The 47,708-nt window shown below is 71.7% G+C and carries 49 protein-coding genes and 1 pseudogene (1 of these 50 cut by a window edge); 22 read left to right on the top strand and 28 right to left on the bottom strand.

Translation table 11 applies throughout. The features are described 5' to 3' along the window. Nucleotides 1-246: 246 nt before the first annotated feature. Together ACZ4UV_RS41085 and ACZ4UV_RS41080 are read right to left on the bottom strand one after the other, a co-directional pair. The gene (locus tag ACZ4UV_RS41085) at nucleotides 247-906 is read right to left on the bottom strand and encodes a helix-turn-helix transcriptional regulator (protein WP_089104714.1); all 660 of its coding nucleotides are present in this window, start codon (nucleotides 904-906) and stop codon (nucleotides 247-249) included. Between the two features lie 291 nt (nucleotides 907-1,197). Continuing rightward, nucleotides 1,198-1,884, bottom strand: a complete 687-nt coding sequence (locus tag ACZ4UV_RS41080; RefSeq protein ID WP_390034899.1) for a DUF3000 domain-containing protein — start codon at nucleotides 1,882-1,884, stop codon at nucleotides 1,198-1,200. Nucleotides 1,885-1,992: 108 nt separating this feature from the next. On the opposite strand from ACZ4UV_RS41080, the gene hemE reads away from it, so the two are divergent. Next, nucleotides 1,993-3,060 (top strand): uroporphyrinogen decarboxylase, encoded by a 1,068-nt coding sequence (hemE, locus tag ACZ4UV_RS41075; RefSeq protein WP_390034898.1) that lies wholly within the window; start codon nucleotides 1,993-1,995, stop codon nucleotides 3,058-3,060. Between the two features lie 9 nt (nucleotides 3,061-3,069). Here hemE and ACZ4UV_RS41070 read toward each other — a convergent pair whose 3' ends face one another. Beyond that, on the bottom strand, nucleotides 3,070-3,894 hold the full coding sequence (locus tag ACZ4UV_RS41070) for a rhomboid family intramembrane serine protease (RefSeq protein WP_451022736.1): 825 nt from the start codon (nucleotides 3,892-3,894) through the stop codon (nucleotides 3,070-3,072). A gap of 121 nt (nucleotides 3,895-4,015) precedes the next feature. Here ACZ4UV_RS41070 and ACZ4UV_RS41065 point away from each other — a divergent pair, with 121 nt between their 5' ends. After that, nucleotides 4,016-4,318, top strand: a complete 303-nt coding sequence (locus ACZ4UV_RS41065) for a hypothetical protein (RefSeq protein WP_351961903.1) — start codon at nucleotides 4,016-4,018, stop codon at nucleotides 4,316-4,318. Nucleotides 4,319-4,396: 78 nt separating this feature from the next. On the opposite strand, the gene ACZ4UV_RS41060 is transcribed toward ACZ4UV_RS41065, so the two are convergent. Both ACZ4UV_RS41060 and ACZ4UV_RS41055 read right to left on the bottom strand, forming a co-directional pair. Further along, entirely contained in the window at nucleotides 4,397-5,782 is a 1,386-nt protein-coding gene (locus tag ACZ4UV_RS41060) for an FAD-dependent oxidoreductase (protein WP_467845122.1), read from the bottom strand. Between the two features lie 37 nt (nucleotides 5,783-5,819). Next, the gene (locus ACZ4UV_RS41055; RefSeq protein WP_467845119.1) at nucleotides 5,820-6,719 is read right to left on the bottom strand and encodes a DUF4349 domain-containing protein; all 900 of its coding nucleotides are present in this window, start codon (nucleotides 6,717-6,719) and stop codon (nucleotides 5,820-5,822) included. Nucleotides 6,720-6,874: 155 nt separating this feature from the next. Here ACZ4UV_RS41055 and hemG point away from each other — a divergent pair, with 155 nt between their 5' ends. Both hemG and hemQ read left to right on the top strand, forming a co-directional pair. After that, entirely contained in the window at nucleotides 6,875-8,326 is a 1,452-nt protein-coding gene (gene hemG, locus ACZ4UV_RS41050) for a protoporphyrinogen oxidase (RefSeq protein WP_467845115.1), read from the top strand. A gap of 5 nt (nucleotides 8,327-8,331) precedes the next feature. Then, a complete protein-coding gene (hemQ, locus tag ACZ4UV_RS41045) occupies nucleotides 8,332-9,063 on the top strand; it encodes a hydrogen peroxide-dependent heme synthase (RefSeq protein WP_390034893.1) in 732 nt (243 codons plus the stop codon). A gap of 6 nt (nucleotides 9,064-9,069) precedes the next feature. On the opposite strand, the gene ACZ4UV_RS41040 is transcribed toward hemQ, so the two are convergent. From ACZ4UV_RS41040 to ACZ4UV_RS41010, 7 genes and pseudogenes are all read right to left on the bottom strand, one after another. Further along, nucleotides 9,070-10,716 carry an alpha/beta hydrolase gene (locus ACZ4UV_RS41040; protein WP_467845111.1) on the bottom strand — a complete coding sequence of 549 codons (1,647 nt, stop codon included), beginning with the start codon at nucleotides 10,714-10,716 and terminating at the stop codon, nucleotides 9,070-9,072. A 153-nt stretch (nucleotides 10,717-10,869) separates the two neighbouring features. Next, the gene (locus tag ACZ4UV_RS41035; RefSeq protein WP_351497273.1) at nucleotides 10,870-11,649 is read right to left on the bottom strand and encodes a TIGR04222 domain-containing membrane protein; all 780 of its coding nucleotides are present in this window, start codon (nucleotides 11,647-11,649) and stop codon (nucleotides 10,870-10,872) included. A 97-nt stretch (nucleotides 11,650-11,746) separates the two neighbouring features. Then, complete coding sequence (locus tag ACZ4UV_RS41030) at nucleotides 11,747-12,547, bottom strand: DUF4142 domain-containing protein (RefSeq protein ID WP_451022559.1); 801 nt, start codon at nucleotides 12,545-12,547, stop codon at nucleotides 11,747-11,749. A gap of 355 nt (nucleotides 12,548-12,902) precedes the next feature. Next, nucleotides 12,903-14,177 carry an MbnB/TglH/ChrH family RiPP precursor modification enzyme gene (locus ACZ4UV_RS41025; protein ID WP_467845107.1) on the bottom strand — a complete coding sequence of 425 codons (1,275 nt, stop codon included), beginning with the start codon at nucleotides 14,175-14,177 and terminating at the stop codon, nucleotides 12,903-12,905. A gap of 148 nt (nucleotides 14,178-14,325) precedes the next feature. After that, the gene (locus ACZ4UV_RS41020) at nucleotides 14,326-15,120 is read right to left on the bottom strand and encodes a DUF4142 domain-containing protein (protein ID WP_351497267.1); all 795 of its coding nucleotides are present in this window, start codon (nucleotides 15,118-15,120) and stop codon (nucleotides 14,326-14,328) included. A 106-nt stretch (nucleotides 15,121-15,226) separates the two neighbouring features. Further along, a complete protein-coding gene (locus tag ACZ4UV_RS41015) occupies nucleotides 15,227-15,928 on the bottom strand; it encodes an aminoacyl-tRNA hydrolase (protein WP_351497298.1) in 702 nt (233 codons plus the stop codon). Nucleotides 15,929-16,094: 166 nt separating this feature from the next. Next, nucleotides 16,095-16,230 (bottom strand): annotated as a pseudogene (locus tag ACZ4UV_RS41010) (transposase); the annotation flags it as partial. A 22-nt stretch (nucleotides 16,231-16,252) separates the two neighbouring features. Here ACZ4UV_RS41010 and ACZ4UV_RS41005 point away from each other — a divergent pair. Both ACZ4UV_RS41005 and ACZ4UV_RS41000 read left to right on the top strand, forming a co-directional pair. Then, entirely contained in the window at nucleotides 16,253-16,882 is a 630-nt protein-coding gene (locus tag ACZ4UV_RS41005) for an RNA-guided endonuclease InsQ/TnpB family protein (RefSeq protein ID WP_467845103.1), read from the top strand. Next, nucleotides 16,806-17,696, top strand: a complete 891-nt coding sequence (locus tag ACZ4UV_RS41000) for an RNA-guided endonuclease InsQ/TnpB family protein (protein ID WP_467845486.1) — start codon at nucleotides 16,806-16,808, stop codon at nucleotides 17,694-17,696. Before ACZ4UV_RS41005 ends, ACZ4UV_RS41000 begins: the two co-directional genes overlap by 77 nt. Here the strand turns inward: ACZ4UV_RS41000 and ACZ4UV_RS40995 are convergent. The 7 genes from ACZ4UV_RS40995 to zapE form a co-directional block, all read right to left on the bottom strand. Continuing rightward, nucleotides 17,638-17,829, bottom strand: a complete 192-nt coding sequence (locus tag ACZ4UV_RS40995) for a hypothetical protein (protein WP_451017816.1) — start codon at nucleotides 17,827-17,829, stop codon at nucleotides 17,638-17,640. The genes ACZ4UV_RS41000 and ACZ4UV_RS40995 overlap by 59 nt on opposite strands. A gap of 18 nt (nucleotides 17,830-17,847) precedes the next feature. Next, nucleotides 17,848-18,702, bottom strand: coding sequence for a polysaccharide deacetylase family protein (locus ACZ4UV_RS40990; protein ID WP_351497263.1), 855 nt, complete (start codon nucleotides 18,700-18,702; stop codon nucleotides 17,848-17,850). Nucleotides 18,703-18,766: 64 nt separating this feature from the next. Then, on the bottom strand, nucleotides 18,767-19,600 hold the full coding sequence (locus ACZ4UV_RS40985) for a slipin family protein (RefSeq protein WP_351497294.1): 834 nt from the start codon (nucleotides 19,598-19,600) through the stop codon (nucleotides 18,767-18,769). A 143-nt stretch (nucleotides 19,601-19,743) separates the two neighbouring features. Then, nucleotides 19,744-21,198: a SulP family inorganic anion transporter gene (locus ACZ4UV_RS40980; protein WP_451017817.1), complete on the bottom strand. Its 1,455-nt coding sequence runs from the start codon at nucleotides 21,196-21,198 to the stop codon at nucleotides 19,744-19,746. Nucleotides 21,199-21,206: 8 nt separating this feature from the next. Next, complete coding sequence (locus ACZ4UV_RS40975) at nucleotides 21,207-21,785, bottom strand: carbonic anhydrase (protein ID WP_467845097.1); 579 nt, start codon at nucleotides 21,783-21,785, stop codon at nucleotides 21,207-21,209. A 103-nt stretch (nucleotides 21,786-21,888) separates the two neighbouring features. Next, nucleotides 21,889-22,284 (bottom strand): hypothetical protein, encoded by a 396-nt coding sequence (locus tag ACZ4UV_RS40970; RefSeq protein ID WP_451017818.1) that lies wholly within the window; start codon nucleotides 22,282-22,284, stop codon nucleotides 21,889-21,891. 191 nt (nucleotides 22,285-22,475) lie between these two features. Continuing rightward, nucleotides 22,476-23,582 carry a cell division protein ZapE gene (gene zapE / locus ACZ4UV_RS40965; protein WP_451017819.1) on the bottom strand — a complete coding sequence of 369 codons (1,107 nt, stop codon included), beginning with the start codon at nucleotides 23,580-23,582 and terminating at the stop codon, nucleotides 22,476-22,478. Nucleotides 23,583-23,619: 37 nt separating this feature from the next. On the opposite strand from zapE, the gene ACZ4UV_RS40960 reads away from it, so the two are divergent. From ACZ4UV_RS40960 to ACZ4UV_RS40940, 5 genes are all read left to right on the top strand, one after another. Then, nucleotides 23,620-24,450, top strand: coding sequence for a pyrimidine reductase family protein (locus tag ACZ4UV_RS40960; protein ID WP_451017820.1), 831 nt, complete (start codon nucleotides 23,620-23,622; stop codon nucleotides 24,448-24,450). Nucleotides 24,451-24,602: 152 nt separating this feature from the next. Further along, nucleotides 24,603-25,076 carry an indole-3-glycerol phosphate synthase gene (locus ACZ4UV_RS40955; protein WP_390034879.1) on the top strand — a complete coding sequence of 158 codons (474 nt, stop codon included), beginning with the start codon at nucleotides 24,603-24,605 and terminating at the stop codon, nucleotides 25,074-25,076. Nucleotides 25,077-25,424: 348 nt separating this feature from the next. Continuing rightward, a complete protein-coding gene (murC, locus tag ACZ4UV_RS40950; RefSeq protein ID WP_451017821.1) occupies nucleotides 25,425-26,813 on the top strand; it encodes a UDP-N-acetylmuramate--L-alanine ligase in 1,389 nt (462 codons plus the stop codon). Nucleotides 26,814-26,826: 13 nt separating this feature from the next. After that, the gene (gene msrB / locus ACZ4UV_RS40945) at nucleotides 26,827-27,234 is read left to right on the top strand and encodes a peptide-methionine (R)-S-oxide reductase MsrB (RefSeq protein ID WP_451017822.1); all 408 of its coding nucleotides are present in this window, start codon (nucleotides 26,827-26,829) and stop codon (nucleotides 27,232-27,234) included. Nucleotides 27,235-27,374: 140 nt separating this feature from the next. Continuing rightward, a complete protein-coding gene (locus tag ACZ4UV_RS40940; RefSeq protein WP_451017823.1) occupies nucleotides 27,375-28,664 on the top strand; it encodes a PP2C family protein-serine/threonine phosphatase in 1,290 nt (429 codons plus the stop codon). 30 nt (nucleotides 28,665-28,694) lie between these two features. On the opposite strand, the gene ACZ4UV_RS40935 is transcribed toward ACZ4UV_RS40940, so the two are convergent. Continuing rightward, nucleotides 28,695-30,236, bottom strand: coding sequence for a sensor histidine kinase (locus ACZ4UV_RS40935; protein ID WP_467845092.1), 1,542 nt, complete (start codon nucleotides 30,234-30,236; stop codon nucleotides 28,695-28,697). Continuing rightward, complete coding sequence (locus tag ACZ4UV_RS40930) at nucleotides 30,233-30,988, bottom strand: response regulator transcription factor (protein ID WP_451021824.1); 756 nt, start codon at nucleotides 30,986-30,988, stop codon at nucleotides 30,233-30,235. Before ACZ4UV_RS40930 ends, ACZ4UV_RS40935 begins: the two co-directional genes overlap by 4 nt. Before the next feature lie 91 nt (nucleotides 30,989-31,079). Between ACZ4UV_RS40930 and ACZ4UV_RS40925 the strand changes: the two genes are divergently transcribed. Genes ACZ4UV_RS40925 through ACZ4UV_RS40915 form a run of 3 tightly spaced genes read left to right on the top strand, consistent with a single transcriptional unit; the run spans nucleotide 31,080 to nucleotide 33,551 of the window. Continuing rightward, nucleotides 31,080-32,417: a ferredoxin reductase family protein gene (locus ACZ4UV_RS40925; RefSeq protein ID WP_467845089.1), complete on the top strand. Its 1,338-nt coding sequence runs from the start codon at nucleotides 31,080-31,082 to the stop codon at nucleotides 32,415-32,417. A 10-nt stretch (nucleotides 32,418-32,427) separates the two neighbouring features. Then, a complete protein-coding gene (locus tag ACZ4UV_RS40920; protein WP_467845087.1) occupies nucleotides 32,428-32,826 on the top strand; it encodes an FMN-binding protein in 399 nt (132 codons plus the stop codon). Nucleotides 32,827-32,828: 2 nt separating this feature from the next. Beyond that, complete coding sequence (locus ACZ4UV_RS40915) at nucleotides 32,829-33,551, top strand: FAD:protein FMN transferase (RefSeq protein ID WP_467845085.1); 723 nt, start codon at nucleotides 32,829-32,831, stop codon at nucleotides 33,549-33,551. Nucleotides 33,552-33,615: 64 nt separating this feature from the next. On the opposite strand, the gene ACZ4UV_RS40910 is transcribed toward ACZ4UV_RS40915, so the two are convergent. Both ACZ4UV_RS40910 and ACZ4UV_RS40905 read right to left on the bottom strand, forming a co-directional pair. Then, a complete protein-coding gene (locus ACZ4UV_RS40910; RefSeq protein ID WP_467845082.1) occupies nucleotides 33,616-35,694 on the bottom strand; it encodes an ArnT family glycosyltransferase in 2,079 nt (692 codons plus the stop codon). After that, nucleotides 35,691-36,572: a glycosyltransferase gene (locus ACZ4UV_RS40905; protein WP_451021819.1), complete on the bottom strand. Its 882-nt coding sequence runs from the start codon at nucleotides 36,570-36,572 to the stop codon at nucleotides 35,691-35,693. Before ACZ4UV_RS40905 ends, ACZ4UV_RS40910 begins: the two co-directional genes overlap by 4 nt. 243 nt (nucleotides 36,573-36,815) lie before the next feature. On the opposite strand from ACZ4UV_RS40905, the gene ACZ4UV_RS40900 reads away from it, so the two are divergent. From ACZ4UV_RS40900 to ACZ4UV_RS40890, 3 genes are read left to right on the top strand one after another with little or no spacing between them, the layout of a single operon-like run. Then, nucleotides 36,816-37,946 (top strand): ABC transporter ATP-binding protein, encoded by a 1,131-nt coding sequence (locus ACZ4UV_RS40900; RefSeq protein WP_351497231.1) that lies wholly within the window; start codon nucleotides 36,816-36,818, stop codon nucleotides 37,944-37,946. Then, the gene (locus ACZ4UV_RS40895) at nucleotides 37,943-38,593 is read left to right on the top strand and encodes an ABC transporter permease (protein ID WP_351497229.1); all 651 of its coding nucleotides are present in this window, start codon (nucleotides 37,943-37,945) and stop codon (nucleotides 38,591-38,593) included. Before ACZ4UV_RS40900 ends, ACZ4UV_RS40895 begins: the two co-directional genes overlap by 4 nt. Next, entirely contained in the window at nucleotides 38,590-39,255 is a 666-nt protein-coding gene (locus ACZ4UV_RS40890; protein ID WP_390034868.1) for an ABC transporter permease, read from the top strand. The genes ACZ4UV_RS40895 and ACZ4UV_RS40890 overlap by 4 nt, the downstream gene beginning before the upstream one ends. An 83-nt stretch (nucleotides 39,256-39,338) precedes the next feature. Here ACZ4UV_RS40890 and ACZ4UV_RS40885 read toward each other — a convergent pair whose 3' ends face one another. From ACZ4UV_RS40885 to ACZ4UV_RS40870, 4 genes are read right to left on the bottom strand one after another with little or no spacing between them, the layout of a single operon-like run. Further along, the gene (locus ACZ4UV_RS40885; protein WP_181808011.1) at nucleotides 39,339-39,935 is read right to left on the bottom strand and encodes a GTP-binding protein; all 597 of its coding nucleotides are present in this window, start codon (nucleotides 39,933-39,935) and stop codon (nucleotides 39,339-39,341) included. After that, a complete protein-coding gene (locus tag ACZ4UV_RS40880; protein WP_089104679.1) occupies nucleotides 39,922-40,338 on the bottom strand; it encodes a DUF742 domain-containing protein in 417 nt (138 codons plus the stop codon). The genes ACZ4UV_RS40885 and ACZ4UV_RS40880 overlap by 14 nt, the downstream gene beginning before the upstream one ends. A 52-nt stretch (nucleotides 40,339-40,390) precedes the next feature. Further along, nucleotides 40,391-40,867, bottom strand: coding sequence for a roadblock/LC7 domain-containing protein (locus tag ACZ4UV_RS40875; RefSeq protein WP_351497223.1), 477 nt, complete (start codon nucleotides 40,865-40,867; stop codon nucleotides 40,391-40,393). After that, entirely contained in the window at nucleotides 40,864-43,344 is a 2,481-nt protein-coding gene (locus ACZ4UV_RS40870; RefSeq protein ID WP_467845074.1) for an ATP-binding protein, read from the bottom strand. The genes ACZ4UV_RS40875 and ACZ4UV_RS40870 overlap by 4 nt, the downstream gene beginning before the upstream one ends. A 358-nt stretch (nucleotides 43,345-43,702) precedes the next feature. Here ACZ4UV_RS40870 and ACZ4UV_RS40865 point away from each other — a divergent pair, with 358 nt between their 5' ends. The 4 genes from ACZ4UV_RS40865 (at nucleotide 43,703) to ACZ4UV_RS40850 (ending at nucleotide 46,940) form a co-directional block, all read left to right on the top strand. Next, nucleotides 43,703-44,665 (top strand): ABC transporter substrate-binding protein, encoded by a 963-nt coding sequence (locus ACZ4UV_RS40865; protein WP_390034866.1) that lies wholly within the window; start codon nucleotides 43,703-43,705, stop codon nucleotides 44,663-44,665. A gap of 39 nt (nucleotides 44,666-44,704) precedes the next feature. Next, nucleotides 44,705-45,046 (top strand): hypothetical protein, encoded by a 342-nt coding sequence (locus tag ACZ4UV_RS40860; RefSeq protein ID WP_451016774.1) that lies wholly within the window; start codon nucleotides 44,705-44,707, stop codon nucleotides 45,044-45,046. Then, on the top strand, nucleotides 44,998-45,252 hold the full coding sequence (locus ACZ4UV_RS40855; protein ID WP_467845482.1) for an aromatic amino acid lyase: 255 nt from the start codon (nucleotides 44,998-45,000) through the stop codon (nucleotides 45,250-45,252). Before ACZ4UV_RS40860 ends, ACZ4UV_RS40855 begins: the two co-directional genes overlap by 49 nt. Nucleotides 45,253-45,575: 323 nt before the next feature. Next, nucleotides 45,576-46,940 carry an MFS transporter gene (locus tag ACZ4UV_RS40850; protein ID WP_467845069.1) on the top strand — a complete coding sequence of 455 codons (1,365 nt, stop codon included), beginning with the start codon at nucleotides 45,576-45,578 and terminating at the stop codon, nucleotides 46,938-46,940. Between the two features lie 36 nt (nucleotides 46,941-46,976). Here the strand turns inward: ACZ4UV_RS40850 and ACZ4UV_RS40845 are convergent, their stop codons facing one another. Beyond that, nucleotides 46,977-47,432, bottom strand: a complete 456-nt coding sequence (locus tag ACZ4UV_RS40845) for a tellurite resistance TerB family protein (RefSeq protein ID WP_132890095.1) — start codon at nucleotides 47,430-47,432, stop codon at nucleotides 46,977-46,979. A 182-nt stretch (nucleotides 47,433-47,614) separates the two neighbouring features. On the opposite strand from ACZ4UV_RS40845, the gene ACZ4UV_RS40840 reads away from it, so the two are divergent. Further along, nucleotides 47,615-47,708 carry the 5' portion of an ArsR/SmtB family transcription factor gene (locus ACZ4UV_RS40840; RefSeq protein ID WP_467845065.1) on the top strand. The gene runs 260 nt beyond the window's last position, so only the first 94 of its 354 coding nucleotides appear in the window; the start codon lies at nucleotides 47,615-47,617; its stop codon lies off the right edge, out of view.

Genomic DNA, 47,708 nt, shown 5'->3' with positions numbered 1-47,708 from the left:
GGGGTGGGGGCCTGTTGTCGGGCGGTGGGGGGTTTTGGGCGTCTCCTAACTGTTCTTGGTTGGGGGGGGGGTGGGGCGGTTGTCGACGGGATAGTCCCCCCCCCCCCCCCCCCGGAGGGTCGTAAACCAGTCAGGCCGGTGAAAGATCAGGTCCACGAACGGGGGACAACGGGTTACGACATGACGCCGGACCGGCGGCCGGTCCGGTCACGTCGGTGAACGTATGACCGGTCGGTGACCGGTCGGTCAGTGGATGATTCCGGTGCGCAGTGCCACGGCGACCATCCCGGCGCGGTCGCCCGTGCCGAGCTTGCGGGCGATGCGGGCGAGGTGGCTCTTGACGGTGAGGGCGGACAGCCCCATCGAGACGCCGATCGCCTTGTTCGACTGGCCCTCCGCCACCAGCCGGAGCACCTCGACCTCACGGCCGGAGAGCTCGCGGTAGCCGCCCGGGTGGCTCGGGGCACCCGGGGGGCGGCGGTGCATGCGGGAGGCGGCGCCGATGGGGGCGGCACCGGGTCGGGTGGGGAGCCCGATGTTGGTGCGGGTGCCGGTGACGACGTAGCCCTTGACACCGCCGGCCAGGGCGTTGCGCACGGCGCCGATGTCGTCGGCGGCGGACAGGGCCAGGCCGTTGGGCCAGCCCGCCGCACGGGTCTCGGACAGGAGGGTCAGGCCGGAGCCGTCGGGGAGATGGACGTCGGCGACGCAGATGTCGCGGGGGTTGCCGATGCGGGGACGAGCCTCCGCGATGGACGAGGCCTCGATGACATCGCGCACGCCGAGCGCCCACAGGTGGCGGGTGACGGTGGAGCGGACGCGCGGATCGGCCACGACCACCATGGCGGTGGGCTTGTTCGGGCGGTAGGCGACCAGGCTTGCGGGCTGCTCTAGGAGAACGGACACCAGGCCTCCTGGGGTGGGGGACGGGGCCGGCTTGTGGGGGAAGAAGCCGGGACGAACCGTGCTTTCAAGGTCACAGTCGTCTTCGGCACCAAACCCGTCCGCCTTTAGAGAATGATCACGATCTGGTGAGTAACAATACGTGCAATTCGGACACGCGATCGATCATCCGAAGATCGAATCGGTTCGGGCCGTTGCCGTACGGGACAGAAAGTGGCCGTATCGACAAAAGGATGGTCAATCAAGGGTGAGTCGACGGGACCCGGGTGGACGGGTCCCCGTGACGGTGCGGGTTCAGCGGGCCTGCGGGTCGCGGCGCTGCGGCAGTGTGACCACCGAGGCGTCGCCGGGGGCGGCCGGCGGCAGGCCCGCCACCTGCGCCAGCAGGTCGCACCAGGAGGCGAGGTGGGCGGCGGTGTCCGGGACGCCGGCGCGGCCCTCCCGGGGTGTCCAGGAGGCCCGGATCTCGATCTGCGAGGCGGCGGGGCGCGCGGACAGCCCGCCGAAGTAGTGCGAACTGGCGCGCGTCACGGTCCCGCTCGGCTCGCCGTACGCCAGGCCGCGCGCCTGCAGCGCGCCGGTCAGCCACGCCCAGCAGACGTCCGGCAGCAGCGGATCGGCCGCCATCTCCGGCTCCAGCTCCGCACGTACCAGCGTGACCAGCCGGAACGTGCCGTGCCAGGCGTCGTGCCCGGCCGGGTCGTGCAGCAGTACGAGACGCCCGTCGGCGAGATCCTGCTCACCGTCGACCACCGCCGCCTCCACGGCGTACGCGAACGGGGCGAGACGCTGTGGGGCGGGCGTCGGCTCCACCTCGACCTGCGGCCGCAGCCGGGCACCGCGCAGCGCGTCGACCGCGGCCCGGAAGGCCGGCGGTACCGGTGGCGCCGCACTCCCGGTATGTCCTTCGTCCTCCCCGGTGTCCTTCCCCTCGCCCATCCCGCCAGCGCCGTCCGACAGTCGTCCCTGAGCCGCAGCCATGCGGGGAAGAGTAAGGGGAACGACGCCTTCGCGCAGGGAGAGACACCACCTAAGGACCATGTAAGGGCGCGGCCATGTCGGCTTCCGGGGCGTGCGAGACTTGCCGTCGTGAGTGCGAACGGAAGCCCTGCGGGCCAGCAGCCGACAGCGACGTACGACAGTGCCTTCCTGAAGGCGTGCAGGCGTGAACCCGTGCCGCACACCCCCGTGTGGTTCATGCGCCAGGCCGGCCGCTCGCTGCCGGAGTACCACAAGGTGCGCGAGGGCATCCCGATGCTGGAGTCGTGCACGCGGCCCGAGCTGGTCGCCGAGATCACCCTCCAGCCCGTCCGCCGGCACCACGTGGACGCGGCGATCTACTTCAGCGACATCGTCGTCCCGCTCAAGGCCATCGGCATCGACCTCGACATCAAGCCCGGCGTCGGCCCGGTCGTCGCCAACCCGATCCGCACCCGCGCCGACCTCGCCCAGCTCCGTGACCTCACCCCCGAGGACGTCACCTACGTCACCGAGGCCGTCGGCCTGCTCACCGCCGAGCTCGGCCCGACCCCGCTGATCGGCTTCGCCGGCGCGCCGTTCACCCTCGCGAGCTACCTCGTCGAGGGCGGCCCCTCGCGCACGTACGAGAACGCCAAGGCGATCATGTACGGCGACCCGGAGCTCTGGGCCGACCTGCTCGACCGCCTCGCCGACATCACGGCCGTGTTCCTCAAGGTGCAGATCGAGGCCGGCGCCTCCGCCGTCCAGCTCTTCGACTCCTGGGCCGGGGCGCTGGCCCCCGCCGACTACCGGCGCTCGGTGCTGCCCGCCTCCGCGAAGGTCTTCGACGCCGTCGCCGGATACGGCGTCCCGCGCATCCACTTCGGCGTCGGCACCGGCGAACTGCTGCAGCTCATGGGCGAGGCCGGCGCGGACGTCGTCGGCGTCGACTACCGGGTCCCGCTCGACGAGGCCGCCCGCCGCGTCGGCCCCGGCAAGGCGCTCCAGGGCAACCTCGACCCGGCCGTCCTGTTCGCCGGCAAGGACGCGGTGGAGACCAAGGCGCGCGAGGTGCTCGACGCGGCCGCCGGTCTCGAAGGCCATGTCTTCAACCTGGGCCACGGCGTGATGCCGTCCACCGACCCGGACGCGCTGACCCGCCTCGTCGAGTTCGTGCACACCGAGAGCGTGCGCTGACCCGGTCCGTTACCAGCCGTGCCGGGGCCGGGCCCGCCTGCCGAACAGCAGGCCGCGCGGCTCCGGCGGCGGGGGTGTGCCCGGCTTGAGCGGCCAGGCGAGCACCATGCCCACCAGGAAGCCGACGATGTGCGCCGCGTACGCCACGGTCCCGGCGTCGGAGACGCCCTCGCCGGACGAGTAGACGGCCTGGAGCACGAACCAGAAGCCCAGCACCAGCCAGGCCGGCAGCCGCAGCGGCAGGAAGACCAGGAACGGGACCAGTACCCAGACCCTGGCCCTCGGGTAGAGGACCAGATACGCGCCCAGGACCCCGGCGATCGCGCCGGACGCGCCGATCAACGGGTCGCCCGACGAGGCGTTGAGGAGCGCGAAGCCGTAGCCGGCCGCGTAGCCGCAGAAGACGTAGAAGAGGAAGAAGCGGATGTGCCCCATCCGGTCCTCGACGTTGTTGCCGAAGATGAGCAGGAACAGCATGTTGCCCAGCAGATGCAGCCAGCTGCCGTGCAGGAACATCGCCGTGAAGACCGACAGCGCGGGCGACTTGTCGTAACCGGGCGGGCCGACGACACAGCCGGCGCCGTTCCGGCCGATGCCCACCTGGCCGGTCGGGACCATCTGCGGCATCTGATGGTGGATCAGCTCCCGGGGGACCGCCGCGTAGTGATCCATGAAAGCCTGCAGATGACACAGCTGCGCCAGGTCGCTGCCACCGGCCACGGAGCCGGCTATGCCGGGCGTGAACAGGAAGACGAGCACGTTCGCGGCGATCAACGCGTACGTCACGTACGGCGTGCGACGCACCGGGTTCACGTCATGAACGGGGATGACCACAGCTGACTAGTGCCCAGGGCGGGGGCGCTCGATGCGCGGGGAGCCTCGGTGAACGTCGCCACGCGCGCGTGCGTATGTCCTTGCGACCGACGTGAGGTTCAGGCGACGTGAGGAACAGGCGATGAACGAGCGGGTTACTCCTCAGGCATTCCCTCCCATGCAGGCCCTGCCCGACGGTGAGGCCGAGATCTCCCTTGTCGTACGGCTGCCCTGGGAGGACGTGGCACGGCTCGGCCAGGAGGCGGGGCGGCTGGCCGCGCAGATGCAGCGGCCGGTGACGCTGGACGAGGCGGTGAGCAACCGGCTGCGGTCGACGCGGCCCGCGGCCGCGCATGCGCGGCCGGGGACCGAGCAGCCTGCTGCCGCGGCTGCGCCGGGAGGGGCGGGGGTTACTTCGTTGCCGCGGATCAGCGGGACGGCTTGAGATGCGTTGCGGGGTGCGGGTGGACTGTGGCTGGTCGCGCAGTTCCCCGCGCCCCTGGGTTGGTGACCTGGGCGCCCCTTAGAAAGTTCGCACCTTTGCCGTGGCTTTCCTCGCCGCTACCAGTACGGGGTCCCACACCGGTGAGAACGGTGGTGCGTAGCCCAGGTCCAGGGCCGTCATCTGTTCCACCGTCATGTTCGCCGTGAGGGCGACCGCCGCGATGTCGACGCGTTTGCCCGCGCCCTCCCGGCCGACGATCTGGACGCCGAGCAGGCGGCCCGTGCGGCGTTCCGCGAGCATCTTGACCGTCATGGGGCTGGCGCCGGGGTAGTAGCCGGCACGGCTCGTGGACTCGATGGTGACCGTCTCGAACCGCAGGCCCACCCGGAGCGCGTCCTTCTCGCGCAGGCCGGTGCGGGCGATCTCCAGGTCGCAGACCTTGCTCACCGCCGTACCGACGACACCCGGGAACGTGGCGTAGCCACCGCCCACGTTGGTGCCGATGACCTGGCCGTGCTTGTTGGCGTGGGTGCCGAGCGGGATGTACTGCTCCTGGCCCGAGACCAGGTTCAGGACCTCCACGCAGTCGCCGCCCGCCCAGATGTCCTCGTGCCCGCGCACCCGCATCGCGAGGTCGGTGAGCAGCCCGCCGTGCCGGCCGACGGGCAGGCCCGCCGCCTCGGCCAGGCCGGTCTCCGGGCGGACGCCGATGCCCAGGATCACCACGTCCGCCGGGTACTCGGCGTCCTCCGTGGCCACCGCGCGCACCCTGCCGTCCTGGCCGGTGAGCACCTTGGTGACCTCGGTGTCGTCGACCATGGTGATGCCGAGGCCCTCCATGGCCTCGTGGACCAGGCGGCCCATGTCCGGGTCGAGCGTGGACATCGGCTCGCTGCCGCGGTTGACGACCGTCACCTCGTAGCCCCGGTTGATCAGCGCCTCGGCCATCTCGACGCCGATGTAGCCGGCGCCGACCACCACGGCCCGGCGGCCACGCGTGCGTGCCAGCGTGTCGAGGAGGGCCTGGCCGTCGTCCAGGGTCTGCACACCGTGCACCCCCGGCGCGTCCGCGCCCGGCATGTCGGGGCGGATCGGGCGGGCCCCGGTGCCGATGACGAGTTTGTCGTACGACGTCCAGGACTCGGCGCCGGAATCGACGTCACGCGCGCGTACCCGCTTCCCGGCCACGTCGATCTCCGTGACCTCGGTGCGCATCCGCAGGTCGATCGCGCGGGCCCGGTGCTCCTCGGGGGAGCGGGCGATCAGATGGTCCCGCTCCTCGACGTCACCGCCCACCCAGTACGGGATCCCGCACGCCGAGTAGGAGGTGAAGTGGCCGCGTTCGAAGGCCACGATCTCCAACTCGTCCGGTCCCCGCAGCCGACGTGCCTGGGACGCCGCGGACATGCCCGCGGCGTCACCGCCGATCACGACCAGTCGTTCCCGCCCACCGTTCATGCTCATGCGAACACGCTACGGGGCGCGGGCATTTCGGGCTCGCTCAGGTCTCGCTGCCGGGCTGCCCGGTGGCCCGCCGCCGGCGGGCCAGCCGCCACCACAGCAGCGCCAGTACGGCTGCCAGGGCGGCGAACGGCAGGGCCGCGCCCAGGGCCAGCGCGATCCAGCGCAGCATGGTGACGAAGACGTGCCAGCCGCCGGACACGGCGTCCACGAACCCCGGGGAGTCGTCCTCCGCGGCCGCCTTGACCGGCGTCCGGGTGAGGGAGAGCGTGATCGTGGCCATGCTGGTGCGGTCCTTCAGGGACGCCTGCTGGGCCAGCAGCGACTCCAGGTCGGCCTCCCGGCTGCTCAACTCCCCTTCCAGGGTGACCACGTCACTGAGCTTGGCCGCCCGGTCCATCAGCTCGCGGATCCGGGCCACGCTGGCCCGCTGCGACCTGACCCGGCTGTCCACGTCGACCACCTGGTCGGTGACGTCCTGCGCCTTCGCGGTGCGGTCGATCAGCTTGCCCGCGCCCTGGAGGTCGCCGAGCACCTCGTCGTACTTCCCGGTGGGCACCCGGAGGACCACGCGGGTGCGTTCGTGGCCCGCGGAATCCCGGGTGGTGGTCTCGTCGCCGACGTAGCCGCCGGCGTCCTCGGCCGTGGTGCGTGCCGCGTCGAGGGCCTTGGGCACGTCCTTGACCTGCACGGTCAGCGAGGCGGTGCGGATGATCCGGTTCACCGTGAGATCGGGCGTGGTCCGGCCGGTCCCGCTGCCGCTGTCCTTGGCGCCCGCCGAGCCCGCCGCCTCCCCGGCAGCGCTGTGCACGTCGGCCTTGGCATCGCTCGCGGAGCCGCCGCCGGAGGCGTCGTTCGCACCGCATCCGGTGAGGACGAGCGCGGCGGCGAGCAGGAGGCCGGCGAGGGCGGGGCGTACGGGTCGTGCGGGATGGCGCATGGTTCCCCCCGGGGGGTGGTGACGACTGACGCGACTTCGACGCCCGGGCGGGGCGGGACGTTCGGGGGCGACGGTCCCGGTGCGGTCACGGTCCGGACGCGTACGGGTCACCGGGCCGGGGCGGGGGCGTCAGTGCGGTCTGAGAGAGTGAGGTCATGAGCGCAACGGGTACGGGCACGGGTCAGGTCGTCGTCGTCGGAGCCGGGATCGCGGGGCTGGCCGCGGCGCACCGGCTGCTGGAGCGCGGCGCGCGCGTGACCGTGCTGGAGGCCTCGGAGCGAGTCGGCGGCAAGCTGCTGCCCGGCGAGATCGCCGGTGTGCGGGTCGACCTGGGCGCCGAGTCGATGCTGGCCCGTCGGCCCGAGGCGGTCGCCCTCGCCCGCGAGGTGGGGCTCGGCGAGCGGCTGCAGGCCCCCGCCACCGCCACGGCCGCCATCTGGACCCGGGGCGCCCTGCGCCCCATGCCCAAGGGCCACGTCATGGGCGTTCCCGGCACCGCCGCCGCGCTGTCCGGCGTGCTCTCCGACGAGGGCCTCGCCCGCATCGAGGGCGACGCCGACCTGCCCCGGACCGAGGTCGGCGACGACGTGGCGGTGGGGGAGTACGTGGCCGCGCGGCTCGGCCGGGAGGTCGTCGACCGGCTGGTCGAGCCCCTGCTCGGCGGGGTCTACGCGGGCGACGCGTACCGCATCTCGATGCGCTCCGCGGTCCCGCAGCTCTACCAGGCCGCCAAGAACCACGACTCGCTGACGGAGGCCGTCCGCGAGATCCAGGCCAAGGCGGCCGCGGCCCAGCAGACCGGGCCGGTCTTCATGGGCATCGAGGGCGGCGTCGGCACCCTGCCGCTCGCGGTCGCCGAGTCGGTGCGGGCCCGCGGCGGAGAGATCCTGACCGGGACGCCCGTGACCGAACTGCGCAGGGAACCCCGGGGCTGGCGGATCGGCACCCCCGGCCGGGTGCTGTCCGCCGACGCCGTGATCGTCGCCGTTCCCGCCCCCGCGGCCGCCGGCCTGCTGCGCGCCGAGGCACCCGCCGCCGCGGCCGACCTGGCCGCCGTCGAGTACGCCTCGATGGCCCTGATCACCCTCGCCTACCGCCGCGCCGGGCTCGGCCTGCCCGCCGGCAGCGGCTTCCTCGTCCCGCCCGTCGACGGCCGCACCATCAAGGCCTCCACCTTCGCCTCCCAGAAGTGGGGCTGGATCGCCGACGAGGACCCGGACGTCGTCGTCCTGCGCACCTCGGTCGGCCGGTACGGCGAGACCGCGATCCTCGGCCGTGAGGACGCCGACCTCGTCGACCTCTCCCGGCACGACCTGCGCGAGGCCACCGGACTGGACGCGGCTCCCGTCGCCACCCGCGTCACCCGCTGGACCGACGGCCTGCCCCAGTACCCGGTCGGCCACCACGCGCGCGTGGCCCGCGTCCGCGAGCACGTCGCCAAGCTCCCGGGCCTCGCGGTGTGCGGCGCGCAGTACGACGGTGTCGGCATCCCCGCCTGCATCGCGAGCGCGTACGCGGCCGTGGACCAGCTGGCGGGCGACCTCGGCGGGGTCGAGGAGCTGATGGCCAACCCGGTGCAGAGCCTGCACGGCGGAGCGGGAGAATAGGGACCATGAGTGACGACGCCCCCACCACCGAGTCCGGCAGGATCCCGAACAAGGGCAAGCTGGCCAAGGACCTCAACGAGGTCATCCGCTACACCCTGTGGTCGGTCTTCAAGCTGAAGGACGTGCTGCCCGAGGACCGCGCGGGCTACGCCGACGAGGTCCAGGAGCTGTTCGACCAGCTCGCCGCCAAGGACGTGACCGTCCGCGGCACCTACGACGTCTCCGGTCTGCGCGCCGACGCCGACCTGATGATCTGGTGGCACGCGGAGACCAGCGACCAGCTCCAGGAGGCGTACAACCTCTTCCGCCGCACGAAGCTGGGCCGCGCGCTCACGCCGGTGTGGTCGAACATGGCGCTGCACCGGCCCGCGGAGTTCAACCGCTCGCACATCCCGGCGTTCCTCGCCGACGAGACCCCGCGCAACTATGTCAGCGTGTACCCGTTCGTGCGGTCGTACGACTGGTACCTGCTGCCCGACGAGGACCGCCGCCGGATGCTCGCCGACCACGGCAAGATGGCCCGCGGCTACCCGGACGTGCGTGCCAACACGGTCGCCTCGTTCTCGCTCGGCGACTACGAGTGGGTGCTGGCCTTCGAGGCCGACGACCTGTACCGCATCGTCGACCTCATGCGCCACCTGCGCGGTTCCGAGGCCCGCCGGCACGTCCGCGAGGAGGTCCCGTTCTACACCGGACGCCGCAAGTCGGTGGCCGATCTGGTCGCGGGCCTCGCCTGACGATCGTCAGCGCTGGCCGGTCTTGCCCTTCAGGGAGTCCCGCAGGTCCTTCCCCCGGGCATGGTCGGCCGGCGCCGCCGCCTTCGGCTCCGCGTGCCCCGCGCACGAGGCGTGCCGCTTCGGGAGCCGACCCTCCAGCAGGTAGGCCTCCAGGTAGCCGTTCACGCACTTGTTGGGACCGCCGCCGATGCCGTGCGTGCCCGCGTCCCGCTCGGTCACCAGCACCGAGTCGGACAGGCGCCGGTTCATCTCCAGCGCGCCCGCGTACGGCGTGGCCGCGTCCCGCTCGGCCTGCAGGATGAGCGTCGGCGGCAGCTCACCGGGGCCCGTCCGGACGTCGAGCGGCTTCTGCCGGGGCACCGGCCAGTAGGCGCACGGCAGGTTCATGAAGGCGTTGTCCCAGGTCTCGAAGGGCGCCACGCGTGCGAGCCGGGTGTTGTCCCGGTTCCAGGTCTGCCACTTCGTCGGCCAGGACGCGTCGTTGCACTCGACGGCCGTGTAGACCGCGTTGCCGTTCTCCGCCTCGGCGGCCGTCTCCGCGGTCGGCGCCGCCAGCCGGACCAGGGGCTTGGCGTCCCCCTTCAGGAACTTCGACAGCGCCTCCGCCCGGCTCGGCCAGAAGTCGTCGTAGTACCCGGCCGACAGGAACGCGCCCTGCAACTGCCCCGGCCCGACCTTCCCGCCGGCCGCCTTCTTCGCCAGCCGCCTGGCGGCCTTGTCGTAACTCGCCTGCACCTTGGCGGCCGTGTCGCCGAGCCTGTACACGGCGTCGTTCCTGGCGATCCACTCCCGGAAGTCCGCCCAGCGGCTCTCGAACGCGGCCGACTGCTCCAGGTTGTCCCGGTACCAGACCTGCGCCGGGTCCGGGTTCACCGCCGAGTCCAGCACCATCCGCCGTACGTGCGAGGGGAAGAGGGTCGCGTACAGCGCGCCGAAGTAGGTGCCGTACGAGGCGCCCATGAAGGTCAGCCGGTTCTCGCCGAGCGCCGCGCGCAGCACGTCCAGGTCACGGGCGTTGTTGAGCGAGGTGTAGTGGCGGAGCCTGCTCCCGGAGCGCTTGAGGCAGCCCTTCGCGTACGCCTGCGCCTCCTTGATCCGGGCCTTCTTGTACTCCTCGGAGGGATGCGTCGGCGACTGCGACGGCGCCTTGTAGAAGTGCCTGGGGTCGACGCAGGACAGCGGGGCGGAGCGGTCGACGCCGCGCGGGGCGTAGCCGACCAGGTCGTAGGCGGCGGCGATGCGCTTCCACTCGGGCAGCACGCCGACCATCGGGAAGAGCATGCCGGAGGCGCCGGGCCCGCCCGGGTTGTAGACCAGGACACCCTGCCGGGGGACCCTGCGCTTGCTGTTGTGCGGGTCCTTGTGGGTGGCCGCCACCCGGCTGACGGTCAGCTTGATCTGCTTGCCGTCCGGGTGCGCGTAGTCCAGCGGGACGCTCACCGTGCCGCACCGGAGTGTCTCCGGCGCCTCCAGGTCGGCGGCGCACCTGCCGAAGTCGATGCCCGCCGCGCGGGCCCGCGCGGCGGCCACGGCGGTGCCGTGCAGTTCGGCCGCCGCCGCGTCCGGGACGCGGGGGGCGCTCCCGGCCGGGGCGGCGGCCAGGGTGGTCAGGATCAGGGACCCGGCGGCCGAGTACAGGGCGGGGGCTCTCATGCGTATCCCTTCGGTGCAACGGCTGCGGTGGCGTGGCGGCAAGGACACCGCAGCGACTGCACGGCAGCAATAAAAGGGATATTTCGACCGGTTGTCGGCGAAGGCAAGCACCATCGGGCCGGTGTCGGCGCAATGCTCCCTATGCGCCCCCGCTCACTCCCGTGGCAGCTGGTCCCGGTGTGCGAAGGCCGCACGCAGCTCCGGTTCACCGATCGCGCGGATGCCCCGGACGGCGACGGAGGCCAGCAGCGACTGGTCGTCGGCCGCGCGGTTCGCCCGCCGGTGCAGCGTGCCGAGGAGCCGCTGGCCGGCCGGGGAGGCCCAGCGCGCGTACGGGTGCACCTCGACGCGGGCGATGGCCAGGCAGCTCAGCGTCAGGGTGAGGGGCAGCGCGAACCAGACGGCGACCAGGTCGCGCGGCATCTCGGTCGGCGCGGGCAGCGTGAGCGCGACGACGGCGAGCCCGAGGATCGCCAGCGCGGCGGCCCGGACCTGCCGGACACCGGAGGCGACCGTCGTGCGCGCCGCCGCGTCGGGCACCGCGAGCCCCGCCCGTACCAGCTCCTCGCCGAGACTCCGCACGGCGTCCGTGTCGGCCGCCGCCGAGCGCACCGGCGCTATCCGCGACTGCCCCTCGGGCCCGATGGCCCCTATCACCGACCGCTCCATCTCGTCCCGCCCCCGCGGATCCACGACGGTCGCCCAGCCGGTGTGGGCGAGCAGCAGCCGCCGTTGCCGGGCCATGGACACCAGCGTCAGATCGGCGACCCGCGCGGGCCCGCCGGACAGGAACGCGGCCTCGTACAGCGTCAGATCGTGTCCATGGCCCGCGTCCGCGTCGACGGCCGCCGTCCGTACGGCGGCCAGGCACAGCCGGGTGCAGGCGGTGCCGGCGACGGCCCAGGCCAGGAGCAGGAGAAGGACCCAGAACATGACACGTTTCTATGCCAGGGTCCTGGCCACCGCCATGCCCTGTTCACATTCCGGACCGAGTGTTGTAGGTATGTGACGTTCCGTTTCCCCGCGCAGGTCAGGGGTTGTCGGAGGAGGCCGGTTCCGGGCTGGCGGTGGCGGGCGGCAGTGTGTACGTCGAGGACGGCGACGGGGTCGCTGCCGGCTCCGGTGCGATCGGTGTCGCGTCCGCCGGGGCGACGACGGGCGGTGCGGCGACGGGGGAGGGGGTGGCGGTCAACTGCTGTGCCAGCGTGCCGAAGTCGATGTAGCCGGTCGCCTCCAGGACCTTGATGTGGTCCAGGACGGTGGTGTTGGCGTCGTCGGCGAGATCGCGGACCAGGGTGTTCTGGGTGGCGGCGCGGACCTGGGCGACCACGGAGAAGACCCGGCCGTGCGCCAGCCGCACGATGTTCGCGAACTCGCGGTCGAAGTCCTGTCCCTGCGCGGCGTTCAGTGTGGCGAGCCACTGCTGCTGCTGGACGTTCGGGCTGTTCGGGATCGGCACGCCGAGCTGGGTGGCGACGGTGCGGACGTGGGCGTCGAGGGAGGTGTGCCCGTCGACGAGGTGCTGCCCGGCCGTCCGTACGGCCGCCGTGGTGCCCTTCTGCTCCGCCATCTCCCCGGCCGGCAGCTCCCAGAGCCCGGCGAGGCGGACCTTCACGATGAAGTCCCGGTCCTGCGCGGACAGCGGGCCGTACGCCGTCGTCACGGTCTGGGCGCTGAGCACGTTCACCGAGCCGGTCGGGTCGGAACGGTCGGCGTACGACCAGATCGGGAACACCAGGGCGGCGAGGGTCGCCGCGAGACAGACGATGATCAGCCCGGTACCGCTGAATATGCCTCGTCCCTGGACGGGGGGTCGGGGTCGCGCGCGCATGATGCCTCCTGCACCGCACGGTGGGGCTTCGCCGCGCGGGGTTGGCATATTACCGAGGGGTGCGGAGAGCGGTCGGACCGTGTGACGGACGAAGCAGCGCCGAGGGCGCGTGGGCCGTACGTCGGCCGCGGGCCGGTGGGGGCTGATCGCGCAGTTCCTCCCCCAGCCTTCGGCCGGGGGTACCCCCAGCGCCCCTTACGGGGCATGTAATCCGCGGGCAGTCGTGCCTCCCCCAGTGCCTTAAGGGCCTGGGAGGTGCCCCCAGGGCGGCACGGGTGGGCGCTGGGGGTCCCCCCGGCCGAAGGCTGGGGGAGGCACCCGGCAAGCGCCGGTGAGCGTCCCCACCCCCCGGCCGCTAACCCCGCCGCAGCAGCACCCTGCGCGTGAGCGACCGCCGCGGGGCCGACCCCGCCCGCTCCCGCCACCACTGCTCCAGCCGCCGATGAGAGGGACCGCCCCCCGTTCGCAGCAGTTCCCCCGCGAACTCCAGGGCGTCCCGCCGGTAGCCCCCCGTCATCGGCCGCTCCTGCGCATACGTGAGGAAAGCCGCCCGGTACCCCGCCCCCAGGATCTCCGGCAGCTCCGGGGCGATCTTCGCCACCACATCCGCCCGCTTCGCGGCCAGCGCCCGCGCCTGCACCCCCATCCGCGCCCGGTCGAACCCCTCCGGCAGCGGCGTCCCCGCGACCAGCGACGACAGCATCGCGGTCTGCGCGAGCCCGACCCGCTGCCGGGCGGCGTCGGAGACCTCGGGGGCGGGAGCCGCCGGCGAGGGCTCCCACGGGCGGCCGGCCACCGCACCGCCCGCCGTCACGGCCGTCCGGATCGCCGTCAGCTCACGCTCCAGCTCGGCCGGTTCCGGGAAGTTCTCGTCCCGCTCCAGCAGCACACCCGGCGGCGCGACCCGGGACGCGAGGTCGGTCAGGACGTCCAGGACCGCCGGGGGCACCGGGTGGGCGTGGCTGTCGTGCCAGACGCCGTCCCGCTCGAAGCCGCCCGCGACATGGACGTAGGCGATCGCCTCGACGGGGAGTTCGGAGAGGGCCTTGGCCGGGTCCTCCCCGCGGTTGACGTGGTTGGTGTGCAGGTTCGCCACGTCGATCAGCAGCCGTACCCCGGTACGGTCGGCGAGGTCGTACAGGAACTGCCCCTCGGTCATCTCCTCGCCCGGCCACGAGACGAGCGCGGCGATGTTCTCGACGGCGAGCGGCACCGGCAGCGCGGCCTGGGCGATGCGGACGTTCTCGCAGAGCACGTCGAGGGCGTCCCGGGTGCGGGGGACGGGGAGCAGGTGGCCGGCCTCCAGGGCCGGCGACGCCGTGCGCGGGCCGCCCGCGCGGACGAACGCGATGTGCTCGGTGACCAGGGGGGAGGCCAGGGCCTCCGCCCGCTCGGCGAGCGCCCTCAGCCGTTCCCCGTCGGGACGGTCCGCGCCGCCGAGGCCCAGCGAGACACCGTGCGGGACGACAGTGACCCCGCGCTCGCGCAGCCGCCGCAGCGACTCGGGGAGGTGGCCCGGACAGGTGTTCTCGGCCACGACCTCGACCCAGTCGATGCCCGGCATGCGCTCCACGGCGTCCGCGATCTCCGGCCGCCAGCCGATGCCCGTCCCCAGCCGCTCCAGGGTCATGGTCGTCCCCCTCCTGCTCCGACCTGTTCCGAATGACGGGGGTATGGCCCCGGAGCGCGTCCGCGAACCGTGTTGTCTGCCGCTTCAGAGCAACATTTGAGGTTCGCGCCCGCGCTCCGGGGAGCTGTCGGGCCACCGGCCGGGGACGCTACCGGCTGAGGACGCCGCCCTCGGAGTCCTCCGGGTCCGGGCGCGCGGTGTTCACCGTGCCCGGCGCGCCGGGGGAGGGCCGGGACGTGGTCTGCACGTCGCCGCTGGCCTGGGCGGCCGGCGCGGAGGGCGCCACCACCCCGGGCGCCGGCACCGCCGGGCCGGTCGGGCTGGCCGTGCTCGCGTTGGCGATCTCGTTGGCGATCGCCTCGAAGTCGACCTTGCCGGTCTTCTCCAGGATCGTGATGTGGTCGAGCACGGTCTGGTTGGTGTCCGAGGCGAGCTGCCGCACCAGGCTGTTGCGGGTGGTGTTCCGCACCGTCCCGATCGCCGGGAAGATCTTGCCGTGCGCGGCCCGCAGCAGGTTCACGAACTTGTACTCGTACTCGGCGCCGGTCGCGGCGGACATCTCGTCGAGCCAGCCCTGCTGCTGCTCGTTCGGCACGTTGGGCAGCTCGACGCCCAGTTGCGCCGCGACGATCCGGACCCGCCGGTCGAGGTCCGTGTGGCCCACGATGAGGTGGTCGCCGGCCTCCTTGATCGCCGCGCTCGGCGCCCGCTGGATCGCCTGCTGACCGGCCGGCAGCTCCCACAGCCCGGCCAGCCGGACCCGCACGATCAGGTCGCGGTCGGAGGCCGTCAACGGACCCCACTCGGTCATCACGGTCCCCGCCGCCACATTGGCCTGCCCGGTGCCGGAGCGGTCGGCGTACGACCACACGGGGTACACGAGCGCGCCGACGGTAGCGGCGAGGGTCGCCAGAATGAGGGCCGTTCCGTTCAAACGCCGCAAGGGGTGCCTCCCCGTGTCGCTGGTTCAGTGCCAGGACGTACGGGTGCGGCGGCGACGGTGTTCAAACAAACGGCAAAGTTTGTCAGGGGAGTTAAAAAAGACCAGGTCAGTGAAGTGCTGGATGGTCCGCGACCACCGTGCAGCTGCCCGGGGCGATCTCGGTGAACCCGGCGTCCCGCACCAACGGCAGCCCGCTGTCCGTCAGTTCACGCCACTCGGCCGGATCGGCGGTCCGCACGGCGAGCGGGAACCCGGCGTCGCGCCACGCCTCCCGCTCCTCCTCCGGCAGCGCCCACCAGGCCAGTTGCGCCCCGTGCCCGGCCTGCGCCATCGCCTTCCCGGCCGACATCTCCAGCTCCGGGTTCAGCCACAGCACGGGCGCGGACCGGTCGGCGCCCGCGGGCGGCTCGGGATCGTCCAACTCGGTCCCGGACACCTGCAACTTGGCCAGCTCCCGGGGCCACCCGTCCAGGGGAACCGGCGGAAACACCCGCACCTCGGCCGACTTCCCCGTGAGGGTGATCCCGGGCAACTCCCCGGCCCGCCGCCACTCGGCCCCCCGAGCCCGCCGCACGACCTTCCGGATCCGCGCGTCCTCCCAGTCCCGAACGGCCTGCGCCCACTCACCGTCCCCGAGGGCCCGCTCATCACTGAGCATGGCCAGCACGGCCCGAGCGGCCGTTTCGAGTGCGTCGGTGCGGGCCGGGGGAGCCGACTTCTCTATCCGCACGACAAGAGGCAGCACGAACTGGGGTGCTTCGTCACGTGCAGTGGGTTCCGTCTTGAACGGGCTGTCGCCGGGTGACATGGAATCAACGCTCACCCCATCACCCTAAGGGGCGCGGGGAACTGCGCGACCAGCCACAACGCGCCCGCAGTCCGAGACGGTGTACACCCCCACGGCGGGACCGCACGACAATGTCCTCATGCGCCGTGCTCTCGAACTGGCCCGCACGGCTGGGATGTGCCCCCGGCCGTATCTGGCGGGCGGATACACCTTTGAGGCTGTTGATCAGCTTCGAGACGGCGTCCTTGGGCGGGTAGGTAGGGCACCGGGAGGTGGACGTGATCCCGTTCACCGTTGAGCTCGTGCAGCTCCGCTACGAAGTTCATCGAACTGGTCTGAGATCGAATGTATTTGCTCATCCCATGGCAGTTTCCGTTGAATGTGATCTTTCGTCGCGAGCGGCCGCGCGGCATCAATACGGTGATCGATATGCAGCTTCGCTACAACTCGCGGGCCTACCCGAATACCTCTCAGTGCCGTGCGCTGGCGAGGGCGTTCGGGTGTGCTCGTGTGGTGTGGAACGACTGTCTGCGTGACCGGAAGGAAGCGCACGAGGCGGGGCTGCCGTATGTGACGTCGGGCGAGTTGTCCCGGTTGCGCATCACCCAGGCCAAGGGAACCGGGGAACGCGCCTGGCTCGCCGACGTGTCGGCTGTCGTCCTGCAGCAGTCCCTGCGGGACCTGGACACCGCCTACAAGAACTTCTTCGACTCGATCACGGGCAAGCGGCAGGGCCGCAAAGTCGGCCCTCCCCGGTACAAGTCGAAGAAGGACGCGCGGCAGTCGATCCGCCTCAACACCAACGCGTTCTCCCTCCAGGACGACGGCACGGTGTACGTGGCCAAGGTCGGCAGCCTCAAGGTCAAGTGGTCCCGCCGGCTTCCGGCCGCCCACATCCCTGACCGTCACCAAGGACAGCTGTGGCCGGTACTTCCTCAGCTTCGTCGTCGACACCGAGCCGGACATCCTCCCTGAGGCGGAGGCGGAAGCAGGTATCGACCTCGGGCTGTCCGCCTTCGCCGTCCTCTCTGACGACCGGAAGATCGACAGCCCGCGTTTTTTGCGCCGGGCGGAGAAGAAGCTCAGGCGCCTTCAACAAGAGCTGTCCCGCAAGGCCAAGGGATCGAAGAACCGGGCCAAGGCCCGCATCAAGGTCGCACGCCAGCACGCCAAGGTTGCGGACCGGCGCCGGGACTTTCACCACAAGGCATCCACACAGATCATCCGCGACAGCCAAGCGGTGTATGTGGAAGACCTCGCGGTATCCGGCCTGGGCCGCACCCGGCTCGCCAAATCCGTGTACGACGCGGGATGGTCCGCGTTCGTTCGGATACTGGAGTACAAGGCGGTCAAACACGGCCGCACCTTCGCCAAGGTGGACCGGGCCTTCCCGTCCTCGCAGGTCTGCTCGGCATGCGGGTTCCGGGACGGTCCCAAACCCCTGCACATCCGCGAGTGGACGTGCGGCGAGTGCGGCACCGTGCACGACCGCGACCACAACGCAGCCCGTAATGTCCTCTTCGAAGGACGCCGAATCGTCGCCGCTGGACGGGCGGAGACGCAAAACGCCTGTGGAGCGCCGGTAAGACCAGGACGAAAGTCCCGGCACAGCGCGGTGAAGCAGGAAGCCCCCGGAAGGGTCGGACGACCCAGGCCGGAATCCCTGGACTTCTCAGGCCAGGGAGCACGTCAAGGTTCCCGCGTCCCACTCGCTCGGACACGGCCGCCGCTCACCCTGAACAGGCGCTCCGCTGAGCCTCCTGCCACTCACAGCGCGGGCACATCGTGATGCCCTTGTACGACTCCGGGTACTCCGTCGGCTCCCGGCACAGCACACACTCCGCATACGGCGGCCCGTCCGCCTTCGGCGGCTTCGCGCCCTCGGTGGTCGTGCAGTAGCCCTCGTGCCCCTCGTCGCTCATGTCTCCAGCGTAGGACGGTCACCGGTGCCCCGGCGTCTCCCCGATCAGCTCGGAGACCTTCACGAACCGGAAGCCCCGCTTGCGCAGCTCCGGTACGACGCTCCGCACCACCTGCTCGGTGGTCGGGGCGGCGCTGCGGGTGCAGTGCATGACGACCACGGAACCGGGCTTCACCCCGTCCAGCACCTGCTTGGTCACCGCGTCGGCGTCCGTCGCGAAGGCGTCCCCGCTGACCACGTCCCACTGCACCGCGGTGACCCCGAGCGCGCCGACCGCGCGCAGCGCCTGCCGGTCGTAGCAGCCGCCGGGGAAGCGGAAGTACGGCATCGGGTGCGGTACCCCGGCGCGGAGCAGGGCGGCGTAGGCGCGCTCCACGTCCGACTTCATGTTCGCGGCGGCGACGGTCGGCAGGCCGTAGCAGTCGCCGGTGAACGCGTAGTGGCTGTAGGAGTGGTTGGCGACCTCGAACTGCGGGTCGCGGCCGAGGGAACGGGCCTGTGCCGGGTACTGGTCGGCCCAGCGGCCGGTCATGAAGATCGTGGCCGGCACCTTCAGCCGGCGCAGGGTCGCGATCAGCGCGGGGTTGTCGAAGTGCTCGCCCTTGGCCGCGCGCGGCCCCTGGTCGGCGGTCATGTCGGCGTCGAAGGTCAGGGCGACGGTCTTGCCCAGGGTGCGCGGACCGTTCGTGAAGACGGGTGCCGTACCGCCGGGCCCGGGGGCGAGCGTGGGCGGCGGGGTGGCGGAGGAGGAGGCCTTGGCGGGGGCCGGGGGGCCGGCGTGGGGGGCCTCGGTGGTGCCACAGGCGGCGAGCGCGGCGCCCAGGGCGACGCATACGGTGGTCGTACCGGTAAGACGGCGTGCTAGTCGGATCACCCTGTGAACGTAGGTTGATATGTCCTATTTTCTGATGTGGCGCGGCGGGTGTCACGGCGCCGGATCACCCGGGCGGCGGTCCGGTCCGCACGGTGCTCTCGCCGATCTCGGCCGGGGTGCCGCCGTTCGGCCCCGGCTGCCCGCCGGCCCGCTCCAGGAACCGCAGCAGCTCCACCGGGAACGGCAGGACCAGGGTGGAGTTCTTCTCGGCGGCCACCGCCACGATCGTCTGCAGCAGCCGCAGTTGCAGGGCCGACGGGGTGTCCGCCATCTGCTGGGCCGCCTCGGCCAGCTTCTTCGAGGCCTGCAGCTCGGCGTCGGCGTTGATGATCCGGGCCCGGCGCTCCCGGTCGGCCTCGGCCTGGCGGGCCATCGAGCGCTTCATCGTGTCCGGCAGGGACACGTCCTTGATCTCGACCCGGTCCACCTGCACGCCCCAGCCCACGGCCGGGCTGTCGATCATCAGCTCCAGGCCCTCGTTGAGCTTCTCGCGGTTGGAGAGCAGATCGTCCAGGTCGCTCTTGCCGATGATCGAACGCAGCGAGGTCTGGGCCATCTGTGAGACGGCGAACTTGTAGTCCTCGACCTTGACCAGCGCGCTCACCGCGTCGGCCACCCGGAAGTAGACGACCGCGTCCACGCGCACGGTGACGTTGTCGCGGGTGATGCCCTCCTGGGCGGGGATCGGCATCGTGACGATCTGCATGTTGACCTTGTGCAGCCGGTCCACGAACGGGATCACCAGGGTGAAGCCGGGCTGTCGTACGTCTCCCGCGACGCGGCCGAGCCGGAACAGCACGCCTTGCTCGTACTGCTTGACGACCCGCGCCGCGGCGGCCAGGTACAGCGCGCCGACGCACAGCGCCACCACCACCGCGACCAGCAGCTCCTGAACCATCACGACCCCCAGGTAAAGAGGTCCGATATGTCTGTTGCTGTAACGATATGCCCGTCGGGAGGGTCGGGGCCACGGCCCAGGGCAGCTGGTCCGGGCCGGGATGCCGAGGGGCGTCGGTACCCCGGCCCGGGGCGGCCGCCGGTTCAGGCGGCCGTGACCTTCACCGGCTCGGTGTCCGCGTCGCTGTGCCGCTGGGCCCAGCTCTCCAGCGCGGTCCGGCAGGCGTGATCGAGGTGGTGCAGCCCGGAGAGGTCCACCCGGATCGGGCGGTCCTGGGGCAGCGCCTCCAGACTGTCGAGGATCTTCGGCAGCCGCAGGAAGGTCGCGTTGCCCGACAGGTGGGCGTCGATCGGTCCCGCACCCTTGTCGACGACCTCCAGCTTCAGATGCGAGGCCTCCCAGGCGGTCTTGACGATCGACAGGGCGAGCCCGATCAGCACGCCCTCGAACATGCTCACCGCGACGATCGACACCGCCGTGACGACGAGGACGACCGCCTCGCCCCGGTGCTCGCGCCACAGCACGGCCAGCGCGCGCACCGGGATCAGTTTGGCGCCCGAGTAGACCAGGATTCCGGCGAGCGCCGGGATCGGTATGTACGCCAGAACTCCCGGCAGCAGGGCCGCGAACAGCAGCAGCCAGACGCCGTGCAGCACCCGGGACGCCTTGGTGCGGGCGCCCGCCTGGACGTTGGCCGCGCTGCGCACGATCACCGCGGTCATCGGCAGTGCGCCGAGCACCCCGCACAGCGCGTTGCCCGCGCCCTGGGCGATCAGCTCCTGGTTGTACCGGGTGCGCGGACCGTCGTGCAGCCGGTCCACGGCCGCCGCGCTGAACAGCGACTCGGCTGACGCGATCAGCGTGAACGCGACGATCGTGCCGATCACCCCGGCGCTCGCCAGTTCACCGAAGGCGCTCAGCGGGGGCGGCTGGACCGAGTCCAGCAGCCCGTGCACCTCGACGGTGGCGACCGGGAGGCCCAGGAGGAAGGCGGCCAGGGTGGCGAGGCCGACGGCGGCCAGCGGTCCGGGGACCGTCCGCACCTTCGCCGGGACGTACGTCCACAGCACCAGGACCGCGATCGTGCCCGAGCCGAGGGCGAGCGAGGCCAGCGCGCCGCCGTCCCCGAGGGCGTCCAGGAACGCCCCGGGCAGCCCGGCGATCTTGCCGGGGCCGGACTCGGGAGCCTTGGCGGCGAGTGCCGGGTACAGCTGGCCGGCGATCAGCACCAGACCGATTCCGGCCAGCATGCCCTCGACGACCGAGACCGAGATGGCCCGGAACCAGCGCCCCAGCCGCAGGACGCCCATGGCGATCTGGAGGAGGCCGGTGATCAGCACGATCACCCCGAGCAGCGGCAGCCCGAACTCGCGCACCGCCTCGAAGACCAGCACGGTCAGGCCGGCGGCCGGCCCCGACACCTGAAGGCTGCTGCCCCGCAGCATCCCGGTGACGAGACCGCCCACGATGCCGGTGACCAGGCCGAGTTCGGCCGGGACGCCGGAGGCCACGGCCACGCCCACGCAGAGCGGGAGCGCGACCAGGAAGACGACGAGGGAGGCGGCGAAGTCCTGGCGTATGTAAGGGAACTTGGTCATCGCGGCGCTCACAGGGCCTCGAAGGTGTCGGTGTCGGCGCGGTGTTCGCGCACGGCACCGGTGTGGACCTCGTAGTACCAGCCGCGCAGGGTCAGTTCGCCCGCCGTCAGCTTCCTGTCGATGCAGGGGTACGAGCGCAGCCGCAGCAGTTGGGCGAGCACGTGGTACTGCACGCCCTCCGCGACGGCCGGGTCCTCGGCCGCCCCGCTCGGGCGCGGCTCGGCGCTGGCCAGCCAGTCCCGTACGGCGGGTACGGCGGTCAGGTCGTCGCCGCGCACCAGCGCGCCGACGGCACCGCAGTGCGAGTGCCCGCAGACGACGATGTCGCGGACGCCGAGCACCTCCACGGCGTACTCGATGGTGGCCGCCTCGCTGGTGGGGGTGGTCGAGGCGTACGGCGGGACGATGTTGCCCGCGGTGCGCAGCTCGAAGAGCTCGCCCGGGCGGGCGCCGGTGATCAGGGCCGGGACGACCCGGGAATCGGAGCAGGTGATGAAGAGCACCTGCGGGGACTGGCCTTCGGCGAGCCTGGCGAACTCCTCAGGGCGCTGTCCGAACGTACGGGCGTTGTCGATGAGGGGCTGCATGGTGTGTGGACTCCTCCTGGCGCGCTACAGCGGCGCGTCGGGCTTGCACGACGTGTGTGGGGGGGATGAAGGGCATGGAGAGCCCGGGGCAGAGCCCGTCCCGTCAGCAGCGGAAGACCTGAAGCGTGGCCGGTGAGTGGGCTCTCGACGCTCTCGACGTGCTGTGGTGCCTGGCTGTGGGAGGCACCGAGGCGCGTATGGCCTCGGTGTGCCGCGCGGTGGGCGGGCGGTCGTCCGCCCAGCCGGCGGTGGCGCTGCGATGGCGGTCGGCGGTCTGCGGCAGGCTGGGCGGCTCGCCGCAGAGGCCGTGTTCGCGCAGGGTGTGCGAGGCGGCGCGCACGGCCTTCGCCGAGGACTTCGGCCCGGACTGGGCTTTGGCCTCGACATGACTGAGGGTATGCGCAGCTGCGAAGGTTGCCGAGGGGGCGAAGAACTGGACGGCGAGCAGGGCGGCGGCCAGGAGCGAGAGCACGGTCCGGGCTGTCTTACCTCGGAACATGAGCCTCCCTCGCAGCAGTTCACGCCTCTTGTGTGCGCCAAGCACAGGTCAATGGTTGGTCAAGAAACACGTTAACCCTGCAAAGTTGTTTGCAGGGTTAACTCGGTGTTGCGAGCCGAAGAGAGCGTGAAAAGTGCCGGTGGTGTGGCCTGATCAGGCTCTTGACCTGGGGAGCTTGATCGATTATTGGCCTAGCCGGCGTCCACCAGCCCCTTGGCGTCCCTGGCCAGGGCGGTGAGCCGGGATATCGCGCGGAAGTACTTCTTCCGGTAGCCGCCGTTCAGCATCTCCTCGCTGAACAGCCTGTCGAAGGGCAGCCCGGAGGCCAGCACCGGGACCTCGCGGTCGTAGAGCCGGTCCGCGAGGACCACGAGCCGCAGTGCGGTCGACTGGTCGGGCACCGGCTGCACGTCCGTCAAACAGACGGCGCTCAGGTCGTCGGTGAGTGCGCCGTACCGGCTGGGGTGCACCTTGGCCAGGTGGTCCAGGAGGTGCGGGAAGTCGTCGAGCGAGGCGCCCGGGGTGGCGTACGCCGCCTTCGTCACCTGTTCGTCGGAGTACGGCGCCGGCGCCTCGGGCAGGCCGCGGTGGCGGTAGTCCTCGCCGTCGATGCGCAGCGGGCGGAAGTGGGCCGACAGGCCTTGGATCTCGCGCAGGAAGTCGGCGGCGGCGAACCGGCCCTCGCCGAGCTTGCCCGGCAGGGTGTTGGAGGTGGCGGCGAGCGCGACACCGGCGTCCACCAGCCGGCCCAGCAGCGTCGACACCAGGACCGTGTCGCCGGGGTCGTCCAGCTCGAACTCGTCGATGCACAGCAGACGGTGGCCGGAGAGGGTCTGCACGGTCTGCTGGAAGCCGAGGGCGCCGACCAGGTTGGTCAGCTCCACGAAGGTGCCGAACGCCTTCAGCGTGGGCTCGGCCGGGGTGGCGTGCCAGAGCGAGGCGAGCAGGTGCGTCTTGCCGACGCCGTACCCGCCGTCGAGGTAGACCCCGCGGGGCCCGGCCGGCGTCCTGGGCGCCTTCGCCTTCCCGAAGCCGAGGAAGCCGCGCCTGCCGCCGGCCACCGCGTGCGCCCCGCCGAGACCGCCGGCGAACCCTTCCAGGACCCGTACGGCCTCGGTCTGGGTCGGCTGGTTCGGGTCCGGGATGTAGGTGGCGAAGCGGACGGAGTCGAAGCGGGGCGGCGGCACCATCTCGGCGACCAGCCGGTCCGCGGGGACGTGCGGCGAACGGGCGCACAGGGACAGCGGGGCCGCGTCGGCTATGGGGCTGACCTCGGATGCGGCGGGAGAAGACGACACGGTCACCCATGCTAGTTGCCGTGCCACACTGCACGACATGCGACGCCTGTTCCCTGTGACCGAACGAACAACAGCCCAGGCCTTTGGCGGTGCGGCCGAGGGGGCGCTGCCCGAGGGCGGGGCCGAGGGTTCCGGTTCCGCCGACCGGGAGTGGAGCCTGGCCGAGCTGGCCCTCGCCTATGCCTACCCCGAATCCGCCGGGCGGGAGGCGTGGCTGCGGGCCAACATGGTGTCCACGCTCGACGGGGCGGGGCAGCACGACGGGCGGTCGCAGCCCATCTCGGGCGCGGCCGACATGCGGATCTTCGGCACCCTGCGAGGGCTCGCGGACGTCGTCGTCGTGGGCGCGGAAACGGTACGGCAGGAGGGGTACCGGCCGGTACGCGAACGGGCGGAGTTCGCGGGCGCCCGGACCGCGGCCGGTCAGGCCGCGGTCGCCGCGGTCGCCGTCGTCACCGCGAGCCTCGACCTCGACTTCTCGCTGCCGCTGTTCACCTCGCCCCTCGTGCCCACGCTGGTCCTGACCGGCGCGGCCGCCGCGCCCGACCGTGTCGCCGCATGCGAGAAGGCCGGCGCCCGCGTGGTGGTCGCCGGTGACGGCGTCGGTGTCGACCCCGCCCGTGCGGTCCGCGCCCTCGCCGACCTCGGCCACACCCGGCTGCTCACCGAGGGCGGCCCCCGGCTGCTCGGGCAGTTCGTCGCCGCCGGCGTCCTCGACGAGCTGTGCCTGACCGTCTCCCCGATGCTCACGGCGGGCCACGCGCAGCGGATCGCCGGGGGGCCCGGTGTCGCCGTACCCCGACGCTTCGAACTAGTGTCCCTCCTGGAAGAGGCCGGATTCCTGTTCGGTCGCTACCGCCGGTCCTGAAAACGGCGGAATATACCGTTCCGCTTAGCTTCCGGCGGGCAAACTGAATCCGGCAGTACCCGTGCGATCACGGGGCAGGATGGTTTCCGCAGGGGTGCCGGCCCCACGGAGGACAGAGGGTCGAGCGACCCTCTAGGGAGAAGAGGCGCCTGGTGTTCACAAGCGTTCTGATGATCGAGAAGGCCCTGACGTCCGCCGACGTGGAGTTCGTCACCACCTTGCACGGGGACGAGCAGGTCGCCTTCCACGTGCTGCTCCAGCCGCGCGGCGACCAGGCGGACCGCCTGCTGCGGGCCATCGACGACATCGCGCTCGGCGAACTCGACGAGGCCACGCGCGAGCGGGAGACGCCGGAGGGGGATGCGGCGAAGGGCCCTGCCGAGCAGGCGCTGGACGTGTCCCTGACGGCCCTGCGGGCGGCGGGCAGCAGCGCGGAGGGGCGGATGGTCGAGGACCACCCGCTGGACGCGCTGCGGAAGCTCGTGGAAGAGGTGGGCGCGGACGAGGTGATCGTGCTGACCGATCCGCACTATGTGGAGGAGTTCTTCCACCGGGACTGGGCGTCGCGGGCGCGGCACAAGGTGGGGGTGCCGGTGCTGAAGCTGTTCTCGCACAGCAAGGCGTAGGCGCCGTGGGGGTGCGGTGCGTGGGCGGGTGCGGGTGCGTGGGGGCTGGTCGCGCAGTTCCCCGCGCCCCTATCGGGGCGCTGTTCTCTCGTGTCGGCTGTGAGGTGTCGCTGGTCGCGCCCATGCGGCGGTAGCCGCAATTCGATACGGCCCCGTGCCCCTTTCGGGGCGCTGTTCTCGCGTCGGCTGTGAGGTGTCGCTGGTCGCGCCCATGCGGCGGTAGCCGCAATTCGATACGGCCCCGTGCCCCTTTCGGGGCGCTGATGCTCGCGCCCCTTGCAGGGCGCCGGATGTCCGAGCACATAGGCTAGGCAGGCTTTCGCACGTCACCGTCTCTGGGAGAAATACATGGCACCCGGCCTTCCTTCCGCCATGGAGCGTCCGCACTTCATCGGGATCGGCGGCGCCGGGATGTCGGGGATCGCCAAGATCCTCGCCCAGCGCGGGGCCCAGGTGGCCGGGAGTGACGCCAAGGAGTCGGAGACGGCCGGGGCGCTGCGGGCGCTCGGCGTCACCGTGCACATCGGGCACGCGGCCGGTCATCTCGCCGACGACGCCAGCTGTGTCGTCGTGTCGTCGGCGATCCGGAAGGACAACCCCGAACTGGCCCGCGCGGCCGAGCTGGGTGTCCCGGTGGTGCACCGCTCGGACGCCCTCGCCGCGCTGATGGACGGCCTGCGTCCGATCGCGGTCGCCGGCACGCACGGCAAGACCACCACCACGTCCATGCTCGCGGTGTCCCTGACCGCGCTGGGCCGCAGCCCCTCGTACGCCATCGGCGGCGACCTCGACGCACCCGGCTCCAACGCCCTGCACGGCGAGGGCGAGATCTTCGTCGCCGAGGCGGACGAATCCGACCGCAGCTTCCACAAGTACGCGCCCGAGGTCGCCATCGTCCTCAACGTGGAGCTCGACCACCACGCCAACTACGCCTCGATGGACGAGATCTACGAGTCCTTCGAGACCTTCGCCGGCCGGATCGTGCCCGGCGGCACGCTGGTGGTCAACGCCGACCACGAGGGGGCGCGCGAGCTGACCCGGCGGGTGGCCGGAAAGGTCCGGACGGTGACGTACGGCGAGGCCGCGGACGCCGACGTCCGGGTGCTCTCCGTCGTACCGCAGGGCCTGAAGAGCGAGGTCACCGTCCTGCTGGACGGCACCGAGCTGACGTTCACGGTGTCGGTCCCCGGCCGGCACTACGCGCACAACGCGGTCGCCGCGCTGGCCGCGGGCGTGGCCCTGGGGGTCCCCGCCGCCGAGCTCGCGCCCGCCCTCGCCGCGTACACCGGCGTGAAGCGGCGCCTCCAGCTCAAGGGCGAGGCGGCCGGCGTCCAGGTGATCGACTCCTACGCCCACCACCCGACCGAGATGACCGCCGACCTGGAGGCCATGCGCGCCGCCGCCGGGGACGCCCGGATCCTGGTCGTCTTCCAGCCGCACCTCTTCTCCCGCACCCAGGAGCTGGGCAAGGAGATGGGCGACGCGCTGGCCCTCGCGGACGCGTCGGTGGTCCTCGACATCTACCCGGCCCGTGAGGACCCGATCCCCGGGGTCACCAGCGAGCTGATCATCGAGGCGGCGCGGGCGGCCGGTGCCGACGTCACGGCCGTGCACGACAAGGACGAGGTCCCCGCCGTGGTCGCGGGAATGACGAAGCCCGGTGATCTGGTTCTCACCATGGGCGCGGGCGACGTGACGGACCTGGGCCCGAGGATCCTGGAACGCCTGGCGAAGTGAGGGGCTGAGAGTCATGTCGTACGACGTCGAGAAGCCGGACGAGCAGTGGCGGGCGGAGCTGTCGCCGGCCGAGTACGCCGTGCTGCGTCAGGCGGCGACCGAGCCGGCCTTCAGGGGTGAGTACACCGACACCAAGACCAAGGGCGTGTACTCCTGTCGCGCCTGCGGTGCCGAGCTGTTCACCTCCGACACGAAGTTCGAGTCCCACTGCGGCTGGCCGAGCTTCTACGACCCGAAGGACACCGACGCGGTCGAACTGGTCGAGGACCGCACCCACGGGATGGTCCGCACCGAGGTGCGCTGCGCGCGCTGCGGCTCGCATCTCGGGCACGTGTTTGAGGGTGAGGGGTACGCGACCCCGACCGACCAGCGGTACTGCATCAACTCGATCTCGCTCCGGCTGACCGCCGACGAGAGCTGAGTCCGGCCGGGCCCGTCTGCGGACGGGCCCGTGGGCCGACGGCCGCGGCACTCGCGCCCGCGACCTCGGTGAAGCGTCTCCCGGGGCTCCTGGCACAGACGGCTGGTGCCCGGAGCGGCGCTGTTTGAGATTCTGTGAAGGTGTCGGGTGTCGCGCGATGGTTCCAGTCCCGTAGGGGACTCGCGTCCGCCGACGGCCTGGGCGGACCGGACGGGCTCGTGGCGGGCGCCGACCCCGCCGCGCCCCTCCGGGCGTTGCGCACGGCCGCGGCCGGCATCGGCACCAGCCTGGACGAGTCCACCACCTGTACGGAGCTGACCCGGGCGGCGGTACGGCTGGCCGGCGGCAGCGCGGCCGTGATGCGGCGGGTCGGCGACACCGTCTCCGGCTACGAGTCGATCACCGGCGACGCCGATCTGCTGCCCGACGCCCGCTGGGCCACCGCGGTCGCCCGGGACGCCGGCACCCCGGCCGCCGACAACTGGGCGGACCCGTGGCTGTCCCGCCCACCGGGCAGCCACTCGCGCCCGGCCCTGTGCGCGCCCCTGACCAGCGGCTCCGACCAGTACGGCGTCCTGGTCTGCGCCCGCGAGGGGACGCCGTTCGCCCGAGCGGAGGCCGAACTGCTCGCCCTCCTCGCCGAACGCGCCGCCTCCCACATCCGGCACGCCCGCGAGTACGACGAGGTCAACCGCACCGCCGGTGACCTGCAACGCGCCCTGCTCTCCGAGCCGGGCCGGCCGCACCCGAACCTGGACGTGTCGATCCGCTACCTCCCGGCCGGCGGGCGGGTGCTGGTCGGCGGCGACTGGTGCGAGACCGTACGGCTGCACTTCGGGCGCACGCTGCTCGTCGTCGGCGACGTGATGGGCCACGGCCTGGAGGCGGCCGTCGACATGAACGCGTACCGCTCCTCACTGCGCTACATCGCCTCCTCCGAGCTGCCGCCGCACCGGGTGCTGCGGCAGATGGACGACATCGCCGCCAACGAGGCGGACCGAAGGCCCGCCACCTGCCTGCTCGTACGCGTCGACCCCGGCCGCGGGCAGGTCACCCTGGCCAGCGCCGGCCATCTGCCGCCCGCGCTGATCACCAGGGGAGGCCGCACCGCACTCCTGCGGGTCCCCGTCGGGCCTCCCCTGGGCACCGGTTTCGGCGGCTACGAGTCGGCCACCCACCAGCTCGAACCCGACGAGGCGCTGGTGCTCTTCACGGACGGCCTGGTGGAACACCGCGGTGAGGACATCGACCGCTCCCTGCACCGCCTCGCCGAACTGCACTTCGCCCCCGCCGTCGACGTCGACGGCCTGCTGGAGTCCATCCTCACCCGCCTGGACGCCCGGCACGCCGAGGACGACGTCGCGGTACTGGCGGCGCGTCCGCACCCCCGGCAGGGCGGGCTCAGCTCCGTGGAGGAGGCGGGGGGCTGAGCGCTCCGCTGGAGGTACCGCGATCTGCCGTCAGTCGGCTGTGGCGCCGTCGTGGCTGGTCGCGCAGTTCCTCCCCCAGCCTTCGGCCGGGGGTACCCCCAGCGCCCCCTTGCGGGGCGCTGCCGAACCCGCCGGCTTCCTCGGCAGCGTCAGGGTGAACACCGTGGTGGCGGTGGGGCCTTCGCCCAGTGCGATGGTCCCGCCGTGCGCCTCCACCAGCGCCCGGGCCACCGAGAGGCCGAGGCCGCTGCCGCCGCGGTCGCGGCTGCGGGCCTTGTCGACACGGTAGAAGCGGTCGAAGACCCGGGCCCGGTCGGCGGGCGGGATGCCGGGGCCGTGGTCGGTGACGGTCACCGAAGCCGAGCCGGCGGTGACGGCGACCGTCACGGACACGGGGGTGCCGGCGGGCGTGTGGACGGCCGCGTTGGTGAGGAGGTTGTCCAGGACCTGGCGGATCCGGACCGGGTCGAGGCGGAGCGGCACCGGGTCCGGGCCCGTGGTCACTGTCAGGGGGTGGTCGGTGTGGGCCGCGCGGAAGGCGTCGGCCGCCTCCCGCACCAGCTCGGTCAGATCGGTGTCCTCCAGCCGCAGCGGAGCCTCCACCTCGGCCGCGTCCAGGCGGGCGAGCAGCAGCAGGTCGTCGAGGAGGACGCCCATCCGGGCCGCCTCGGCGCGCAGCCGGGCCAGGTGCCTGTCGCGCTCCTCGGGGTGGTTGGCGGCCGCGTACTGGAAGAGGTCGGCGTAGCCGCGCACCGACATCAGCGGCGTGCGCAGCTCGTGCGAGGCGTCCGCGACGAACCGGCGCAGCCGCTGCTCGGCCTCGGCGCGGACGGCGAGGGAGTGGTCGATGTGTTCGAGCATCGTGTTGAACGCGGTGCGCAGCTCCTCGACCTCCGGTCCGCCGCCCCGCTTGGCCGCGCGCAGCGGCAGCCGGGCCGCCGACTCCGTCAGGTTGTGCGAGGCGATGCCGTGCGCGGTGTGTGCCATGTCGCTCAGCGGCTCCAGGCCGTTGCGCAGCAGCCGGCGGCCGAACACCACCAGCGCCAGCAGGGCCAGCCCGAAGGCCACCACCTGGACCGTGACCAGCTGTCGTACCGTGTCGTCGATGCTGTCCATCGGCGCCCCGCTGACCAGCACCACCCCCGGCTCCACCTCGCACCCGCGCAGCCGGTACTCGCCCTCCCCGGTCAGGTCCTTGGTGCGCAGCACCTCGGTGCCCGCGGCGACCTGGGCCTTCGCCACCGAGGTGAGGTCGGCGATGTCCGCGGGCAGGTCGGTGGTCTCCTCGGGCTTGCGCAGCACCGGGGTGCCGTTCGAGACGTCGTACACGGCGTAGTACCAGCGGTAGTACTTCTTGCCCTGGAGGGTGCCGTTCTGCTCGATGCTCTTCGACTGGGCGGTCTGGGCGAGCCCGAGCTGGTCGTCGAGCTGGGCCGAGAGGTAGTCCCGCATATAGGTCGTCAGGGCCGTGCCGACGACCGCGAACACCACCAGGGCCAGCGCCCCCAGCCCCAGCGCGAGGCGGGTGCCCAGGCGCATGCTCCGGTACGAGCGCAGCAGCCGGCCTGTCACTCGCCCGCCTGCTGCCGTATGACGTACCCGAAGCCGCGCACGGTGTGGATCAGCGGCTCGCCGCCGGCCTCGTCCATCTTCCGGCGCAGCCGGCTGACCACCAGCTCGACGACGTTCGACCGGCCGCCGAAGCCGTACTCCCACACGTGGTCCAGGATCTGCGCCTTGGTGAGCACGGTCGGCGACTTGCGCATCAGGTAGCGCAGCACCTCGAACTCGGTGGGGGTGAGGGAGAGCAGCCGGTCGCCGCGGCGGACCTCGCGGGTGTCCTCGTCCATCGTCAGGTCGGCGACCCGGAGCACCGAGCGCTGGAAGCCGGGACCCGCGCTGCGCCGCAGCACCGTACGCAGCCGGGCCATCAGCTCCTCCACCGCGAACGGCTTGACCAGGTAGTCGTCCCCGCCGCGGGTCAGTCCCGCGACCCGGTCGGCGACCCCGTCGCGGGCCGTGAGGAACACCACCGGCACCATCGTCCCGGAGTGCCGCAGCCGGTCGAGCACCCCGAAGCCGTCGAGGTCGGGCAGCATCAGGTCGAGCACGACGATGTCCGGCCGAAAGTCGGCGGCCCTGGCCAGCGCGTCCTCACCGGAATACGCGGTGACCGCGTCCCAGCCCTCGTACCGCGCGACCGTCGCGACCAGGTCGGCGATCGGCGGGTCGTCGTCCACGACGAGGAGTCGTACTTTTTCCACCCGCTCATACTGCGCCACCGGGTCGGGTGCGCCAGACCCCGTCTCACACAGAAAAGACATCGATAAGCAGTTGAAAGTCGTCCGACAGGAAAACGACAGCAGCCACGGGTGAAGCTCGACTCCCAGGACCCGATCAAGGAGCTGCCCACCCGTGACGACCGTCCAATCGCCCCCTGCGCCCCCCACGGCGATACGCCCCAGGGTGGTGGCCCGCACGGGCCTGTACGCCGTGCTCGCCGCGAACGCGGCCGTGGTCGCCTGCTTCTTCGCCCAGGCCGGCTTCGCCTCCAACGCGCTGATCGTCATCGGCCGCTTCTTCGGCCTCTACGGTGCCCTCGTCATGGCCTTCCAGCTGGTGCTGGTGGCCCGGCTGCCCTGGCTGGACCGCCGGATCGGCATGGACCGGCTGACCTCCTGGCACCGCTGGACCGGCTTCGCCCTGCTCTGGACGCTGCTCGCGCACGCCGTCTTCATCAGCTTCGGCTACGCCGACGGCGCGGGCGTCGGCCCGGTCGGCGAGCTGGTCGACCTCGCGGAGACGACGGAAGGCGTGCTCCGGGCCGTGGTCGCGCTGGGCATCATCATCGTGGTCGGCGCCGTCTCGGCCCGCTACGCCCGCCGCCGGCTCGCCTACGAGACCTGGCACTTCATCCACCTGTACACCTACGTGGCCGTGGTGCTCGCCTTCAGCCACCAGGTCGCGGTCGGTACGACCTTCACGGCGTCGTCCGCCGCGAAGGCGTACTGGTACGCGGTGTGGGGCGTGGCGCTCGGCGCGGTGGCCCTGGGCCGCCTGGTCCTGCCGCTGTGGCGCAACCACCGCCACCAGTTCCGGGTATCCGCCGTCGTCCCCGAGTCGGACAACGTCGTCTCGGTGTACGTCACAGGGCGTGACCTCGACAAGCTGGGCGCACAGGCCGGTCAGTTCTTCCTCTGGCGCTTCCTCACCAAGGACCGCTGGTGGCAGGCCAACCCCTTCTCCCTCTCCGCCGCACCCGACGGCCGCACCCTGCGCCTGACCGCCAAGGCGGCCGGTGACGGCAGCGCCGGCCTGCGGCACATGAAGGCCGGCACCCGGGTCTTCGCCGAGGGCCCCTACGGCGCCTTCACCACCCTGCACCGGCAGAAGCCCGAGTCCCTGCTCATCGCGGGCGGCGTCGGCGTCACCCCGATCCGCGCCCTCCTGGAGGACCTCGAAGGCCACGCGGTCGTCATCTACCGCGTCGCCACCGACCGGGACGCCGTCCTCTACGACGAGCTGCGCGACCTCGCCGTCGCCAAGGGCGCCGAACTCCACCTGGTCACCGGCCCGCCCGTCCCCGACAAGCTGGCCCCGCGCGAGCTGAGCCGGCTGGTCCCGGACATCGCCGACCGGGACGTTTTCCTGTGCGGGCCGCCGCCGATGATGAACGCGGTGCTGCGCACCCTGGGAGACCTGGGCGTGCCCAAGGCGCAGATCCACTTCGAGCGTTTCAGCCTGGCGGGATGAGAGAGACACCGTGAAGCGAGCCATATCCGTCGTCGCCCTGAGCATCGCGGGCCTGATCCCCGTCTGGCGCTACGAGCCGTCCATCGGCGGTACGACGTCCACCACCGCCGAGCCCGCCACCACCCCGTCGGCCACCTCGTCCACCGCTTCGGGCACGGTCGTCAAGGGCACGACCGTCGACACGGACAAGGGTCCCGTCCAGGTCCAGGTGACCTTCTCCGGCGACAGGATCTCCGCGGTGAAGATGCTCCAGCAGCCGAACCATCCGCAGACGACGGCCGCGGTGCCGGTGCTCATCGCTGAGACACTGAAGGCACAGAGCGCGGACATCGACACCGTGTCCGGCGCGACGATCACCAGTGACGGCTACAAGGAGTCCCTCCAGGCCGCGATCGACGCGAAGGGCTGATCATGAACCGAGTCGAACACGTCATGGGCTTCCCGGTCTCGCTCCGCATCGACGACGAGGGGGATTTCGCGCAGGCCGTGGACGCCGCCTTCGCGTGGCTGCGCGGGGTCGACGCGCGGTTCAGCCCCTTCAGGCCGGACAGCGAGGTCTCCCGCCTGGACCGGGGTGAGCTCGCCGAGTCCGAGGTGAGCCCGGACCTCGCCGAGGTGCTCGCGCTGTGCGAGGAGTACCGGCTGGCGACCGGGGGCGCGTTCGACGTACGGCTGCCGGGGCGGGGGCTCGACCCGTGCGCGGTGGTCAAGGGCTGGTCGGTGCAGCGGGCGGCGGAACTGCTGTCGGCGGCCGGGGCGAAGCGGTTCTGCCTGAACGCCGGGGGAGACGTGGTCGCGGCCGGCGGGCCCTGGCGGGTCGGGGTACGCCACCCCGAGCAGGCAGACCAGCTGTGCCTGGTGCTGGAGATCACGGACGGGGCGGTGGCCACCTCCGGGCGCTACGAGCGCGGCGACCACATCGTCGACGGCCGCACCGGCCGCCCGGCCACCGGCCTGCTCAGCGTCACCGTGGTCGCGCCGACGCTGACGGAGGCCGACTCCGTGGCGACGGCCGCCTTCGCGATGGGCACGGACGGCGCCGCGTGGGCGGCGAGCCGCCCGGGCTGCGAGGTGTTCGTGGTGGACACGGACCGGGCCGTGCTGCGGACGCCGGGGCTGCCGGTCGCCGCGTGACCCCGGGTACGACACGAGAAGGCGGGCCGCTCCTGGCGGCCCGCCTTCTTTTCCGGGGTGGGGATCAGCCGGCGTCGGAGGCGTCCAGGCGGTACAGGCCGCTGTACGCGCTCACGGCCGTGCCGTGCTTCTTCACCCAGGTCGCGATCGCGGAGTTCGTGCCCTGGCCGCCGTCGCTGCTGACGACGACGTAGTGCAGCTTGCCGGACTCCACCAGGCTCTTGAGCCTGGCGAGGGTCATCGCGTTGTCGCTGCCGGACCAGCCGCCCATGGAGATGACGGGCTGACCGGACTCCAGGATGATCGAGGAGGCCGTCTGGTCGGTGGCCACCGCCACCAGCCAGGTGGCGCCGTCCTGGTGCTTCTCCAGGTACGTGATCATCGCTGAGCTGACCTGGCCGCCGCCCATGCCGCCACCCGTCTGACCGCCGGCGGCGGTCTTCGACGAGGACGACGAGGACGACGAGGACGTGCTCGACGAGGAGTTGCCGCCGGTCGGGGGCTCGCCCATCGTCTGGCCACCGGAGCTCGTGGAGCTCCCGGAGCCGCTCGGGGCGTTCCCGCCGGGCGCGCTGCCGCTCGGACGCTGGCCACCGCCGCCTCCCATGCCGCCACCGGTGCCGGGCCCGGCCGTCGGGTTGGTGCCGTTGGTGCTCGCGCTGGTGGCCGCCGAGACGGAGTAGGCGGCCGGGCCGGCCAGCAGGGCGACGACCGCCGCCACCGCCGCGAGGCCCATCAGCCGCTGCCGCTTCATGAACCGCCCGATCAGCAGTCCGGCCACCGCCACCGCACCGCCCAGCGCGACCACCACCTCGGCGACCGTGTACACCGTGCCGGAACCGGAGACCCGCTGGAGCAGCACGACCGCCCAGACGGTGCTCGCGCCGACGGCGGCCGGGAGAACCCAGCCCCACCTCGCCGCCGAGCCCTCCCGGAAGGCCTTGTACAGCATGACCCCGCCCGCGCCGGCCAGGGCGGCGATCCCCGGCGCCATGGCGGTGACGTAGTACGGGTGGAAGGTGCCCTCGGCGAGGGAGAAGGTCAGGAAGTGCAGGACGAACCAGCCGCCCCACAGCACCAGCGCGGCCCGTTCGGCGTCGGTGCGCGGCGCCCGGCCGCGCAGCACGAGTCCGCCGACGAGGGCGACCGCGGCGAACGGGATCAGCCAGGAGATCTGGCCGCCCATGATGTCGTTGAACATCCGGTACAGGCCCGAACTGCCACCGAAGCTCGCGCCGTTGCCCTGCGAGCCGACCGAGGAGCTCGCCCCGAAGATCCGGCCGAAGCCGTTGTAGCCGATGACCAGGTCCCACACGGTGTTGTCGGTGGAGCCACCGATGTACGGCCGGTCCGAGGCCGGGATCAGGTCGACGACCACCATCCACCAGGAGCTGCTGACCACCAACGCGGCCGTGGCGACGGCGAGGTTGCGGAGGCGCCTGCCCAACGACGCGTTCGTGGCCCACAGGTAGACCAGGAAGAACGCGGGCAGCACGACGTACGCCTGCATCATCTTGGTGTTGAACGCGAAGCCGATCGCGACCGCCGACCAGACGAGGGGCAGCAGCTTGCCGGTACGCACCGCCTTCAGCAGGGCGGCCGCGCCCAGGAGCATCAGGAAGACCAGGACCGGGTCGGGGTTGGTGTCGCGGTTGATGGCGACGGTGATCGGCGTGAGAGTCAGGACGAGGGCGGCGACCGTGGCCGCCACGACCCCGAAGTCCCGCTTCACCAGCCGGTACAGCAACGCCACCGAGCCGACGCCGACGGCGACCATCGGCAGCATCAACTGCCAGGTGCCGTACCCGAGGACGCGGGCCGACAAGCCCATCACCCAGAGGGCGAAGGGGGGTTTGTCGACGGTGATGAAGCTGCCGGCGTCCAGGGCGCCGAAGAAGAACGCCTTCCAGCTCTTGGTGCCGGAGTAGACCGCGGCGTCGTAGAAGGTGTTGCCGGTGACGGAGGTGAGGTTCCAGGCGTACAGGGCGGTGGCCAGGAGCAGGATCGCCCACAGGGCCGGGCGGGCCCAGCGCGGGTCGTCGGGGGCGCCCAGGAACAGCCTTCTGGCGCGGGAGACCGGCGGGGCGGCGGCCCGGTGCCGGCCGTCCTGGACCGGGGCGGGAGGCGGGGCGAGGGTCGTCATGACGCGTACTCCATGGGCTCGACGGCGGTGGCTGCCCCGGCGGGCAGGGGCGTGACGTTCTGGGGGACGGTGGTGCGGCGGGGTACGGCGTGGACGCGGGTACGGCCGGTGACGGTGGCCCGGAGCATGCGGGCCATGCCCTTGAGGTCGTCGAGGGCGGTGCGGACGATGTCGACCCGGCTGTCGGGGTCGCCGACCCGGTCGACCGGGACCTCGTGGACGCGGAGTTCGTTGCGCCGGGCCAGCACCAGCAGTTCGGTGTCGAAGAACCGGGCGGTGTCCTCGATGCGCGGGGCGAGGGCGCGGAACACCTCGGTGCGCACGGCCTTGAAGCCGCACTGCGCGTCCGAGGTGGGGGTCCCGCCGCTCGAGCGCAGCCGAGAGTGGGGGAAGGCGCCGAGGCCTGCCTTGAGGAGCAGGTTGTAGCAGCGAGAGATGAACTCCCGCTTCGGGCCGCGCACCACCGCCGACTGCCGGTGCAGCCGGCTGCCGACGGCGAGGTCGCTGTGGCCGGAGAGGAGGGGCGCGACCAGGGGCAGAAAGCCGTCGAGCCCGGTGGAGAGGTCGACGTCCATGCAGGCGACGACGTCGGCCGTGGACCGGCTCCACACGTGCTTCAGGGCGCGGCCCCGGCCCTTCTGCTCCAGCCGCTGTGCGTGGACGTGCGGCAGGCGCAGGGTCAGGCCGGTCGCCACCGTCCAGGTGGCGTCCGTGCTCGCGTTGTCCGCGATCGTGATGCGGAACGGGAACGGGAAGGAGTCTTCGAGGTATGCGTGGAGACGGCCGATGCCGTCGGCGAGGACGTGTGCCTCGTTGTACACCGGCACCACGATCTCGACCGACCGGCGGCGGACGCCTTCCGCGTTCGTTTCGTTCATGACCATGACGATCGGGGCGCTGTCTGGGGCGGCCCTGAGGCTTCACTGAGCGGGGAATGAGAATCAGCGAACTCACAGGTGTCGCACAGCGGGCCTCGGTCAGGTCACAAACTGAAGAGGATCAGTCAGTCGCCAAAGTGCTGAAACACTTCCGGTTTAAACTCTGTCCACAACAGCCTGCGCCACGGCGACCGTGGTCGATAACTGGGCACTTTCTGGCAAACCCGAAGGGTATTCGGCGTTTTGATACGGATAGATTCAGTCACGAAGCGGTACCCGGACGGTACGGTCGCCGTCGACCGGCTCTCCCTGGAGATACCGGACCGCTCGATCACCGTCTTCGTCGGCCCCTCGGGCTGCGGCAAGACGACGACCCTGCGGATGATCAACCGGATGGTGGAGCCCACCGAGGGCCGCATCCTCCTCGACGGCGCCGACATCCACGCGCAGCCGGTCAACACCCTGCGCCGGTCGATGGGTTACGTCATCCAGAACGCCGGTCTCTTCCAGCACCGCACCATCATCGACAACATCGCCACCGTGCCCCGGCTGCTCGGCTGGACCAAGCAGAGGGCGCGGGCCCGGGCGGCCGAGCTGATGGAGCGGGTGGGCCTCGACTCGGCCCTCGCCAAGCGCTACCCGTACCAGCTCTCCGGTGGTCAGCAGCAGCGCGTGGGCGTGGCCCGGGCGCTCGCCGCCGACCCGCCGGTGCTGCTGATGGACGAGCCGTTCTCCGCCGTGGACCCCGTGGTCCGCAAGGGGCTTCAGGACGAACTTCTGCGGATCCAGGACGAGTTGGGCAAGACGATCGTCTTCGTCACCCATGACATCGACGAGGCGATCAAGCTCGGCACGATGGTCGCGGTGATGCGCACCGGCGGCCATCTCGCCCAGTACGCCCCGCCGGCCGAACTGCTCACCGACCCCGCGGACGCCTTCGTCGAGGACTTCCTCGGCGCCGACCGGGGTATCCGGCGGCTCTCCTTCTTCCCGTCCGCGGACCTCGAGCTGCAGACCGCGCCGATCGTCGCGATCGACGCCGACGCCACCCGGCTCGGCGCCCGCGCCACGGCCGACGCCCCCTATCTCCTCGTGACGGACCTGGACGGCAGGCCGCTCGGCTGGGGCGAGCCGAGGGCCCTGACCGCCGGGTCGATCCGCCCGGAGCAACTGGTCCCGTACGGACGGCCCTTCGTCCCCGGCCGGGACTCGCTGCGTGCCGCCCTCGACGGTTCCGTCCTCTCGCCGACCGGCTGGGCCGTGGCCGTGGACGGCGAGGGACGTGCGGTCGGCGTCGTCTCCCAGCAGGTCATCGGCGCCGCGATCCGCACCGCCCACGCCGAGGGCCGCGACGACGCGAAGGTCGGGGGATGAGCGGCTTCTTCGACATCCCGAGCGACCTCCAGAACACCTACTTCGGGCTGATCGGCCTGCACCTGCGCGAGGCCCTCATCCCGGTCCTGGCCGGTCTGCTGGTGTCCCTGCCCATAGCCCAGCTCTGCGTGCGCTTCCGCTGGCTGTACCCGCCGGTGCTGGGCGTCACCACGATCCTGTACGCCATCCCCTCGCTGGCCTTCTTCGTCGTCCTCATCGACTACACGGGCCAGACCGAGACGACGGTGATGATCCCGCTCGCGGTGTACAGCCTGGTGGTCCTGGTCCCCGCCATCGTGGACGGCGTCCGCTCGGTCCCGGCGGAGACCCTCGCCGCCGCCACCGCGATGGGCCTCGGCCCCGTACGCCGCTACTTCCAGGTGCAGTTGCCGATCGCCGTCCCCGCGATCATCGCGGGCCTCAGGGTGGCCACCGTCTCCAGCATCTCCCTGGTCAGCGTCGGCATGCTGATCGGCAACCAGGGCGCCCTCGGTAACCTGCTCAACGACGCGAACATCTACCACCGCCCCGAACTGGCGGTGAACTCGGTCGTGACCACCGCGGTGCTGGCCATCCTGGCCGACGCCGTCCTCGTCCTCGTACGCCGTGTGCTGACGCCCTGGATGCCGAAGGAGAGCACCCGGTGAACGTCCTCAACTTCATCCACGCGTTCTTCAGCGACAGCTCCCACTGGCACGGCTACGACGGCATCCCCACCCGCCTGTGGGAACACATCCAGTACTCGCTGGAGGCGCTGGCCTACGCGGCCGTCATCGGCCTGCCCGTCGGCCTGGTCACCGGCCACTACGGGCGCGGCGGCAACACCCTCGCCCTGATCGCCACGGCCGGCCGGGCGCTGCCCAGCTTCGGCCTGCTGGTCCTGATGTTCATCTGGCTCGGCTTCGGCATGCTGCCGGTGATGATCCCGCTGGTGATCCTCGCCGTACCGCCGATCCTGGTCACGACGTACGAGGCGATGCGCTCGGTCGACCCGTCCCCGGTGGACGCGGCGCGGGGCATGGGCATGCCGGAGGCACGCGTCCTCTTCCAGGTGGAACTCCCGGTCGCCCTCCCGCTGATCCTCAGCGGCCTGCGCTCGGCGGCCATCCAGATCGTCTCGACGGCGACCATCGCGGCGTACGTCAGCCTGGGCGGCCTGGGCCGCTACATCATCGACGGCCTCTACCAGAAGAACTACGAGAAGGTCGTGGGCGGCGCCACGCTGGTGGCGGCCATGGCCCTGGCCACGCTGGGCATCTTCTGGGCGGTACAGAGACTGACGGTCTCTCCCGGAGTACGGCGGAGTTAGCGCCCCGTCAGGGGCAGCGCCCGTAGGGGCGCGGGGAACTGCGCGGCCGGCCACATCCGGCCCGCAGTTCGCCACCCACCGCACTACCCCCCACTACGCGCCAGCGCCAGTTCCAGCACGACAAGCAGCGCATCCCGCACAGAACCCCGTTCCCGCGCGTCGAAGACGACCAGCGGCGTCCCTTCGGCGACGTCCAGCGCCCACCGCACCTCGTCCAGCGTGTGCTCGACGCGGCCGTCGAACGCGTTGATCGCGACGGCGAACGGAATCCCCTTGTGCTCGAAGTAGTCGACCGCCGCGTAGCAGTCGTCGAGGCGACGCGTGTCAACGATGACGAGCCCGCCGAGCGCGCCTTCCACGATGTCGTCCCACATGAAGCCGAACCGTTCCTGCCCGGGCGTGCCGAACAGGTACAGCTTCAGCGTCGGGTCGATGGTGATGCAGCCGAAGTCCATCGCCACGGTCGTGGTCGTCTTGCGCGGGGTGAGCGTCAGGTCGTCCACGCCCGCCGCGACCTCGGTGATCGACGCCTCGGTGGTCAGTGGCTCGATCTCCGAGATCGAGCCGACGGCGGTGGTCTTGCCCACGCCGAAACCGCCCGCGATGACCATCTTCACCGGCAGCGGCGGCCGTACGGCCGTACGCCCGGTGCCCCGGGTCAGCGAGTCAGTCGGTGTCACGGAGTACCCCTCGGGAGTCGGGGATGGCCCGCAGGCCATCGATAACCCTGCGCAGGACGGACGAGTCGTGGGTGGCCTCGAAGTCGGGCACGTGCACCGTCAGCTGCCCGGCCTCGCGCAGGTCTTCGGCCAGCACCCGGACCACGTTCAGGTGCAGCCGCAGCCGGGCCGCCAGTTCCGCGAGCGACTGCGGAATCCGGCACGCGGCGACGATGTCGTGCTGCTCGAAGGAGAGCCGGTCCAGCACGGCGAGCCCGGCGGCGGTGGCCACCACCTGGGTCTCGACGGGCATCGCCGGTCCGGAGGCGCTGTCCGCCACCCGGCCGGCGGTGACCAGGAACGGCCGTACGGCGGGGGCGGGGCCGACCGGGTCCGGGCCCGGGGGCGGGGTGCCGTCCGCCATGGCTGTGTCTTCCTCTCTCGGCCTTCTCGGCTGTGCCGACCGGCGGTGCCGGTCAGCGCGTCTGTGGGACGCCGACGCTGTTCTTCAGCTCCAGGACGAGCTGCGGACTGAGCGCCGCACCCGCGCGGTTGGCGAACAACGTCATCTCGTAGGCGATGTTGCCGAGCTTGGCCTCCTTGTCGGCGACCACGCCGAGCACGGCGCCGCTGCCGATCGCGGAGACGATGACATGGCCGCCCTCCAGGTCGATGATGACCTTGTTGAGGCCGCCCAGGCCGTAGTTGCCGGACGCGCCGGCGGCCAGGCTGGTGATGCCGGAGACGATCGCGGCCAGCCGTTCGGAGTGGGCGCGTTCACGCAGTTCCGATACCGCGATCAGCAGACCGTCGGAGGACACGGCGATCGCGTCGACCACGCCGGCGGTCTCGTTCGCGAAGCGGTTCAGCAGCCAGGTGAAGTCGGCTGCGGCCGCCTGCAGGTCGGTCGGCGTGACGCCGCCCGTCGGGGTGTCACCTGTCGACGTGCTCACTGCTCGGCTCCTTCCGGAAGGTGGTTCTGGTCCTGCGGGGGGTGCGTGGGGTCGATGTGCGGCCTGGGCCGCTCGTGGCTTCCGGTGTCGCTCTCGCGCCGGGCGCGCTCCACCGCCGCCTCGAACTCGTCCAGCGCGTCCCGCTCGGCCTCGGCGTCGCGGGTGCGCGGTGCCTGGGCGAGGGTCTGGGCGGCGCCGACGGTGGTGCGGAGGGTCGCGCCGCGTACCCGGCGGCGCAGCGGGCGGGGCCCGTCGGCGGAGTCGGAGTCGGCATCGGCGTCGGCCGGGGGCTCGCCGGAGCGTGCGGCCGGGATCAGCGGGGGCTGCGGTGCCGCGGGCTCGGGGGCGGCCTCGCGGCGCGGCAGCCGGCGGGGGAGCGGGCTCTCCGGCTCGGCCGCGGCCGGTACGGTGACGGCCGCCGTCGGGCCGGTCTCGGCCGGTGCTGCGGGTGACGTCGGTACCGCCGCCGGAGCGGCCGCTTCCGTGGCGATCGGGGTGCCGGAGGTGTCCGCCACCGCGCTCATCGTCAGCAACAGACGTGCGGGCAGCGTCACCTCGGCGGTGACACCGCCGCCCGGGGTCCGGGTCAGCTCGACGCCGATCTCCCAGCGCCGGGCCAGCGCACCCACCACGAAGAGGCCGAGCACCTTGGTCGGCACCAGGTCGAGGCGCTCACGGCGGATCAGCCGCTGGTTCTCCTCCGCCAGCCGCTCGGCGCTCATGCCGAGGCCGTGGTCGGTGACGACGATGTGCGCGCCCGCGTCGCTGGAGCGGACGGTGACCTCGACGGGGCTGCCGGCCGGCGAGAACGACACCGCGTTCTCCAGGAGTTCGGCCACCATCAGCGTGAGGTCGCCGATGATGTCCGGCTCGATCACGGCGTCCGTGCCGGCGTACAGCCGTACCCGCTGGTAGCCCTCGATCTGGCCGAGCGCGGCCCGGACGACGTTGGACACCGGGGTCGGGCCCGCGGCCAGCACGGTCTCGCGGATGCCGGCCAGCAGCATCAGGCTGTCCGCGTTGCGGCGCAGGCGGACGGCGATGTGGTCGATGGAGTAGAGGCGTTCGAGGAGCGCCGGGTCGGTCTCGGCCCGCTCCACCGCGTCGATGAAGGCGAGCTGGCGGGTGGTCAGGTTGCTGACACGGCGGCCGACGTTGCCGAACATCTCGGCGGTGTTGCGGCGGCTGAGTACCTGGCGTTCGAGCAGGGCCGCGGCCGTGGTCTGCACCTGGTTGAACGCCTCGGCCAGGTCACCGATCTCGTCGCGGGCGGTGACCGGCATGTCCCGCAGCCGGGGCGGGCCGGAGTCCTCGGCGTCGTCGTCGGCGACCCGGGCGAGTTCGCGGCCCGCCACCTCGGCGACCTCGTGCGCGACCCCGGTCAGGGCCTGCACCGGGCGGATCACCGAGCGGCGGACCAGCGCCGCGAGGGTGATCCACAGGACGAAGCCGAGCAGCGAGGCGTTCAGCAGGTAGATCGCGCGCCACTTGGCCGAGTCGGCGGCGGCGTCGGCCCGGACGGCGATCTGGCCGATGAGCGAGGTGGTGATGGTCAGCCGGGCGGCGGCCTGGTCGAGGTAGGCCGGGTAGTCGCTGAGCGCGTCCTTGACGGCCAGCCGGATCTCGTCCTGGCCGCCGGCATCCAGCTTGGTCGGGTCGATCTGCAGCTCGGCGAAGGACTCGGCGATGGTGCTCTGGGCCTTGGTGTGCTCGACGTCGGCCAGCTGCCGGGCCTGCCCCTCGGTGGCGAACCGGGTGAACCGGTCGGCCTGGTGCTGGTAGAGGTCGTAGGCGCCGACCGCGTTGGTGAACTCGATCAGGGCGTTGGTGTCGCCGGTGGTCGCCGCGAGCACGTTGGTCTCGAAGGCGCCGTGGGCGGCGTCCGCGCGGAGCAGCGAGTCCAGCAGGTTGCCGGTGAAGGTGGAGGCGAGGTCGGTGTCGCGGTCCAGACCGAGGCCGTCGATCAGGTCGTTGGACGCGTTGCTGTACGCCGGGTCGATGTTGTCGGCCGGCAGGTAGGCCTGCTCGACCGAGTCGCGCAGGCTGGACAGGCCCTCGACCTGCCGCAGGGCGTCCGCCTCGGTGTCCGGCAGCCGGTCGCCGAAGGCGTCACGGACCTTCGTGACCTGGGAGTCCACCGCGTCCTGGGCCTTGCGGTAGGCGGCGGCCGAGGGCTTGGCGTCGCCGGACTCGTACCGCGCCGAGAGCAGGATCGCCTGCTGGTGCTCCGCCTCGACGTTGTCCACGAGGCGTGCCACCTGCGCGCTGTCCCGGACCGTTCGAGCGGCGTCCTCCGCGCTGGTGGACTGCCGCACCAGGTCGGTGAAGACGTACGCCAGCAGTACGGCGATGACGGCGAGCGGGACACCGACCAGCAGGTTGAGCTTGCGCCGGAAGGGCCAACGGTCGGCGAAACCCCGTATCCCGCCCCGCGCCTGGGCGGGCCGGACGGGCGCGTCCACCTGGTTCGTGGACACCGGGCCTCCTTCATGAGGGTGTCTGGTCTGGGGGGCGTCTTCACCCCGAGCTGTTGCGGAACGACACCGAGTAGCGGGCCCCGTGCACCGCTGTGACCGATATCAACTGCCGTGAGACTACAGCGTTCTTGAAGCCCCATTCCGCTTGTGCTTTATCAAGAATCCGTTACAAAGAGACCGCTCTCCGTCCACAACTGGCCACGGATCGAAGCCAATCGGTGACCCGGAGACACTTGACTGATCGAGAACCGGCTGGATTGGATCGTCGGGAGTGGTTCGCAACAGCCCCGTGCCGCGCAACATCTCCCGCGTGGTTCGCAACACCCCCACCCTTCCCACAGCTCCCGGAACGGCAACCGTGACTTCCAACACCCTTCCCAGCAGGTCAATCCGGACATACCGAGGCGTGGCGGCCGTCGCGCTCGCCGCGACGACGGCCCTGCTGGCGGGCTGTTCCTCCTCCGACGACAGCAAGTCCGACCCGCTGTCGGACAGCAAGGCGAGCGGGGACACCGTCGTCGTCGGCTCCAACAACTTCGCCGAGAGCATCCTGATCGCCGACATCTACGGCGAGGCGCTGAAGGCCAAGGGCGTCAAGGTCACTTACAAGTCGAACATCGGCAGCCGTGAGACCACCTACGGTCTGCTCAAGAACGGGTCGATCTCGGTCCTGCCCGAGTACAACGGCGCCCTGCTCGCCTACCTCGACCCCAAGGCGGCCCCGAAGTCCGTCGAGGAGACCACCTCGGCGATCGAGGCCAAGCTGGACTCCAAGCTGACCCTGCTCGACCCGGCGGACGCGCAGGACAAGGACACGGTGACGCTCAACGCGACCACCGCCGCCAAGTACAACCTCACCGAGAAGTCCTCCATAGCCGACCTCAAGAGCATCGCCAAGGACCTGGTCATCGGCGCCTCGCCGGAGTTCCAGACCCGCCAGCAGGGCCTGGTCGGCCTGAAGGACGTCTACGGCCTGGAGTTCAAGTCCTTCAAGGCGCTCGACGCGGGCGGCCCGCTCACCCAGGCCGCCCTGAAGAAGAACGCGGTGCAGGCCGGCGACATCTTCAGCACGGACCCGACCATCACCAAGGAGAAGTTCGTCGTCCTCCAGGACCCGCAGAACCTCTTCGGCTTCGAGAACGTCCAGCCCCTCGTATACAAGAGCGCCCTGAACCAGACGGCCACCGACGCCCTCAACGCCGTCTCCGCCAAGCTCGACACGGCGACCCTGCTGGACCTGGACACCCAGGTGCAGTCGGACAACAAGGACCCGCTGGACGTCGCCCAGGCCTGGCTGAAGAAGGTCGGCCTCAGCAGCTGACCCGTGCCCGGCCCGCCCCGGATCTTCCCTGGACCTTCCGTGGACCGTGTCGTGCTCGACGGCAACGGCCTCGGCCTGACCGGACTCGTCCGGCTGGCCGACGCCGTTGCCGCTCCTGTCGTACCGCCCGAGGCGCTCGACCGGGTCCGCCTGGTCCACGAGAGCGCGGGCCGCCTCGCCGCACAGGGACGCTGGTACGGCCGCGGCACGGGCGTGGGCGCCCACCGCTCCGTCACCGTCGACCCGTCCGACGCGGACGGCCACACCCTGCGCCTGCTGCCCAGCTCTCCGCCGCCCGCCTCCAGGCGCTCACCCGTGCCGACCTCGCGGGCCTGTCCGCCTTCCTGGCCGCGGGCCCGGCCGGCAGCTCCGGCACGATGATCCTGGAGTACACCGCCAACTCGGCCCTGGCCGAACTCCGTTCCAGCGCGGCCCCGGCATCGGCCGGCCACACCGTCCTCTCCCACGGCCTGGAGGAGGCGGCGAGCTTCGCGGGCCAGGCGGCGAAACAGGCGGAGCGGGCGGCCGAGGCGTACCCGGTGGTACTGGCCTGCGAACTGGTGGCGCGGTACGCGCGTTGCGCCTGAGCCCGGTGGAACCGACGGTGCCCGCGTACCAGCTGGCGGCAGCGGTCCTGCCTGGGGACATGGAGGACCGCGCCCTGACAGGAGGCGTGACGGCAGCAATGGAGCTACTGCCACTACTGGCCGACGTGTGAAAGGCGCCCCTTCAGGGGCGCGGGGCCGTGTCGAATCTGCGGCTCCGCCGCGTGGTCGCGACCAGCCGCCACCGATCCGCAGCCGAACTCAACGCGTGTGATTCCGTCAGAATTGCCGCTGCCGATGGAAGAAAGGCTCCACTTCCCCTAGAGAACCGTCGGCCTCGGCGTCGCGGGACACACGCTGCCCCCATGACAACCGCACCCGCGCAAACCCCCACCACCCCGCCCCGCTACCCCTGGCGGTGGCCCGCCCTCCTCGCCCTGCTCCTCGCCGAGGCGATGAACCTCCTGGACGCGACGATCGTCCAGGTCGCCGCCCCCGCCGTGCACGCCGGCCTCGGCGGCTCCCTCTCCGACGTCCAGTGGTTCAGCACGGCCTACACCCTGCCCTTCGCGGTCCTCCTCATCACCGGCGGACGCCTCGGCGACATCGCGGGCCGCCGCCGGCTCTTCGTCCTCGGCGTCACGTTCTTCACCGCGGCCTCCGCCGCCTGCGCACTCGCCCCGACACCGGGTCTGCTGATCGCCTTCCGCGCGGTGCAGGGCGCGGCGGCGGCCGTGATCGTCCCGCAGACCATCGGACTGATCAGGGCGATGTTCGAGGGCGACGAGCTGTCCCGGGCGCTGGGCAGCATCGGCCCGGTGATGGGTCTCGCGGCCGTCTGCGGCCCGGTCCTCGGCGGTGTCCTCACCCACGCCGACCTGTTCGGCCTCTCGTGGCGGGCCGTCTTCCTGGTCAACGTCCCCGTGGCCCTGGCCGTCCTCGCCCTGTCCCCGAAACTCCCGGAGAACCGCGCCCCGCACCGCCCCGCCCTCGACTGGCCGGGCACGGCACTCGCGGGCACCGGCACCGGCCTGCTGGTCTACCCCCTGATCGGCACGAACCTCACCGAACTCCCGCCGCACGACTGGGTACTGCTTGCCCTCGGCGTGCTGACCCTGACCGCCTTCGCACTGCAGCAGCGCCGCACGGCCGCGCCCCTCCTGGAGCCGACCCTCTTCACCCACCGCAGCTTCCCGCCCGCCCTCGCCACCTCGACGGCGTTCTTCGCGGTGACCAACGGGCTGACGGCCGTGGTCGTCCTCCAGCTCCAACTGGAGGCGGGCCAGGGCGTACTGGCGGCGGGCCTGAGCCTCACGCCCTGGTCGATCGGCCTGGCGGTGTCGTCATGGCTGTCGGGCCGCCGCGGTGCCCGGCGCCGCATGATGCCGTACGGTCTGGCCCTGGTGCTGATCGGCCTGACGGCCGCCGTGGCCGTCTACGCCACCGACACCACCACCGCCCGCTACCCCTGGCCGCTCCTGCCCGCGCTGGCCCTGGTCGGCCTGGGCGCCGGCCTGTTCACCCCCGCCTTCTTCACGCTGGCCCTCAAGCCCTTGCGCCCCCAGGAGGTCGGCTCGGCGGCGGGTGCGTTGAACGCCGTACAGCAACTGGGGGCGACGCTGGGAGTGGCGGTCCTGGGAAGTACGTATCTGGACGGCTCGGCGGCGGCGGCCTGCGCCGTGGCCGTGGCCCTCACCGCGCTCTGCTGGGCCACGAGCCGGCGGATGTGAGCCGCCTCCGTCCCGCCGGCTCCGGCCCAGGCTCGGTCAGAGGTCGAACTCGTGCGGCGGCAGGTCCAGCGTGTAGCACGCCTCGCGGACCACGGCCTGCTCGGTCTTGTCGAAGTCGCCGTCCGCGCCGCCGATCACGATGCCGATCTGGATGACGGCGCGCGCCTCGGCCGGCTTCTTCTTCGCCTTGGCGACCTCCTGGAGCACGCTCACCTTGCCGAAGGCGAAGTCGGTGGTCAGCTTGTTCAGGTTCTCCTCGAAGCGGCGGCGCAGGTCGTCCGCCGGGAAGTTCTGCAACACCTCGTTGGTGGCGATGAGCTGGGCGACCCGCTGGCGCTCGGCCGGGTCGATGGTGCCGTCGGCGGCGGCCACGAGCGCGCACATCGCCATGCTCGCGTCGCGGAACGCACCGCTCTTCAGGTCGTTCTTCTTCGCCACCAGCTGGGTCTGCATCTGCGTCGCGGAATCCTTGATGCGGTCCCACAGGGCCATGCGCACTCACTCCTCGGTCGGTAAGAGGCCTGCTTGTCAAGAAATTACTTCTACAACACCGTAGAAACTTGCGCGGCGGCCGATAAGTTCCCGCGTCCTAAACTGTCCTCCGACCCGCGACGGGTCGCTTCGGACCGATCCGCGCCGGGTCCCACGACGCGGTGGACAGGAGGACCACGACGGTGCCCGGCAGCGGTTACGAGGACCCCACCGCGGACGTGCTCACGGAGGCGGCCGCGGCCTTCGGTCTGCTCGCCTCGCCCGCCCGGCTGCACA

This window comes from Streptomyces sp. NPDC028289 (assembly GCF_055565975.1).
This window is presented reverse-complemented; position numbering and strand designations above follow the sequence as displayed.

Coding starts and splice junctions, on each gene's coding strand:
- ACZ4UV_RS41080 (WP_390034899.1), bottom strand. CDS start 1,884: ATGGCTGCGGCTCAGGGACGACTGTCGGACGGCGCTGGCGGGATGGGC.
- ACZ4UV_RS41065 (WP_351961903.1), top strand. CDS start 4,016: ATGAACGAGCGGGTTACTCCTCAGGCATTCCCTCCCATGCAGGCCCTG.
- ACZ4UV_RS41060 (WP_467845122.1), bottom strand. CDS start 5,782: ATGAGCATGAACGGTGGGCGGGAACGACTGGTCGTGATCGGCGGTGAC.
- ACZ4UV_RS41055 (WP_467845119.1), bottom strand. CDS start 6,719: ATGCGCCATCCCGCACGACCCGTACGCCCCGCCCTCGCCGGCCTCCTG.
- hemG (WP_467845115.1), top strand. CDS start 6,875: ATGAGCGCAACGGGTACGGGCACGGGTCAGGTCGTCGTCGTCGGAGCC.
- hemQ (WP_390034893.1), top strand. CDS start 8,332: ATGAGTGACGACGCCCCCACCACCGAGTCCGGCAGGATCCCGAACAAG.
- ACZ4UV_RS41040 (WP_467845111.1), bottom strand. CDS start 10,716: ATGAGAGCCCCCGCCCTGTACTCGGCCGCCGGGTCCCTGATCCTGACC.
- ACZ4UV_RS41035 (WP_351497273.1), bottom strand. CDS start 11,649: ATGTTCTGGGTCCTTCTCCTGCTCCTGGCCTGGGCCGTCGCCGGCACC.
- ACZ4UV_RS41030 (WP_451022559.1), bottom strand. CDS start 12,547: ATGCGCGCGCGACCCCGACCCCCCGTCCAGGGACGAGGCATATTCAGC.
- ACZ4UV_RS41025 (WP_467845107.1), bottom strand. CDS start 14,177: ATGACCCTGGAGCGGCTGGGGACGGGCATCGGCTGGCGGCCGGAGATC.
- ACZ4UV_RS41015 (WP_351497298.1), bottom strand. CDS start 15,928: ATGTCACCCGGCGACAGCCCGTTCAAGACGGAACCCACTGCACGTGAC.
- ACZ4UV_RS41005 (WP_467845103.1), top strand. CDS start 16,253: ATGTATTTGCTCATCCCATGGCAGTTTCCGTTGAATGTGATCTTTCGT.
- ACZ4UV_RS40995 (WP_451017816.1), bottom strand. CDS start 17,829: ATGAGCGACGAGGGGCACGAGGGCTACTGCACGACCACCGAGGGCGCG.
- ACZ4UV_RS40985 (WP_351497294.1), bottom strand. CDS start 19,600: ATGGTTCAGGAGCTGCTGGTCGCGGTGGTGGTGGCGCTGTGCGTCGGC.
- ACZ4UV_RS40980 (WP_451017817.1), bottom strand. CDS start 21,198: ATGACCAAGTTCCCTTACATACGCCAGGACTTCGCCGCCTCCCTCGTC.
- ACZ4UV_RS40975 (WP_467845097.1), bottom strand. CDS start 21,785: ATGCAGCCCCTCATCGACAACGCCCGTACGTTCGGACAGCGCCCTGAG.
- ACZ4UV_RS40970 (WP_451017818.1), bottom strand. CDS start 22,284: ATGTTCCGAGGTAAGACAGCCCGGACCGTGCTCTCGCTCCTGGCCGCC.
- ACZ4UV_RS40960 (WP_451017820.1), top strand. CDS start 23,620: ATGCGACGCCTGTTCCCTGTGACCGAACGAACAACAGCCCAGGCCTTT.
- murC (WP_451017821.1), top strand. CDS start 25,425: ATGGCACCCGGCCTTCCTTCCGCCATGGAGCGTCCGCACTTCATCGGG.
- msrB (WP_451017822.1), top strand. CDS start 26,827: ATGTCGTACGACGTCGAGAAGCCGGACGAGCAGTGGCGGGCGGAGCTG.
- ACZ4UV_RS40930 (WP_451021824.1), bottom strand. CDS start 30,988: ATGTCTTTTCTGTGTGAGACGGGGTCTGGCGCACCCGACCCGGTGGCG.
- ACZ4UV_RS40915 (WP_467845085.1), top strand. CDS start 32,829: ATGAACCGAGTCGAACACGTCATGGGCTTCCCGGTCTCGCTCCGCATC.
- ACZ4UV_RS40910 (WP_467845082.1), bottom strand. CDS start 35,694: ATGACGACCCTCGCCCCGCCTCCCGCCCCGGTCCAGGACGGCCGGCAC.
- ACZ4UV_RS40905 (WP_451021819.1), bottom strand. CDS start 36,572: ATGAACGAAACGAACGCGGAAGGCGTCCGCCGCCGGTCGGTCGAGATC.
- ACZ4UV_RS40895 (WP_351497229.1), top strand. CDS start 37,943: ATGAGCGGCTTCTTCGACATCCCGAGCGACCTCCAGAACACCTACTTC.
- ACZ4UV_RS40880 (WP_089104679.1), bottom strand. CDS start 40,338: ATGGCGGACGGCACCCCGCCCCCGGGCCCGGACCCGGTCGGCCCCGCC.
- ACZ4UV_RS40850 (WP_467845069.1), top strand. CDS start 45,576: ATGACAACCGCACCCGCGCAAACCCCCACCACCCCGCCCCGCTACCCC.
- ACZ4UV_RS40845 (WP_132890095.1), bottom strand. CDS start 47,432: ATGGCCCTGTGGGACCGCATCAAGGATTCCGCGACGCAGATGCAGACC.